Origin of the sequence: Pseudokineococcus sp. 1T1Z-3 (assembly GCF_037482365.1) — a bacterium.
In the GTDB taxonomy this organism is placed as follows: Bacteria; Actinomycetota; Actinomycetes; order Actinomycetales; family Quadrisphaeraceae; genus Pseudokineococcus.
Genome location: NZ_JBBHZF010000018.1, coordinates 1 through 49,895 on the forward strand (window position 1 = coordinate 1; position 49,895 = coordinate 49,895).

The 49,895-nt window shown below is 73.4% G+C and carries 57 protein-coding genes, 1 tRNA gene and 1 pseudogene; 3 read left to right on the forward strand and 56 right to left on the reverse strand.

Going from position 1 to position 49,895, the window contains the following annotated elements; genetic code table 11:
• Nucleotides 1–542: type I pantothenate kinase (gene coaA, locus WDV86_RS05040; RefSeq protein ID WP_339566515.1), on the forward strand; the 542-nt coding region annotated here is incomplete at its 5' end.
• A gap of 69 nt (nucleotides 543–611) precedes the next feature.
• On the opposite strand, the gene WDV86_RS05045 is transcribed toward coaA, so the two are convergent.
• From WDV86_RS05045 to WDV86_RS05295, 51 genes and pseudogenes are all read right to left on the reverse strand, one after another.
• On the reverse strand, nucleotides 612–1,706 hold the full coding sequence (locus tag WDV86_RS05045) for a GNAT family N-acetyltransferase (RefSeq protein ID WP_339566516.1): 1,095 nt from the start codon (nucleotides 1,704–1,706) through the stop codon (nucleotides 612–614).
• Between the two features lie 94 nt (nucleotides 1,707–1,800).
• A complete protein-coding gene (gene glmM, locus WDV86_RS05050) occupies nucleotides 1,801–3,156 on the reverse strand; it encodes a phosphoglucosamine mutase (RefSeq protein WP_339566517.1) in 1,356 nt (451 codons plus the stop codon).
• A 166-nt stretch (nucleotides 3,157–3,322) separates the two neighbouring features.
• A complete protein-coding gene (gene rpsI / locus WDV86_RS05055) occupies nucleotides 3,323–3,835 on the reverse strand; it encodes a 30S ribosomal protein S9 (protein WP_445262946.1) in 513 nt (170 codons plus the stop codon).
• A gap of 43 nt (nucleotides 3,836–3,878) precedes the next feature.
• Nucleotides 3,879–4,322 carry a 50S ribosomal protein L13 gene (gene rplM, locus WDV86_RS05060; RefSeq protein ID WP_339566518.1) on the reverse strand — a complete coding sequence of 148 codons (444 nt, stop codon included), beginning with the start codon at nucleotides 4,320–4,322 and terminating at the stop codon, nucleotides 3,879–3,881.
• 239 nt (nucleotides 4,323–4,561) lie between these two features.
• Entirely contained in the window at nucleotides 4,562–6,283 is a 1,722-nt protein-coding gene (locus tag WDV86_RS05065; RefSeq protein ID WP_339566519.1) for an ATP-binding cassette domain-containing protein, read from the reverse strand.
• Nucleotides 6,284–6,403: 120 nt separating this feature from the next.
• Nucleotides 6,404–6,985 (reverse strand): DUF5709 domain-containing protein, encoded by a 582-nt coding sequence (locus WDV86_RS05070; RefSeq protein ID WP_339566520.1) that lies wholly within the window; start codon nucleotides 6,983–6,985, stop codon nucleotides 6,404–6,406.
• On the reverse strand, nucleotides 6,982–7,929 hold the full coding sequence (locus WDV86_RS05075; protein ID WP_339566521.1) for a tRNA pseudouridine synthase A: 948 nt from the start codon (nucleotides 7,927–7,929) through the stop codon (nucleotides 6,982–6,984). The genes WDV86_RS05070 and WDV86_RS05075 overlap by 4 nt, the downstream gene beginning before the upstream one ends.
• Before the next feature lie 14 nt (nucleotides 7,930–7,943).
• Nucleotides 7,944–8,663, reverse strand: coding sequence for a 50S ribosomal protein L17 (rplQ, locus tag WDV86_RS05080; protein ID WP_339566522.1), 720 nt, complete (start codon nucleotides 8,661–8,663; stop codon nucleotides 7,944–7,946).
• A gap of 30 nt (nucleotides 8,664–8,693) precedes the next feature.
• Nucleotides 8,694–9,710: a DNA-directed RNA polymerase subunit alpha gene (locus WDV86_RS05085; RefSeq protein WP_339566523.1), complete on the reverse strand. Its 1,017-nt coding sequence runs from the start codon at nucleotides 9,708–9,710 to the stop codon at nucleotides 8,694–8,696.
• A 158-nt stretch (nucleotides 9,711–9,868) separates the two neighbouring features.
• The gene (rpsD, locus tag WDV86_RS05090) at nucleotides 9,869–10,495 is read right to left on the reverse strand and encodes a 30S ribosomal protein S4 (RefSeq protein WP_339566524.1); all 627 of its coding nucleotides are present in this window, start codon (nucleotides 10,493–10,495) and stop codon (nucleotides 9,869–9,871) included.
• Nucleotides 10,496–10,529: 34 nt separating this feature from the next.
• Nucleotides 10,530–10,934, reverse strand: coding sequence for a 30S ribosomal protein S11 (rpsK, locus tag WDV86_RS05095; RefSeq protein ID WP_339566525.1), 405 nt, complete (start codon nucleotides 10,932–10,934; stop codon nucleotides 10,530–10,532).
• A gap of 128 nt (nucleotides 10,935–11,062) precedes the next feature.
• Nucleotides 11,063–11,443 (reverse strand): 30S ribosomal protein S13, encoded by a 381-nt coding sequence (gene rpsM / locus WDV86_RS05100; RefSeq protein ID WP_339566526.1) that lies wholly within the window; start codon nucleotides 11,441–11,443, stop codon nucleotides 11,063–11,065.
• Between the two features lie 157 nt (nucleotides 11,444–11,600).
• Nucleotides 11,601–11,714 (reverse strand): 50S ribosomal protein L36, encoded by a 114-nt coding sequence (rpmJ, locus tag WDV86_RS05105; protein WP_030903823.1) that lies wholly within the window; start codon nucleotides 11,712–11,714, stop codon nucleotides 11,601–11,603.
• A gap of 130 nt (nucleotides 11,715–11,844) precedes the next feature.
• A complete protein-coding gene (gene infA, locus WDV86_RS05110; RefSeq protein WP_123379890.1) occupies nucleotides 11,845–12,066 on the reverse strand; it encodes a translation initiation factor IF-1 in 222 nt (73 codons plus the stop codon).
• 266 nt (nucleotides 12,067–12,332) lie between these two features.
• Nucleotides 12,333–13,163, reverse strand: coding sequence for a type I methionyl aminopeptidase (gene map / locus WDV86_RS05115; RefSeq protein ID WP_339566527.1), 831 nt, complete (start codon nucleotides 13,161–13,163; stop codon nucleotides 12,333–12,335).
• 5 nt (nucleotides 13,164–13,168) lie between these two features.
• Nucleotides 13,169–13,735, reverse strand: a complete 567-nt coding sequence (locus tag WDV86_RS05120; protein WP_339566528.1) for an adenylate kinase — start codon at nucleotides 13,733–13,735, stop codon at nucleotides 13,169–13,171.
• Complete coding sequence (gene secY, locus WDV86_RS05125; protein WP_339566529.1) at nucleotides 13,732–15,027, reverse strand: preprotein translocase subunit SecY; 1,296 nt, start codon at nucleotides 15,025–15,027, stop codon at nucleotides 13,732–13,734. Before secY ends, WDV86_RS05120 begins: the two co-directional genes overlap by 4 nt.
• Before the next feature lie 260 nt (nucleotides 15,028–15,287).
• On the reverse strand, nucleotides 15,288–15,782 hold the full coding sequence (gene rplO / locus WDV86_RS05130; protein ID WP_445262947.1) for a 50S ribosomal protein L15: 495 nt from the start codon (nucleotides 15,780–15,782) through the stop codon (nucleotides 15,288–15,290).
• A 2-nt stretch (nucleotides 15,783–15,784) separates the two neighbouring features.
• Nucleotides 15,785–15,967 (reverse strand): 50S ribosomal protein L30, encoded by a 183-nt coding sequence (gene rpmD, locus WDV86_RS05135; RefSeq protein ID WP_339566530.1) that lies wholly within the window; start codon nucleotides 15,965–15,967, stop codon nucleotides 15,785–15,787.
• Entirely contained in the window at nucleotides 15,967–16,584 is a 618-nt protein-coding gene (gene rpsE, locus WDV86_RS05140; RefSeq protein WP_339566531.1) for a 30S ribosomal protein S5, read from the reverse strand. Before rpsE ends, rpmD begins: the two co-directional genes overlap by 1 nt.
• Before the next feature lie 73 nt (nucleotides 16,585–16,657).
• Nucleotides 16,658–17,053 carry a 50S ribosomal protein L18 gene (gene rplR / locus WDV86_RS05145; protein WP_339566798.1) on the reverse strand — a complete coding sequence of 132 codons (396 nt, stop codon included), beginning with the start codon at nucleotides 17,051–17,053 and terminating at the stop codon, nucleotides 16,658–16,660.
• Nucleotides 17,053–17,589: a 50S ribosomal protein L6 gene (gene rplF, locus WDV86_RS05150; protein ID WP_339566532.1), complete on the reverse strand. Its 537-nt coding sequence runs from the start codon at nucleotides 17,587–17,589 to the stop codon at nucleotides 17,053–17,055. Before rplF ends, rplR begins: the two co-directional genes overlap by 1 nt.
• Nucleotides 17,590–17,604: 15 nt before the next feature.
• Nucleotides 17,605–18,003: a 30S ribosomal protein S8 gene (gene rpsH, locus WDV86_RS05155; protein WP_339566533.1), complete on the reverse strand. Its 399-nt coding sequence runs from the start codon at nucleotides 18,001–18,003 to the stop codon at nucleotides 17,605–17,607.
• A 138-nt stretch (nucleotides 18,004–18,141) separates the two neighbouring features.
• Nucleotides 18,142–18,327 carry a type Z 30S ribosomal protein S14 gene (locus tag WDV86_RS05160; RefSeq protein ID WP_339566534.1) on the reverse strand — a complete coding sequence of 62 codons (186 nt, stop codon included), beginning with the start codon at nucleotides 18,325–18,327 and terminating at the stop codon, nucleotides 18,142–18,144.
• 1 nt (nucleotide 18,328) lies between these two features.
• The gene (gene rplE / locus WDV86_RS05165; RefSeq protein ID WP_339566535.1) at nucleotides 18,329–18,907 is read right to left on the reverse strand and encodes a 50S ribosomal protein L5; all 579 of its coding nucleotides are present in this window, start codon (nucleotides 18,905–18,907) and stop codon (nucleotides 18,329–18,331) included.
• On the reverse strand, nucleotides 18,904–19,272 hold the full coding sequence (rplX, locus tag WDV86_RS05170) for a 50S ribosomal protein L24 (RefSeq protein ID WP_445262948.1): 369 nt from the start codon (nucleotides 19,270–19,272) through the stop codon (nucleotides 18,904–18,906). Before rplX ends, rplE begins: the two co-directional genes overlap by 4 nt.
• A 1-nt stretch (nucleotide 19,273) precedes the next feature.
• Nucleotides 19,274–19,642, reverse strand: coding sequence for a 50S ribosomal protein L14 (gene rplN / locus WDV86_RS05175; RefSeq protein ID WP_339566536.1), 369 nt, complete (start codon nucleotides 19,640–19,642; stop codon nucleotides 19,274–19,276).
• A gap of 107 nt (nucleotides 19,643–19,749) precedes the next feature.
• Nucleotides 19,750–20,079: a 30S ribosomal protein S17 gene (gene rpsQ / locus WDV86_RS05180; RefSeq protein ID WP_445262949.1), complete on the reverse strand. Its 330-nt coding sequence runs from the start codon at nucleotides 20,077–20,079 to the stop codon at nucleotides 19,750–19,752.
• Between the two features lie 26 nt (nucleotides 20,080–20,105).
• Nucleotides 20,106–20,324, reverse strand: a pseudogene (gene rpmC / locus WDV86_RS05185) (50S ribosomal protein L29); the annotation flags it as partial.
• Complete coding sequence (gene rplP, locus WDV86_RS05190) at nucleotides 20,324–20,743, reverse strand: 50S ribosomal protein L16 (RefSeq protein WP_339566539.1); 420 nt, start codon at nucleotides 20,741–20,743, stop codon at nucleotides 20,324–20,326. The pseudogene rpmC and the gene rplP, both read right to left, overlap by 1 nt.
• Nucleotides 20,744–20,746: 3 nt before the next feature.
• Nucleotides 20,747–21,556 (reverse strand): 30S ribosomal protein S3, encoded by an 810-nt coding sequence (gene rpsC / locus WDV86_RS05195; RefSeq protein ID WP_339566540.1) that lies wholly within the window; start codon nucleotides 21,554–21,556, stop codon nucleotides 20,747–20,749.
• Nucleotides 21,556–21,948: a 50S ribosomal protein L22 gene (rplV, locus tag WDV86_RS05200; RefSeq protein WP_339566541.1), complete on the reverse strand. Its 393-nt coding sequence runs from the start codon at nucleotides 21,946–21,948 to the stop codon at nucleotides 21,556–21,558. The genes rpsC and rplV overlap by 1 nt, the downstream gene beginning before the upstream one ends.
• Nucleotides 21,949–22,073: 125 nt before the next feature.
• Entirely contained in the window at nucleotides 22,074–22,355 is a 282-nt protein-coding gene (rpsS, locus tag WDV86_RS05205) for a 30S ribosomal protein S19 (protein ID WP_339566542.1), read from the reverse strand.
• A gap of 11 nt (nucleotides 22,356–22,366) precedes the next feature.
• A complete protein-coding gene (gene rplB / locus WDV86_RS05210) occupies nucleotides 22,367–23,206 on the reverse strand; it encodes a 50S ribosomal protein L2 (protein WP_339566543.1) in 840 nt (279 codons plus the stop codon).
• Nucleotides 23,207–23,246: 40 nt separating this feature from the next.
• Nucleotides 23,247–23,552, reverse strand: a complete 306-nt coding sequence (gene rplW / locus WDV86_RS05215; protein WP_339566800.1) for a 50S ribosomal protein L23 — start codon at nucleotides 23,550–23,552, stop codon at nucleotides 23,247–23,249.
• A 50-nt stretch (nucleotides 23,553–23,602) separates the two neighbouring features.
• Complete coding sequence (rplD, locus tag WDV86_RS05220; protein WP_339566544.1) at nucleotides 23,603–24,304, reverse strand: 50S ribosomal protein L4; 702 nt, start codon at nucleotides 24,302–24,304, stop codon at nucleotides 23,603–23,605.
• A gap of 4 nt (nucleotides 24,305–24,308) precedes the next feature.
• Nucleotides 24,309–24,983 (reverse strand): 50S ribosomal protein L3, encoded by a 675-nt coding sequence (gene rplC / locus WDV86_RS05225; RefSeq protein WP_339566545.1) that lies wholly within the window; start codon nucleotides 24,981–24,983, stop codon nucleotides 24,309–24,311.
• Between the two features lie 14 nt (nucleotides 24,984–24,997).
• Nucleotides 24,998–25,306 (reverse strand): 30S ribosomal protein S10, encoded by a 309-nt coding sequence (gene rpsJ / locus WDV86_RS05230; RefSeq protein WP_339566546.1) that lies wholly within the window; start codon nucleotides 25,304–25,306, stop codon nucleotides 24,998–25,000.
• 409 nt (nucleotides 25,307–25,715) lie between these two features.
• Entirely contained in the window at nucleotides 25,716–26,909 is a 1,194-nt protein-coding gene (gene tuf, locus WDV86_RS05235) for an elongation factor Tu (RefSeq protein ID WP_339566547.1), read from the reverse strand.
• A 169-nt stretch (nucleotides 26,910–27,078) separates the two neighbouring features.
• Nucleotides 27,079–29,187 carry an elongation factor G gene (gene fusA, locus WDV86_RS05240; protein ID WP_339566548.1) on the reverse strand — a complete coding sequence of 703 codons (2,109 nt, stop codon included), beginning with the start codon at nucleotides 29,185–29,187 and terminating at the stop codon, nucleotides 27,079–27,081.
• Between the two features lie 109 nt (nucleotides 29,188–29,296).
• The gene (gene rpsG / locus WDV86_RS05245) at nucleotides 29,297–29,767 is read right to left on the reverse strand and encodes a 30S ribosomal protein S7 (RefSeq protein WP_339566549.1); all 471 of its coding nucleotides are present in this window, start codon (nucleotides 29,765–29,767) and stop codon (nucleotides 29,297–29,299) included.
• Nucleotides 29,767–30,141, reverse strand: a complete 375-nt coding sequence (rpsL, locus tag WDV86_RS05250) for a 30S ribosomal protein S12 (RefSeq protein WP_123379914.1) — start codon at nucleotides 30,139–30,141, stop codon at nucleotides 29,767–29,769. Before rpsL ends, rpsG begins: the two co-directional genes overlap by 1 nt.
• Nucleotides 30,142–30,486: 345 nt before the next feature.
• Nucleotides 30,487–34,389: a DNA-directed RNA polymerase subunit beta' gene (locus WDV86_RS05255; RefSeq protein ID WP_339566801.1), complete on the reverse strand. Its 3,903-nt coding sequence runs from the start codon at nucleotides 34,387–34,389 to the stop codon at nucleotides 30,487–30,489.
• Nucleotides 34,390–34,518: 129 nt separating this feature from the next.
• Nucleotides 34,519–37,998, reverse strand: coding sequence for a DNA-directed RNA polymerase subunit beta (gene rpoB / locus WDV86_RS05260; RefSeq protein ID WP_445262950.1), 3,480 nt, complete (start codon nucleotides 37,996–37,998; stop codon nucleotides 34,519–34,521).
• 492 nt (nucleotides 37,999–38,490) lie between these two features.
• Nucleotides 38,491–38,880 carry a 50S ribosomal protein L7/L12 gene (rplL, locus tag WDV86_RS05265; protein ID WP_339566550.1) on the reverse strand — a complete coding sequence of 130 codons (390 nt, stop codon included), beginning with the start codon at nucleotides 38,878–38,880 and terminating at the stop codon, nucleotides 38,491–38,493.
• Between the two features lie 149 nt (nucleotides 38,881–39,029).
• Nucleotides 39,030–39,593: a 50S ribosomal protein L10 gene (gene rplJ, locus WDV86_RS05270; protein WP_339566551.1), complete on the reverse strand. Its 564-nt coding sequence runs from the start codon at nucleotides 39,591–39,593 to the stop codon at nucleotides 39,030–39,032.
• Between the two features lie 403 nt (nucleotides 39,594–39,996).
• The gene (rplA, locus tag WDV86_RS05275; RefSeq protein WP_339566552.1) at nucleotides 39,997–40,707 is read right to left on the reverse strand and encodes a 50S ribosomal protein L1; all 711 of its coding nucleotides are present in this window, start codon (nucleotides 40,705–40,707) and stop codon (nucleotides 39,997–39,999) included.
• Nucleotides 40,708–40,824: 117 nt separating this feature from the next.
• Nucleotides 40,825–41,256, reverse strand: coding sequence for a 50S ribosomal protein L11 (gene rplK / locus WDV86_RS05280; protein ID WP_339566553.1), 432 nt, complete (start codon nucleotides 41,254–41,256; stop codon nucleotides 40,825–40,827).
• A 92-nt stretch (nucleotides 41,257–41,348) separates the two neighbouring features.
• Nucleotides 41,349–42,116, reverse strand: a complete 768-nt coding sequence (gene nusG, locus WDV86_RS05285) for a transcription termination/antitermination protein NusG (protein WP_339566554.1) — start codon at nucleotides 42,114–42,116, stop codon at nucleotides 41,349–41,351.
• A gap of 142 nt (nucleotides 42,117–42,258) precedes the next feature.
• Nucleotides 42,259–42,558, reverse strand: a complete 300-nt coding sequence (gene secE / locus WDV86_RS05290) for a preprotein translocase subunit SecE (RefSeq protein WP_339566555.1) — start codon at nucleotides 42,556–42,558, stop codon at nucleotides 42,259–42,261.
• Nucleotides 42,559–42,686: 128 nt separating this feature from the next.
• Nucleotides 42,687–42,759, reverse strand: a tRNA-Trp gene (locus WDV86_RS05295).
• A gap of 204 nt (nucleotides 42,760–42,963) precedes the next feature.
• On the opposite strand from WDV86_RS05295, the gene WDV86_RS05300 reads away from it, so the two are divergent.
• Complete coding sequence (locus WDV86_RS05300; protein WP_339566556.1) at nucleotides 42,964–44,208, forward strand: pyridoxal phosphate-dependent aminotransferase; 1,245 nt, start codon at nucleotides 42,964–42,966, stop codon at nucleotides 44,206–44,208.
• Nucleotides 44,209–44,245: 37 nt separating this feature from the next.
• Here the strand turns inward: WDV86_RS05300 and WDV86_RS05305 are convergent, their stop codons facing one another.
• The gene (locus WDV86_RS05305; protein WP_339566557.1) at nucleotides 44,246–45,019 is read right to left on the reverse strand and encodes a hypothetical protein; all 774 of its coding nucleotides are present in this window, start codon (nucleotides 45,017–45,019) and stop codon (nucleotides 44,246–44,248) included.
• Between the two features lie 166 nt (nucleotides 45,020–45,185).
• On the reverse strand, nucleotides 45,186–45,698 hold the full coding sequence (locus tag WDV86_RS05310) for a hypothetical protein (RefSeq protein WP_339566558.1): 513 nt from the start codon (nucleotides 45,696–45,698) through the stop codon (nucleotides 45,186–45,188).
• Between the two features lie 186 nt (nucleotides 45,699–45,884).
• Here WDV86_RS05310 and WDV86_RS05315 point away from each other — a divergent pair, with 186 nt between their 5' ends.
• Nucleotides 45,885–46,664, forward strand: a complete 780-nt coding sequence (locus WDV86_RS05315) for a sirohydrochlorin chelatase (RefSeq protein WP_339566559.1) — start codon at nucleotides 45,885–45,887, stop codon at nucleotides 46,662–46,664.
• Nucleotides 46,665–46,686: 22 nt separating this feature from the next.
• On the opposite strand, the gene WDV86_RS05320 is transcribed toward WDV86_RS05315, so the two are convergent.
• The 3 genes from WDV86_RS05320 to WDV86_RS05330 all read right to left on the reverse strand — a co-directional run.
• Nucleotides 46,687–47,784: a UDP-N-acetylmuramate dehydrogenase gene (locus tag WDV86_RS05320; RefSeq protein ID WP_339566560.1), complete on the reverse strand. Its 1,098-nt coding sequence runs from the start codon at nucleotides 47,782–47,784 to the stop codon at nucleotides 46,687–46,689.
• A gap of 123 nt (nucleotides 47,785–47,907) precedes the next feature.
• Nucleotides 47,908–49,680 carry a 5-oxoprolinase subunit B/C family protein gene (locus WDV86_RS05325; protein ID WP_339566561.1) on the reverse strand — a complete coding sequence of 591 codons (1,773 nt, stop codon included), beginning with the start codon at nucleotides 49,678–49,680 and terminating at the stop codon, nucleotides 47,908–47,910.
• Nucleotides 49,673–49,895 (reverse strand): LamB/YcsF family protein (locus WDV86_RS05330; protein WP_339566562.1); only part of this gene is annotated, 223 nt, incomplete at its 5' end. The genes WDV86_RS05325 and WDV86_RS05330, both read right to left, overlap by 8 nt.

Genomic DNA, 49,895 nt, shown 5'->3' on the forward strand with positions numbered 1-49,895 from the left:
AGCGAGGGCTGCTGGAGCGCAAGGGCTTCCCCGAGTCCTACGACCGCCGCGCGCTGCTGCGGTGCATCCAGGCGGTGAAGTCCGGCGTGCCCGAGGTGCGCGCGCCGCTCTACAGCCACCTCGTCTACGACATCGTCCCGGGCGCCGAGGTCGTCGTCCGCCAGCCCGACGTCCTGCTCGTCGAGGGCCTCAACGTGCTGCAGCCCGCGCGGCCCCGCTCCGACGGGCGCCAGGGCCTCGCCGTCGGCGACTTCTTCGACTTCACGATCTACGTGGACGCCCGCACCAGCGACGTCCGCCGCTGGTACGTCGAGCGCTTCCTCAGCCTGCGCAAGACGGCCTTCAGCCGCCCCGAGTCCTACTTCCGCCGCTTCGCCGACCTCACCGACGAGCAGGCGACGGCTCTCGCCGGGCAGATATGGGGTGCCGTCAACGAGCCCAACCTCGTCGAGAACGTCCTGCCGACCCGGGGTCGCGCGTCTCTCGTGCTGACGAAGGACGCCGACCACACCGTCCGCCGCATCCGCCTGCGCAAGGTCTGACGCCGGCTCGCCGTCGGCACGTCGACGGCGACCTGCCCCGCGCGGAGCTCCGCGGGTGCCGGTCGAGGTCTAGCGGCCGACGGCCGCGCGCAGGGCCGTGACGTCGGCGACGACCTCGTGCAGGTCCTCGACCGGCCGGAAGCCCATGGCCTCGTTGACGGCGACCATCGGGCCGTTCGAGGCCGCGTTCCACGTGCGGACGGCCCGCAGGCCCAGGGACGGCTCCGGCCCCCAGCCCTCGGCGCGGCCGTCCGCGAGCGCGGCCTCCAGCGTCGCCAGCTTGAGCAGCAGGCCGAGCCGGTGGCCCCGGTGGTCGGGCAGGACGAGCGTGTCCTCCTGCCGGAGCACGTCGGGCTCGTGGACGCTGCGCTGCAGCCGGCTCCAGCCGGCGACCTCGCCGTCCTCCCGGCGCGCCACGGCCGTCCAGCACGTGCGTCCGAGCGCCACGTCACGGGCTCCGGCCGCCTGCACCCGCTCCACGTCGACGTCCTCGTCCTCCAGGTCGAGGTCGCCCTGGGGCGCCTCGGACCAGAACCGGGAGGCCAGCTCGGCGGTCCCCGCGGCGTCCTGCGCCGAGAGGGCACCGCGGACGACGTCCCAGCGGTAGCCACGGGCGTGCGGCAGGGCCTCGACCCGGAGATCCCTGAGGTGAGCGGCGGCCGCGGCGTCCAACGGCAGCGGCATGTCCCGGCGCACGTCCGCGAGCCCGAGCCGTGCGCCCCAGGCGCGCGTGGCCGCGCACCCGGGCCAGCCGGACGGCTCACGGCCGAGCGGCAGCGCGACCTCGCCGAGGACCCGCGTGCGCCCCAGCCCCTCGGCGACGTCGCAGACCGCACGCACCATCGCCGACCCGACCCCGCGACGACGGTGCTCGGCAGGCACGACGACCTCGGCCGAGACGGTGTCCCGGTTCTCTCGCAGCGGGACGTCGACGTACCCGGCGCCGACGACCCGTCCGACGCCGTCCACGGCCCGCAGGACGAGCATGTCCTCCCACGGCACCGGGTGCGCCAGCGCGGCTCTGGCCTCCTCCCGCGGCCACGTGCTCGCCGTCGGCAGGTCGTGCCGGGCGCCGGCGTCGAGGGCCTCCCACCACCCCTCGAAGCCGCCGTCGAGGAAGCCGGGGTCGTCCGCGACCGTGACGACGACGTGCGCAGCGCTCATGCCCCGCACCCTCGCGAGCCGAGGCCCTCCCGCGCCAACGACTTTCCACGCCGCTGCCGGAGCGCTCGTCGTCGACGCGCCGGAGAGGGGCGGGTCAGTCCTCGCGCAGGGCCAGGCGGTCGCGGACGACGCCGGCGAGGCGGTCGGCGACCTCCTGGGCCGTCGCCGCCGTCGGGGCCTCGACCATGACGCGCACGAGCGGCTCGGTGCCCGAGGGCCGCAGGAGCACCCGGCCGGTCTCCCCGAGCTCCTTCTCCGCCTCGGCGACGGCGTCCAGCACCCCCGGGTCGGTCCTCGACGCCGCCCGGTCGACCCCCGTGACGTTGACGAGCACCTGCGGCAGCCGCCGGATGCCGGAGGCCAGGTCGGCGAGCGACCGCCCGGTCTGCGCCACCCGGGCCAGCAGGTGCAGCGCCGTGAGGACGCCGTCGCCCGTCGTCGCGTGGTCGAGCAGCAGCACGTGCCCCGACTGCTCGCCGCCGAGGGTGTAGCCGCCGCGCCGCATCTCCTCGAGCACGTAGCGGTCGCCCACCGCCGTCCGCCGGCAGGTGATGCCCGCGGCGTCCATCGCGAGCGTCAGCCCCAGGTTGCTCATGACCGTGGTGACGAGTACGTCGTCCTTCAGCGCGCCGGCCTCTGACAGCGCCAGCGCCAGGACGCCCATGACCTGGTCGCCGTCGACGAGCGCACCGGTCGCGTCGACGGCGAGGCAGCGGTCGGCGTCGCCGTCCCACGCGATGCCCACGTCGGCGCCCTGCGCCACGACCGCCGCCTGCAGGCCCGCCATGTGCGTCGAGCCCACGCCGTCGTTGATGTTGACGCCGTCAGGGTCGGCGGCCGTGACGACGACGTCCGCGCCGGCCGCCACCAGGGCCAGCGGCCCGAGGGAGCTGGCGGCCCCGTGCGCGCAGTCGACGACGACGGTCAGGCCCTCCAGCCGGTGCGGCACCGACTCCCCCAGCCGGCGCGCCCAGTCAGGTCCCGACGCGTCGTCCCGGCGGATGCGTCCGACCTCCGGGCCCGTCGGGCGGGCCCACTCCTCGCCGGCACGCTTCTCGATGGCGTCCTCGACGTCGTCGGGCAGCTTGTGCCCGCCACGCGCGAAGAACTTGATGCCGTTGTCGGCCATCGGGTTGTGCGACGCCGACAGCACGACGCCGAGGTCGGCCCCGCTGGCCGCGACGATCGAGGCCACCGCGGGGGTCGGCACCACCCCGACGTCGTCGACGTCGACGCCCGCGCTGGCCAGGCCGGCCGTCACGGCCGCGGCGAGGAACTCCCCCGACGCGCGGGGGTCACGCCCGACGACGGCGCGCGGCCGGTGCCCCGCGAAGGCCCCCCGGTCGGCGAGGACGTGCGCCGCCGCCACGGACAGGTCGAGCGCCAGCTCGGCGGTGACGGCGACGTTGGCGACGCCCCGCACGCCGTCGGTCCCGAACAGCCTGCCCATGTCTCCTCCTGGTCTCTCGCGACGTCCCTGGCGCGCCCCGTCGGTGGTGCGCGTCTGGCCCCGACGCAGCGAAGCCCCGGAGCGACCGCCCCGGGGCTTCGTGCACCGCTCGCCTGAGCGGGTGGACCCTCGTCGGCCCGTCAGCGCCGCGGGGCGGCGCCGTCGGTCAGCGCTTGGAGTACTGGGGCGCCTTGCGCGCCTTCTTGAGCCCGGCCTTCTTGCGCTCCTTGACCCGCGCGTCGCGGGTCAGGAAGCCGGCCTTCTTCAGCGCGGGGCGGTTGGCCTCGGTGTCGATGGCGTTCAGCGCCCGGGCGATGCCGAGCCGCAGCGCGCCGGCCTGGCCGGACGGGCCGCCGCCGTCGATGCGGGCGACGACGTCGAAGCGGCCCTGCAGCTCGGTGACCGTGAAGGGGTCGTTGACGAGCTGCTGGTGGACCTTGTTCGGGAAGTAGGTCGCGAGGTCGCGCCCGTTGACCATGTAGTTGCCCGAGCCGGGGAAGATGCGCACCCGCGCCACGGCCTCCTTGCGGCGGCCGGTGGCCATGCCGGGGGCGACGAGGCCGCGACCGGTGCCGGCCGTCGGGCTGGACTCGCTCGTGTAGCTGCTGAGGTCCTCGGCCTCGACGGTCGTGTCGAGACCGCCGTCGGCGTAGTCGGTCGAGTCGGTGCTGGTGGTCACGGGTTCTCCTCGAGAGCTGTGCGGGGGGCCGGGCGCGAGGCGACTACTGCGCGACCTGCGTGATCTGGAAGGGCTGCGGCTGCTGGGCGCCGTGGGGGTGCGAGGGGCCCGAGTAGACCTTGAGCTTCTTGATCATGGCCCGGCCGAGGCTGGTCTTCGGGAGCATCCCGCGGACGGCCTTCTCGACCGCCTTCTCGGGGTTCTTCTCCAGCAGCTCGGTGTACGACGTCGCCTTGAGCCCGCCCGGGTAGCCCGAGTGCCGGTAGGCGATCTTCTGGCTGCGCTTGCTGCCCGTCAGGGCCACCTTGTCGGCGTTGACGATGACGACGAAGTCCCCGCCGTCGACGTGCGGCGCGAAGGTCGTCTTGTGCTTGCCCCGCAGCAGCGAGGCGGTGTGGGAGGCGAGCCGGCCGAGCACGACGTCGTCGGCGTCGATGACGTGCCAGCGGCGCTCGACGTCAGCGGGCTTGGGGGAGAACGTGCGCACGGTCGTTGCCTTCGTCCTGTCGGTGGAGTCTCGTGGCCTGCCAGTCCGGTGCGGCCCGGGCCCCGGCCGGCCGGCGCGGCGAGGGCCGCGAGGCGTGCTGGAGACCTGGACGGGTGGACGCGGCCGCCACAGGGCATGGCACGTCCACCGAACTTCGCCGCTCACTGTACGAGCCGCGTGGTGGGCGGGTCAAAAGAGGCTCCTGCCGGCGCGTGGCCGGGGCAGCCGGGACCGGCCCGTCACCGCGCGGGCGCGGCCGCGGCCGCCTCCCACACCGGCTCGGGCACCTCGACGAGGTGGCCGTCCGCCCCCAGGACGACGTAGCGGTCGAAGCCCCGGGCGAACCAGCGGTCGTGCGTGACGGCGACGACCGTCCCCTCGAAGCCGGCGAGGGCGGCCTCCAGCGCCTCGGCCGACTCCAGGTCGAGGTCGTCGGTCGGCTCGTCGAGCAGCAGCAACGTGGCGCCCGAGAGCTCCAGCAGCAGCACCCGGAAGCGCGCCCGCTGGCCGCCCGAGAGCTCGGCCGTGCTCTGCTCGGCGGCCGCGACGAGGCCGTAGCGGTCCAGCGCCCTGCTGGCCGCCTCCCTCCCCAGGCCCGCGCGGGCGCCGTCGCCGCGGTGCAGCACCTCCAGGAGCGTCGGCCCCCGTGCCGCCCCCGCGCGGGTGCTGGTGGCCGCCGCGGCGACGCCGCGCTCCCGCTGGGAGAACCACCCGGGTCTCACGCGTGCACCCAGCCGCGCGGTGCCCGTGTGCGCCACGGAGCCGGCGGCCACGTCGGACGTCGCGGGCGCCTGCTCGGGCCCGGGGTCGGTCCCGCCGGCCGCGAGCAGCCGCAGCAGGTGCGACTTGCCCGAGCCGTTGGGGCCCAGCAGGGCCACGCGGTCGCCGAACCACAGCTCGAGGTCCGCCGGGGCCATCAGGCCCGGGAGGGCCAGCTGCTCGAGGACGACGGCCCGCCGCCCCGTCCTCCCGCCGGCCAGGCGCAGCCGCAGCGGCCGGGTGGTCGGCGGCTCGGGCGGTGGCCCCTCCTCCTCGAAGCGCGCCAGGCGCGTCTGCGCGGCCTGGTACCGCGAGGACATGCCGTCGTTGAAGGTCGCCTTCTGCCGCAGCGCGACGACGAGGGCCCGCAGCTGGGCACGCTCCTCGTCCCACCGGCGCCGCCGCTCCTCCAGCCGGTCCGTCCGCGCCGCCCGCGCCTGGTGCCAGGTGCCGAAGCCCCCGCCGTGGGTCCACGCGCGGGCGCCGCCCGGGCCAGGCTCCAGCGCGACGACCTGCGTGGCCGTGCGGGCCAGCAGCTCGCGGTCGTGGCTGACGAAGAGCACGCTCTTCGGCGTCTCGACGAGCGCCTCCTCGAGCCATCGCTTCGCCGGGACGTCGAGGCTGTTGTCGGGCTCGTCCAGCACGAGCACGTCGGCCGGGCCCTGCAGCAGCGCCTCGACGGCGAGACGCTTGGCCTGCCCGCCCGACAACGTCGCCAGGGAGCGCCACCGGCAGACGTCGTAGGGCAGCCCGAGCGCGGAGCGGGTCAGCGCGTCCCAGTGCACCTCGACGTCGTAGGAGCCGGCGTCCCCGGCGTCCACGAGGGCCTGCGCGTAGCGCAGCTGGGTCGGCTCGTCGTCGACGTCCATGAGCGCCAGCTCTGCCGCGTCGAGCTCGCGGAGGGCGTCGCGCAGGCGCGGCGGCGACGTCGCCACGAGCAGGTCCCGCACGACCTGGCCGTCGTCGGCACCCGCCCGCCCCACGTCCTGCGCGAGGACGGCGACGCCACCCGAGCCCGTGACGACGCCCGAGTCCGGGGCGAGGTCGCCGGCGACGAGGCGCAGGAGCGTCGTCTTGCCGGTCCCGTTGGGACCGACCAGCGCGGTGGCGGCGCCGTCGCCGACCCGGAAGGACACCTCGCGCAGGAGCGGCCTGCCGTCGGGCAGCGCCAGGCTCACCCTGCTGACGTCGACGTGCCCCACACGCAGCAGTGTCCCCGGGACCACCGCCCCGGGGACACCACTTATCCGCCCGTCCGCGCCCTCGGCCCGCCCCTCGGCCGACGCCGTGCGTCCGGGGTGCCCGAGGAGGGGCCGGCTACCTCAGGCCCGGTCCTCGTCCACCACGTGCACGGCGGCCTCCTCGGCCCCGGCGGCGCCGCCGGCGAGGCCGACGTCCCGCGCGACGGCGTCCTTCTCGACGTCCGGGCCGATGCCGCCGGCCGTGTCGACGAGGCGGCCGGCGCGGACGTCGCCCACCTGGTCGTCGAGCAGCTCGCCGTCGGTGTCCAGGTCGGCCTCCGTGCCGGGCAGGGCCTGGCCGGCGGCCGTGTCGTCGGCGTCGCCGGTCGCGGTCTCGGCGTCGTGACGCACGGGGCCGGGGTCCTCGGCGAGCGGGTCGGGCACCGCCATCGCCGGGTCGGGGACCTCCTCGGCGAGGCGCTCGTCGAGGCTCTCGCCCTCCCGCTGCTCCTCGAGCGTCGTGCCGGTGCGGCCGAGCTCGCGGGGCTTCTCCGGCGGGGAGTACCCCTGGTCCAGGCTCTCGTCCTGGCTCAGGGTGCCGAGGCTGTTCTCGTCGTCGTAGTCGCGCAGGTCAGGGCTCACGGCCGCGTCGTCCACGCCGCCGGCGTCGGGCTGGTAGACGTCGTCACCGACGGCGCTGCTCTGGTCAGGTGTCGTGCTCATGCCTCGACCCTGCCACCGCCCGCGGCCCCCTGCCTCCCCGGCCCCGCCGCCGGCCCGCGGAAGGTCCGGGCCCGACGGGCCTGCGCGGCGAGCTGCTCCGCCGGCGGGTAGACGACCTCCTCCAGCACCAGCCCGCGCGCTGGAGCCAGCGCCACGGCCGGGTCGCGCACGCCGGCGGCGAGCACCCGGGCGGGCCAGCCCTCGTCCCGTCGGCCCTCCCCCACGGCCAGCGCGGCCCCGACGAGCGCGCGGACCATGTGGTGGCAGAACGCGTCGGCCTCGACGTCGGCCACGAGCACGCCCCCGTCGTCGCGGCGCCAGCCGTGGCGCAGCAGGGTCCGCACCGTGCTCGCCCCCTCGCGCGGGCGGCAGAAGGGCAACCAGTCGTGCTCCCCGAGCAGGGCCCCCGCGGCCCGGTCCATGACGGCGACGTCGAGCGCCCGCCGGACGACGTGCACCTCCCCCCGCCGCAACGGGTCGACCGCTCGGGGGTCGTCGACGACGCGGTAGGCGTACCGGCGCCGCAGCGCCCCGAAGCGGGCGTCGAACCCGGTGGGCGCGAGCCCCGCGCGCCGCACGACGACGTCGCCGGGCAGCATCCCGGCCAGCCGCCGCACCAGCGCGTCACCCGGCGACGGCGCCCCGGGCCGCCCGACGGCGCGCCCCGGCAGGGCGGCCCACGCGGCGGGGTCGACGTCGAGGTGGACCACCTGGCCCCGCGCGGAGACGCCCGCGTCGGTCCGACCGGCGACGACGAGCCGCACGGCCGGGTCCCGCAGGACCCGGGCGAGGGCGTCGGTGAGCTCGCCCTCGACCGTCCGCCGTCCCGGCTGGGCCGCCCAGCCCGAGAACCCCGCGCCGTCGTAGGCGAGGTCCAGGCGCACGCGCAGGAGCCCGTCACCCCCGGGAGGGGTGACGGGCTCCTGCGTGCGGGCGTCGCTCACGACGGACGCCCCGGTCAGCCGCGGGCGTCCTTCTCGGCGTCCTCGGCGGCCGTGGTGACCTCGTCCGCCGCGTCTGCGGCGGCGTCGGCGTCGGTCGCCTCGGCCGAGCCGGGCGCGAGCGTCTCGGCGTCACCGGCCGCGACCTCGGCGTCGGCCGTGGCCTCGCCGGCCGCCTCGGTGTCGGCGCGCTCGACGGCGTCCTGCGCCTGCGTGGCGTCGTCCTCGGCCCGTGCCTGGGAGACCGCCGCGCCGTCCTCGTCGGACAGCTCCTCGGCGGGCACGTCGGCCGCCTCGGCGGCGCTGGCGCGCGCCGCGTCGCGGGAGGCCCGGCCGGTCGCCGCGGTCGCCTCGCGGACGACGTCCTGGCGTGCCGAGACCGGCTCGGCCACGAGCTCGATGACCACCATGGGGGCGTTGTCGCCCTTGCGGGGGCCGATCTTCGTCGTGCGCGTGTAGCCGCCGTCGCGCTGCTGCATCTGCGGCGCGATCTCGGTGAACAGCTCGTGCACGACGGTCTTGTCGCGCACGACGGTCATCACGCGACGCCGCGCCGCGAGGTCACCGCGCTTGGCGAAGGTGATGAGCCGCTCGGCGAAGGGCCGCAGCCGCTTCGCCTTGGCCTGCGTCGTCGTGATGCTCCGGTGCTCGAACAGCTGGGTGGCCAGGTTGGCCAGCATCAGGCGCTCGTGGGCCGGACCGCCGCCGAGCCGCGGGCCCTTGGTGGGGGTGGGCATGGTGTCTCCTCGGGTGCTGCAGGGCGGGGGTCAGTACTGCTCGTCCTCGGCGAAGGCCGCGTCGTCGTCCTCCTCGTAGGCCTCCAGCGCCGCGCTGGGGTCGAAGCCGGGGGGGCTGTCCTTGAGCTGCAGGCCCATGGTGCCGAGCTTGACCTTGACCTCGTCGATGGACTTGGCGCCGAAGTTGCGGATGTCCAGGAGGTCGGCCTCGCTGCGGGCGACGAGCTCGCCGACGGAGTGGATGCCCTCGCGCTTGAGGCAGTTGTAGCTGCGCACCGTGAGGTCGAGGTCCTCGATGGGCAGCGCCAGGTCGGCGGCCATGGCCGCGTCCGTGGGCGAGGGCCCCATGTCGATGCCCTCGGCGTCGACGTTGAGCTCGCGGGCCAGGCCGAACAGCTCGACGAGCGTCTTGCCCGCCGAGGCCATCGCGTCGGCCGGGACGGTCGACGGCTTGGTCTCGACGTCGACGACGAGGCGGTCGAAGTCGGTGCGCTGCTCGACGCGGGTGGCCTCGACCTTGTAGGTGACCTTGAGGACCGGGGAGTAGATCGAGTCGACCGGGATGCGGCCGATCTCGGCGTCACCGGACTTGTTCTGGGCGGCCGAGACGTAGCCGCGGCCGCGCTCGACCGTCAGCTCCATCTCCAGGCGCCCCTCGCCGTTGAGCGTGGCGATGTGCAGGCCGGTGTCGGCGACCTCGACGCCCGCGGGCGGCGCTATGTCGGCCGCCGTGACCTCTCCCGGGCCCTGCTTGCGCAGGTACATCGTCACGGGCTCGTCGTGCTCGCTCGCGACGACGAGGCTCTTGACGTTGAGGATGATCTCGGTGACGTCCTCCTTGACCCCGGGGATCGTGGAGAACTCGTGCAGCACGCCGTCGATGCGGATGCTCGTGACGGCGGCGCCGGGGATCGAGGAGAGCAGGGTCCGACGCAGGGAGTTGCCGAGCGTGTAGCCGAAGCCGGGCTCGAGCGGCTCGATGGTGAAGCGCGAGCGGCGCTCGGCCACGCGGTCCTCGGCGAGGGTGGGGCGCTGTGCGATGAGCACGGGCAGGTGTCCTTCCGGGCGCGGGGTCCGCCATATGACCCCAGTGAGGCTCTGCCCCGACGGCCTGGCTCGCCGTGGGGCGTCGCGTCGCCTCCTGTCGGGCGGCGCGGGGACGGGCCGGTCCTCGCCGCGGGGGCGGGGACCGGCCCGTACCTAGGTCACTTCGAGTAGTACTCGACGATCAGCTGCTCCTGCACCTGCACGTCGATGGCCGCGCGGGCCGGGACGCCGTGCACGAGCGCACGCATGCGGTCGGCCTGGACCTCCAGCCACGCCGGGGCGGTCTTGCCCTCCAGCTCCGCCCGCGCGATGACGAACGGGGTCAGCTCGTAGGACTTCTCCCGCACCTCGACGATGTCGCCGGGGGCGACGCGGGCGCTGGGGATGTCGACCTTCGCGCCGTTGACCCGGATGTGGCCGTGGCGGACGGCCTGGCGGGCCGCGTCGCGCGAGGCGGCGAAGCCGGCGCGGTACACGACGTTGTCCAGGCGGAGCTCGAGGATCTCCAGCAGGGTCTCACCGGTCCTGCCGGCGCGGCCCTGGGCCTCCTCGTAGTAGCCCCGGAACTGCTTCTCCAGGACGCCGTAGATGCGCGCGCACTTCTGCTTCTCACGCATCTGCAGCAGGTACTCGCTGTCCTTGGTGCGGCCACGCCCGTGCTCGCCGGGCGGGTAGGGGCGGATCTCGATCGGGCACTTGCCCGAGTCGCACTTCGCGCCCTTCAGGTAGAGCTTCTGCTTCTCGCGCCGGCAGCGCTTGCAGTCGGCACCGGTGTAACGCGCCATGGGGGCTGTCTCTCTCTCGTCTCGGGGGCCGCGGTCAGACGCGCCGACGCTTGGGCGGACGGCAGCCGTTGTGGGCCTGCGGCGTCACGTCCTGGATGGTGCCCACCTCCAGGCCGGTGGCCTGCAGCGAGCGGATGGCGGTCTCGCGGCCCGAGCCCGGGCCCTTGACGAAGACGTCGACCTTGCGCATGCCGTGCTCCTGCGCGCGGCGGGCGGCGGCCTCGGCGGCCATCTGCGCGGCGAAGGGCGTGGACTTGCGCGAGCCCTTGAAGCCGACCTGGCCGGCGGAGGCCCACGAGATGACCGCGCCCGTCGGGTCGGTGATCGACACGATGGTGTTGTTGAACGTGCTCTTGATGTGCGCCTGGCCGGCGGAGACGTTCTTCTTCTCCTTGCGGCGCGTCCGGCGGGCGGCGCCGGCTCGGGTCTTGGGTGGCATGGCTGGTTCTCTCCTGGACGTCGGTCCTGCTGGCCGGCGCTCGCTGCAGCGGCGCCGGCGGGGTCTGGGAGCCGGGCCCCGCGCTCGCGCGCGGGGCGTCCGCCCGGCACGGCCGGGCGGCGGGCGGCCTACTTGCGGCCGACCTTCTTCTTGCCGGCGACCGTGCGCTTGGGGCCCTTGCGGGTGCGCGCGTTGGTCTTGGTGCGCTGGCCGCGCACCGGCAGGCCCCGGCGGTGCCGCAGACCCTCGTAGCAGCCGATCTCGACCTTGCGGCGGATGTCGGCGGCGACCTCGCGGCGGAGGTCGCCCTCCACCTGGAAGGTGGCGTCGATGTAGTCGCGGATCTTGACCTGGTCGTCCTCGGTCATGTCCTTGACCCGCAGGTCGGGGCTGACCCCCGTCGCCGCGAGCGTCTCGGCGGCGCGGGTGCGCCCGACGCCGAAGATGTACGTGAGCGCGACCTCGAGGCGCTTCTCGCGCGGGAGGTCGACGCCGACGATGCGTGCCATCGGTGCTCCTGGTGCTCTGCCGGAGGTGTGAGGCGGCGCCGTCCCCGCCCGGGGGCGGGTCCCCCGCCTCCGGGCGGGGGGTGACGTCCCGGGCCGCCGAGGCGGTCGGGGGTCGGGCGCTGCGGTGGGGCGCCGCCGGAGGCGGCACCGGAGACGATCAGCCCTGGCGCTGCTTGTGGCGCAGGTTGTCGCAGATGACCATGACCCGCCCGTTGCGGCGGATCACCTTGCACTTGTCGCAGATCTTCTTGACGCTCGGCTTGACCTTCATCGCTGCCTTCCACCGCGCCCCCGCGGGGGGACGCCGGTGCTCGTGGGGCTCGCTGTGCTGGGGCTGGCTCCCCGTGGGGTGACTCGTCTGCCGACCCGTGCCGCCCTGCTCGCAGCGCGGCACCGGACGATCACTTGTAGCGGTAGACGATCCGGCCGCGGGTGAGGTCGTACGGGCTGAGCTCCACCACCACGCGGTCCTCGGGGAGGATCCGGATGTAGTGCTGGCGCATCTTCCCCGAGATGTGCGCGAGGACCTTGTGGCCGTTGCTCAGCTCCACCCGGAACATGGCGTTCGGCAGCGCCTCCACCACAGCGCCCTCGATCTCGATGACCCCGTCCTTCTTGGCCATTGCCCTCCGCTCGGTGGGCATGCCCGCAGGCCGCCCGTCTCAGTCGTGACCGGGTCGCTCCTGCTCGGCGCGCTCCCGGGGTGCCACGGTGCTCGGCGCGCCTGACGGGCCCGAGACCACCTGGGGTGGCCTGACGTCATCACCGAACCAGCCGCGGGGTGATGACGTGGGCAGGGGTGCGCGCTCGTGCACCGACGTGCCAGCGTACGCGAGAGGTCCGCGCAGGCGAAATCGCCGTCCACCGCGACGGGCGACCGCGGTGTCGCTCAGCCGAGCGCGGCCGGCGCCAGGCCGTGCCGGGCGAGCCCTGCGGCTCCGCCGTCGTGGGCGGTGAGCACCCACAGGCCCCCCTCGAGCACCGCGACGGTGTGCTCCCAGTGCGCGGCGCGCGAGCCGTCGGTCGTGACGACGGTCCAGTCGTCGGCCAGCACGTCGGTGTCCGGCTCCCCCCGGGTCACCATCGGCTCGACGGCCACGCACAACCCAGGACGCACCTTCGCGCCGCGCTCGCGCGACCGGTGGTTGAGCACCTCGGGGGGCTGGTGCATGGCCGTGCCGATGCCGTGGCCCACGTACCCCTCGACGACGCCGAAGCGCCCCACGAGGGAGTCCTCCACCGCCGCGCCGACCTCCCCCAGACGCCCGGCCGTCGCGAGGGCCGCCACCCCGGCCCACATCGCCGCCTCCGTGGCCTCCACCAGGGCGACGTCCGCCGGGTCGACGGCACCCGAGCCGCCGTCCACGACGACGCTGAAGGCGGCGTCGCCGTGCCAGCCCTCCAGCACCGCCCCGCAGTCCACCGAGACGAGGTCCCCGTCCTCGAGGACGCGCTCGCCCGGGATGCCGTGGACCACCTCGTCGTTGACCGACACGCACAGCGAGGCCGGGAAGCCCTGGTACCCCAGGAAGGAGGGCAGGGCCCCGGCGCCGCGGATGAGGTCCTCGGCCACGGCGTCGAGCTGAGCGGTCGTCGTCCCGGGCCGGACCTCCGCACGCACCGCCGCGAGCGCGTCGGCGACCACGAGGCCGGCCTGGCGCATGAGCCGGACCTGGTCGGGGGTCTTCCACTCGACCCGCTCGCGCCGCAGGACGCCCACGCGGCTCAGCCCCGGCCGAGCACGGCGAGGATGCGCCCCGTGACCTCCGGGACCTTGCCCAGCCCGTCGACGGCGCACAGCTTGCCCCGCCGGTCGTAGAGGTCCACCAGGGGTGCCGTCTGCTTCTCGTAGACCTCGAGGCGGTGGCGCTGGACCTCCTCGCCGTCGTCGGAGCGGTGCTGCTCGCTGGCCCGCTGGGCCAGACGCTTGACGACCTCCTCGGTGTCGACCGTCAGCTGGACGACGGCGTCCAGCTCTGCGCCCGCGGCGGCCAGCATCCGGTCGAGCTCCTCCACCTGGGCGGGGGTGCGCGGGTAGCCGTCGAGCAGGAAGCCGTCGGTCGCGTCCTCGGCCATGAGGCGCTCGCGCACCATCGCGTTGGTCACCTCGTCGGGCACGTACTCGCCCTCGTCCATGTAGGACTGCGCGGTGCGTCCGAGCTCGGTGCCCTCGCTCACGTTGGCGCGGAAGATGTCGCCGGTGGAGATGGCCGGGACGTCCAGCTCGGTGGCCAGGCGCGCCGCCTGGGTGCCCTTGCCGGCTCCGGGAGGACCGAGGAGCACGAGCCTCATCGCAGGAACCCTTCGTAGTTGCGCTGCTGGAGCTGCGACTCGATCTGCTTGACCGTCTCCAGCCCGACGCCGACGACGATGAGGATCGACGTGCCGCCGAACGGGAAGTTCTGCGTGGCCCCGACGGACGCGAGCGCGACCAGCGGGATGGCGGCCACGAAGGCCAGGTAGACCGCGCCGGGGAGCGTGATGCGGGTGAGCACGTAGTCGAGGTACTCGGCGGTCGGGCGCCCGGCCCGGACGCCGGGGATGAACCCGCCCACGCGCTTGATGTTGTCGCTGACCTCGTCCGGGTTGAACGTGATGCCCACGTAGAAGTACGTGAAGAAGACGATGAGCCCGAGGTAGCTGACGATGTAGAGCGGGCTGTCCTGGGTCACGAGGTTGCCGTTGACCCACTGCACCCATGCCGACTGCTGGTCGTTGAACTGGGCGACGAGAGCCGGCAGGTACAGCATCGAGCTGGCGAAGATGACCGGGATGACCCCGGCCATGTTGACCTTGATGGGGATGTAGGTGCTGGTGCCGCCGTACATCCGGCGCCCCACCATGCGCTTGGCGTACTGCACGGGGACACGGCGCTGGGACTGCTCGACGAAGACGACGAGCGCCACGATGACGAGCCCCACGGCGACGACGCCGGCCAGGACCGTGTACCCCTGGCTCTGCCCGATGCTCCAGAGCTGGCCGGGGAAGGTCGCCGCGATCGAGGTGAAGATGAGCAACGACATCCCGTTGCCGACACCGCGCTCGGTGATGAGCTCGCCCATCCACATGATGAGCCCCGTGCCGGCCGTCATCGTCAGCACCATGAGGACGATGGTGACGACGGAGTCGTCGGGGATGATCTGGGCCGTGCACCCCGGGAAGAGCTGTCCGGCTCGTGCCACCGCGATGTAGGTGGAGGACTGCAGGACGGCCAGCGCGATCGTCAGGTAACGCGTGTACTGCGTCAGCTTCGCCTGGCCGGACTGGCCTTCCTTCTTCAGCTCCTCGAAGCGAGGGATGACGACCGTGAGCAGCTGCGTGATGATGCTCGCGGTGATGTACGGCATGATCCCGAGCGCGAACACCGACAGCTGGAGCAGCGCGCCCCCGCTGAAGAGGTTGACCAGGCCCAGCAGGTCGTTCGAGGACGCCGACGTCGCGAGGCACTGCTGCACGTTGGTGTAGCTGACACCCGGCACGGGGACGAACGAGCCGAGGCGGAAGATCGCCATGATCCCCGCCGTGAACAGCAGCTTGCGCCGCAGGTCCGGCGTGCGGAAGGCCCGCACGGTTGCGCTGAGCACGTCTCCTCCAGATCGCCCGAGAGGCGGTCGTCGCGCCCGCGCCGAGGCGGCGTCGGGAGTCGGTGCGGTCAGGTGCTGCCCCGACGGGCGGGGCGCAGGTGCCGGACACTACCTGGCACGCAGGGGCCTTCCCGACGGCTCGCGCCGTCGGTGCCGGGCCGGCGCCGGCAGCCGCGCGGCCCGCGGGCACCCCTCGGGCGACCCGCCGTGCACGCAGCAGGCCCCGCCGCCCGGGTGGGGCGGCGGGGCCTGCGGAGCACTCAGAGCGTGGTGGTGCTGCCGCCCGCGGCGGCGATCTTCTCGACCGCCGAGGCGGAGAAGGCGTGCGCCGTGACCTGCAGGGCCACGTCCGCGCTCCCCTGGCCGAGGACCTTCACCTTCTCGCCCTTGCGCACCGCGCCGGCCGCCACCATCTCCGCGACGCCGACGGCGCCGCCGTCCGGGAAGAGCTCGCTCAGCCGGTCGAGATTGACGACCTGGTAGGTCGTGCCGAAGGGGTTGGTGAAGCCCCGCAGCTTCGGCAGGCGCATGTGCAGCGGCGTCTGGCCGCCCTCGAAGGCGGCCGACACCTGGTAACGGGCCTTGGAGCCCTTGGTGCCGCGGCCGGCCGTCTTGCCCTTGCTGGCCTCACCGCGGCCGACCCGCGTGCGGGCCGTCTTGGCCCCGGGCGCCGGGCGCAGGTGGTGGACCTTCAGCGCCTTGCTCCGGGGGGTGCTGCCCTCGCCGCCAGCCGTGCCGGTGGTGTCGTCCGCCATGGTCAGTCGACCTCCTCGAGCGACACGAGGTGCGAGACCGTCGAGACCATCCCGCGGAACTCGGGGCGGTCGTCCTTGACGACCACGTCACCGATCCGCTTGAGGCCCAGGCTGCGCAGCGTGTCGCGCTGGTTCTGCTTGCCCCCGATCTGGGAGCGGGTCTGGGTCACCTTCAGGCGCGCCATCAGGACGACGCCCCCGACATGGCGCGCACGAGCGCCGCCGGGGCGACCTCGTCGAGGCTCTTGCCCCGGCGCGCCGCGACGGACTCGGGCCGCTCGAGACCCTTGAGCGCCGCGACCGTCGCGTGGACGATGTTGATGGCGTTGCTGGAGCCGAGGGACTTGGTGAGGACGTCGTGCACGCCGGCGCACTCCAGGACCGCGCGCACCGGACCGCCGGCGATGACGCCGGTACCCGGGGAGGCGGGTCGCAGGAGCACGACGCCGGCGGCGTCCTCACCCGTCACGGGGTGCGGGATGGTGCCCTGGGCGCGCGGGACACGGAAGAACGCCTTCTTGGCCTCCTCCACGCCCTTGGCGATCGCCGCCGGCACCTCCTTGGCCTTGCCGTAGCCGACGCCGACGGTGCCGTCGCCGTCGCCCACGACGACGAGCGCCGTGAAGCTGAAGCGGCGGCCACCCTTGACGACCTTGGAGACGCGGTTGATGGTCACCACGCGCTCGAGGAACTGGTTGCGGTCCGCGGGCTCGCCCCGGCGGCCGTCACGGCGCTCCCGGCGGTCGTTCCCGCCGGGGCCACCCGTGCCGCCACCGGCGCCGCGGCGCTGGGGTCCAGGCATGTCTGGTCTTCTCTCTCTCGTCTCTCGCGTGCGGGGAGGGCTCGCGTCGGTCAGGTCGGCGCAGGCGCCGGGCTCAGACGGCGAGCCCGCCCTCGCGGGCGCCGTCGGCCACGGCCGCCACCCGGCCGTGGTAGCGGTTGCCACCGCGGTCGAAGACCACGGCCTCGATGCCCGCGGCACGGGCGCGCTCGGCCACGAGCTCGCCGACACGACGCGCCTTGGCGGTCTTGTCGCCCTCGGCGACGCGCAGGTCGCTCTCCATGGTGGAGGCGCTCGCCAGCGTCTTGCCGACGGTGTCGTCCACGACCTGCACGAAGACGTGCCGGGAGGAGCGGTTGACGACCAGGCGCGGGCGCGCCGGGGTGCCGGAGACCTTCTTGCGGACCCGCAGGTGGCGACGGCCGCGCGCAGCGGTGGTGCCGGTGCCGCGCACCGCCGTGACCCCGCGGTAGGAGGACCTGCGTGCCATCACTTACCTGCCTTCCCGACCTTGCGCCGGATCTGCTCGCCCGCGTAGCGGACGCCCTTGCCCTTGTAGGGGTCGGGCCTGCGCAGCTTGCGGATGTTGGCCGAGACCTCACCCACGAGCTGCTTGTCGATGCCCTGGACGGAGAAGCGCGTGGGCGCCTCGACCGTGAAGGTGATGCCCTCGGGCGCCGGGACGACGACCGGGTGGCTGAAGCCCAGCGCGAACTCCAGGGAGCCGCCGCGCGCCTGCACGCGGTAGCCGGTCCCGACGATCTCGAGCTTCTTCTCGTAGCCGCTCGTGACGCCGACGACCATGTTGTTGAGCAGCGAGCGGGTCAGGCCGTGCAGCGAGCGCGACTCGCGCTCGTCGTCGGGCCGGCTCACGCGCAGCGTGCTCTCCTCGCGCGCCACCGAGATGGGTGCGGGGACCGTGTGGCTGAGGGTGCCCTTGGGACCCTTCACCACGACGTCCTGGCCGTCGATGCTGACGTCGACGCCACCGGGGACGGTGATGGGCAGTCTGCCGATGCGGGACATGCGTCCTCCTCCGCCTTACCAGACGTAGGCGAGGACTTCCCCGCCCACGCCCTGCTTCGTGGCCTGCCGGTCGGTCAGGAGCCCCGAGGACGTGGACAGGATCGCCACGCCGAGGCCACCGAGGACGCGCGGCAGGTTGGTCGACTTCGCGTACACCCGCAGGCCCGGCTTGCTGACCCGCCGGACGCCGGCGATGGAGCGCTCGCGGTCGGGGCCGAACTTCAGCTCCAGGGTGAGCCTGCGGCCCACCTCCGCGTCCTCCACCGACCAGCCGGCGATGTAGCCCTCGGCCGTGAGGATCTCGGCGATCCGCTGCTTGAGCTTGCTGTAGGGCATGGTCACGTCGTCGTGGTACGCCGAGTTGGCGTTCCGCAGGCGCGTGAGCATGTCCGCGATCGGGTCGGTCATCGTCATCGGGCTCGTCCGCCCTTCCTCACCTCGGTTTCCTCCCACGACGGGGTGGACCTGAGGCGTCCGTGCCGGTCCCGTGCGGGTCCCGGCGCTTGGTCGCGTGCAGGGGTGGTGCGTGGTGGCGGGCCGGGGCCCGCCGGCTCACCAGGAGCTCTTGGTGATCCCCGGGAGCTCGCCGCGGTGGGCCATCTCTCGCAGGCACACACGGCACAGGCCGAACTTGCGGTAGACCGAGTGCGGGCGGCCGCACCGCTGGCAGCGGGTGTAGGCGCGCACGGCGAACTTGGGCTTGCGGGCGGCCTTGGTGACCAGGGCGGTCTTCGCCATGTCAGTTCTCCTTGAAGGGGAAGCCGAGCTGGCGCAGCAGCGCCCGGCCCTCGTCGTCCGTGCGGGCGGTCGTCACGACCGTGACGTCCATCCCCCGCACGCGGTCGATGCGGTCCTGGTCGATCTCGTGGAACATCGACTGCTCCGTGAGGCCGAAGGTGTAGTTGCCACGCCCGTCGAACTGCTTGGGCGAGAGCCCGCGGAAGTCGCGGATGCGGGGCAGCGCCAGCGAGACCAGCCGGTCGAGGAACTCCCACATGCGGTCCCCGCGCAGCGTCGTGTGGCAGCCGATGGGCATGCCCTCACGTAGCTTGAACTGGGCGATCGACTTGCGCGCCTTCGTCACCTGCGGCTTCTGGCCCGTGATGGTCGTGAGGTCGCGCACGGCGCCGTCGATGACCTTGGAGTCGCGCGCGGCGTCGCCGACACCCATGTTGACCACGACCTTCACGAGGCCGGGGATCTGCATGACGTTGGCGTAGCCGAACTGCTCGCGCAGGGCCGGGGCGATCTCGGCGCGGTAGCGCGCCTTGAGCCGCGGCGCGGGCGCCGTCTGGGGGGCGGTCGTCGTCTCACTCATGCGATGTCCTTGCCGGAGCGCTTGGCGTAGCGGGTGCGGGTCGTGACCGTCCGCCCGTCGACCTCGCTCGTCTCGGTGCGGATGCCCACGCGGGTCGGGCGACCGGTCTCGGGGTCGACGACCTGCACGTTGCTGACGTGGATCGGGGCCTCGACGCTCTCGCGCCCCCCCGAGCCGCGCCCCGCCGCGCCCGCCTTGACGTGCTTGGTGACGCGGTTGACGCCCTCGACCAGCACGCGCTGGCGCTCGGGGAAGACGGCGATGACGCGCCCCTGCTTGCCCCGGTCGCCGCCGCGCGCCTGCGTGGCGCCGGAGATGACCTGGACGAGGTCGCCCTTCTTGACCTTCATCTTGATCTTCGTCATGTCAGAGCACCTCCGGCGCGAGCGAGACGATGCGCATGAAGCGCTTGTCACGCAGCTCCCGGCCGACCGGCCCGAAGATGCGCGTGCCCCGCGGGTCGCCGTCACCCTTGAGGATCACGGCGGCGTTCTCGTCGAAACGGATGTAGGAGCCGTCGGGACGACGGCGCTCCTTGCGGGTCCTGACGACGACGGCCTTGACGACGTCGCCCCTCTTCACGCCACCACCGGGGATGGCGTCCTTCACGGTCGCCACGATGACGTCCCCGATCCCGGCGTACCGGCGGCCGGAGCCGCCGAGCACGCGGATGCAGAGAATCTCCTTGGCACCCGTGTTGTCCGCGACCTTGAGCCGCGACTCCTGCTGGATCACTTGTTCCCACTCCTGTCGTCGTGCCGGTTCTCGGCGTCCGAGCCTGGCCGAACGGACGTGCTACCTGCTGCTGGTGCGTGAGCGGCCGGGCGAGCGCCCGGCCGGGCTCAGACGGCCTTCTCGAGCACCTCGACCACGCGCCAGCGCTTCGTCGCCGACAACGGACGCGTCTCGGCGATGCGCACGCGGTCCCCGACGCCCACGGCGTTGGTCTCGTCGTGGGCCTTCACCTTGCTGGTGCGGCGGATGACCTTGCCGTAGAGGGGGTGCTTGACCCGGTCCTCCACGACGACCACGACGGTCTTGTCCATCTTGTCGCTGCTGACGACGCCGAGGCGGGTCTTGCGGTACCCGCGCTCCTGCGCCTTCTGGTCGGCAGCGCTGCTCTCGCTCGTCGTCACTGCGTCCTCACTGGTCGGTGCGGTGCCGTCCGCCATCACGCGTCCTCGTCGCCGGTCGGCGTGGCGATGATCCCGAGCTCCTGCTCGCGCATGATCGTGTAGATGCGCGCGATGTCCCGACGGACCGCGCGCAGCCGCGTGTGGTTCTCCAGCTGGCCGGTGGCCGACTGGAACCGGAGGTTGAACAGCTCCTCCTTGGCCCGGCGCAGCTCCTCGACCAGCTGGTCGGGGCCCTTCTCACGCAGGGCGGACGGTGCGAGGTCCTTGCTCCCGACGGCCATCAGACCTCACTCCCCTCGCGCGCGACGAAGCGGCACTTCATCGGCAGCTTGTGGATAGCGAGCCGCATGGCCTCGCGGGCCACGGGCTCGGCGACGCCGGAGATCTCGAACATCATCCGGCCCGGCTTGACGTTGGCGACCCACCACTCCGGCGAGCCCTTGCCGGAGCCCATGCGGGTCTCGGCGGGCTTCTTGGTGAGCGGCCGGTCGGGGTAGATGTTGATCCACACCTTCCCGCCACGCTTCATGTAGCGGGTCATGGCGATGCGCGCCGACTCGATCTGCCGGTTCGTCACGTACGCCGGCTCCAACGCCTGGATGCCGAAGTCGCCGAAGGCGATCGTCGTCCCACCCTTCGCGGCACCGGTGCGCCGCGGGTGGTGCTGCTTGCGGTGCTTGAGCCTGCGGGGCACGAGCACGTCTCAGCCCTCCGTTCCGGGGTCGGCCACGGCCTGCGGGGCGACGCCGGCCTCGGTCGCGGGCGCCTGGGCGGGCGGCCCGTCGCTGCCGGGGCGACGTCCGCGCGTCGGACGCTCGGCGCGCGGGCCGCGGGGGCCGCGCGGGGCGTTCGCCTGCTGCTGGGCGAGCTCGCGGCTCGTGAGGTCGCCCTTGTAGATCCAGACCTTCACGCCGATGCGGCCGAAGGTCGTCTTGGCCTCGTAGAAGCCGTAGTCGATGTTCGCGCGCAGCGTGTGCAGGGGCACCCGGCCCTCGCGGTAGAACTCCGAGCGGCTCATCTCGGCGCCGCCGAGGCGGCCGGAGCACTGCACGCGGATGCCCTTGGCCCCCGCCCGGGAGGCGGTCTGCATCCCCTTGCGCATGGCCCGGCGCCACGCGACGCGGCTGGCCAGCTGCTCGGCGATGCCCTGGGCGACCAGCTGGGCGTCGGTCTCGGGGTTCTTCACCTCGAGGATGTTCAGCTGGACCTGCTTGCCGGTGAGCTTCTCCAGCTCCCCGCGGAGGCGGTCCGCCTCGGCGCCACGCCGGCCGATCACGATGCCCGGACGAGCCGTGTGGATGTCGACGCGGACCCGGTCGCGGGTGCGCTCGATGTCCACCTTGGCGATGCCGGCCCGCTCCATGCCCGTGGACATGAGCTTGCGGATCGAGACGTCCTCGCCCACGTAGTCGCGGTAGCGCTGGCCCGACTTCGTCGAGTCGGCGAACCACCGCGAGCGGTGCTCGGTCGTGATCCCCAGACGGAAGCCGTGCGGGTTGATCTTCTGGCCCACTAGGAGGTCCTCCCCGTGCTCGAGGCAGCCGCCCGGGCGCGCGCCGGAGCGGGCGCCACGACCACCGTGATGTGGCTCGTGCGCTTGTTGATGCGGGCCGCCCGGCCCTGGGCGCGCGGCCGGAAGCGCTTCATCGTCGGGCCCTCGTCGACGAAGGCCGAGGCGATGACGAGCTCTCGCTCGTCGAAGGCCTCGCCGACCTCGTCGGCCTTGACGCGGGCGTTCGCGATGGCGCTCTCGACGACCTTGCGCACGGGCTCGCTCGCCGCCTGCGGCGCGAACGCGAGCACGGCCAGCGCGTCGGGCGTGCGGCGACCCCGGACCAGGTCGACGACGCGCCGGGCCTTCTGGGGCGTGACGCGCACGTAGCGCGCCTTCGCCATGGCTTCCATGGTGTCCTGCCTTCTCTTCCTCTACACGTGCACGCCGGGGGCGCTGCTCGTCGGGTCCGTGCCGGGCTGTGCGCCCTGGCCCGTCCCGGGCAGGGCGCCCGGCCCGGACCTGCCGGCCGCTGCGGTCAGCGGCGACGGCCCTTGCGGTCGTCCTTCACGTGCCCGCGGAAGGTCCGCGTGGGCGCGAACTCGCCGAGCTTGTGCCCGACCATCGACTCGGTGACGAACACCGGCACGTGCTTGCGGCCGTCGTGGACGGCGAAGGTGTGGCCCAGGAAGTCCGGGGTGACGACGGAGCGCCGGGACCAGGTCTTGATGACGTTCTTGGTGCCCTTGTCGTTCTGGACGTCCACCTTCTTCTGCAGGTGGTCGTCGACGAAGGGGCCCTTCTTCAGGCTGCGCGGCATGTCCGGTCTCCTCAGCGCTTCTTCTTGCCGGTGCGGCGCCGGCGGACGATCTGCTTGTCGCTCGGCTTGCCCGGGCGGCGCGTGCGGCCCTCGGGCTGGCCCCAGGGGCTGACCGGGTTGCGGCCGCCGGAGGTCTTGCCCTCACCGCCACCGTGGGGGTGGTCCACCGGGTTCATGGCGACGCCGCGCACCGTGGGCCGGCGGCCCTTCCAGCGCATGCGGCCGGCCTTACCCCAGCTGATGTTCGACTGCTCGGCGTTGCCGACCTCGCCGACCGTCGCGCGGCAGCGGACGTCCACGAGGCGGATCTCCCCCGACGGCATGCGCAGCTGCGCGGTGCTGCCCTCGCGGGCGACCAGCTGCACCGACGCGCCCGCCGAGCGGGCGATCTTGGCCCCGCCGCCGGGACGCAGCTCGATCGCGTGGACGACCGTGCCGACCGGGATGTTGCGCAGCGGGAGGTTGTTCCCGGGACGGATGTCCGCACCGGGGCCGTTCTCCACGACGTCACCCTGCTTCAGCCGGGCCGGCGCCACGATGTACCGCTTCTCGCCGTCGACGTAGTGCAGCAGGGCGATGCGCGCCGTGCGGTTGGGGTCGTACTCGATGTGCGCGACCTTCGCCGGCACGCCGTCCTTGTCGTGGCGGCGGAAGTCGATCAGGCGGTAGGCGCGCTTGTGCCCGCCCCCGTGGTGGCGCGTGGTGATCCGGCCGTTGTTGTTGCGCCCACCGCTCTTGGGCAGGGGACGCACGAGCGACTTCTCCGGCGTGGACCGCGTGACCTCGGCGAAGTCGGCGACCGACGAGCCACGTCGGCCCGGTGTCGTCGGCTTGTAGTTGCGGATGCCCATGCTTGTCAGTCCTTTGTCGTGGCAGGTCCGAGACGCCGGCTCAGGCCGTCGTGCCGAAGATGTCGATGGTGTCGCCCTCGCGCAGGGTCACCACGGCGCGCTTGGTGTCCTTGCGGCGCCCGGTCCCCCCGCGCGTCCGGCGCGTCTTGCCCTGCCGGTTCGCGGTGTTGACGCCCGTCACCTTGACGCCGAAGACGCGCTCGACGGCGATGCGGATCTCGGTCTTGTTCGCCCGCGGGTCCACGAGGAAGGTGTACTTGCCCTCGTCCAGGAGCCCGTAGCTCTTCTCGGAGACCACCGGGGCCAGCAGGATGTCGCGCGGGTCCTTGCCCACGCGCGCGGCCAGGGTGCCGGCGCTGCTCGTGTCGACCTCGCGGGTCTCCTCCACCTGCTCGCTCACGCCTCGCCCTCGCTCTCGGCCGTGGCGGCGACGGAGCCGCCGAGGAACGCTCCCAGCGCGGCGGCCGTGAAGACCACGTCGTCGCTGCAGAGCACGTCGTAGGTGTTCAGCTGGTCGGCGCGCAGCAGGTGCACCTCGGGCACGTTGCGCAGGCTCAACCAGGAGCTCTCGTCGGCGCGGTCCAGCACGACGAGGAAGTTCGCCCGGCCGCTGCCGACCACACCGGGGAGCGCCTTCAGCGCGGCGATGCCGGCTCGGGTCGACGGGTCGCCGTCGACGACGCCGCTCAGCACGTGCACGCGGTCGTGGCGGGCACGGTCGGACAGGGCCCCGCGCAGGGCGGCCGCCTTCATCTTCTTGGGCGTGCGCTGGCTGTAGTCGCGCGGCTGCGGGCCGTGGACGACGCCACCACCGGTGAACTGCGGCGCCCGGGTCGAGCCCTGGCGTGCGCGGCCGGTGCCCTTCTGCCGGAAGGGCTTCTTGCCACCGCCGCGGACGTCGCCGCGGGTCTTCGTGGCGTGGGTGCCCTGTCGGGCCGCGGCGAGCTGTGCGACGACGACCTGGTGGATGAGCGGCACGTTGGTGGTGACGTCGAACACCTCGCCGGGCAGCTCGACGGTGCCGGACGCGGCACCCGACGGGTCGACGACGTCGACGGTCCGGCTCGTGGGTGCCGTCGTGACGGACGTGGCGGTCATGGGCTCAGGCCTCCTTCGCGATCGCCTTGGCGGGGCTCTTGACGAGGACCAGCCCGCCCTTGGGGCCGGGCACGGCGCCCTTGACGAGCAGCAGGCCCTTCTCCGCGTCGACCGCGTGGACGAGCAGGTTCTGCGTGGTCTGCCGCTCGTTGCCCATGCGGCCGGCCATCTTCATGCCCTTGAACACACGGCCGGGGGTGGCGCAGCCACCGATGGACCCGGGCTTGCGGTGGTTGCGGTGCGCGCCGTGCGACGCGCCGACGCCGGCGAAGCCGTGCCGCTTCATGACGCCGGCGGTGCCCTTGCCCTTGGTGGTGGCGACGACGTCGACCAGCTGGCCGGCGGAGAAGACCTCCACCGTCACCTCCTGGCCGAGGGAGAAGGTGCCGGCGTCGGCCGTGCGCACCTCGACGAGGTGCCGACGGGGCGTGACGCCCGCCTTGGCGAAGTGGCCGGTCCGGGGCTTGGTGACCTTGCGCGGGTCGACGGCACCGGTCGCGAGCTGGACGGCCGAGTAGCCGTCGGTCTCGGGGGTCCGGACCTGGGTCACGACGTTCGGCGAGGCCTGCACGACGGTGACGGGCACGAGCCGGCCGTCGGCGTCCCAGACCTGGGTCATGCCCAGCTTGGACCCCAGCAGACCGGCGACGACGCGCTGGTCGGGTGTGGTGGTGGTCATGGCGTCAGCAGTCCTCAGAGCTTGATCTCGATGTTGACGTCCGCCGGCAGGTCGAGACGCATCAGCGAGTCGACGGCCTTCGGCGTCGGGTCGACGATGTCGATGAGCCGCTTGTGCGTGCGCATCTCGAAGTGCTCGCGGCTGTCCTTGTACTTGTGCGGCGAACGGATCACGCAGAACGTGTTCTTCTCCGTCGGCAGCGGCACCGGGCCCACGACCGTCGCACCAGCGCGCGTCACCGTGTCGACGATCTTGCGCGCCGAGCTGTCGATGACCTCGTGGTCGTAGGACTTGAGCCGGATGCGGATCTTCTGTCCCGCCATGGCGTCGCGATCTCTCTCTCCGTCGTGCCGCTGAGGTCATGGGACCGGCTGCGCCGTGCGCGCCGGCCCGACTCCGACCGCTGCTGCGCGTCCCCACCCCCGAGGTCGGGCGTGTCGCGCTGCTGGCGGCCAGGTGGGACACCGCTCCGCCGCCCTGAGGGCGGCCGGGCGTCCCGCGCCGTGCTGTCGAACGTCCCGCCCGCACGTGGACCACCGTGCGGCACCGCCGACGGCGGGCGCAGGTGTCCCCCTGCGGGCAACTTGAGCAGTCTGCCAGAGGGCCCCCCGCGCCGTCGAATCCAGCAGCCGGGTCCTGCTCCGGCACGGACCGCGCGAGGGCCCGGGCGAGTGCTCGCCCGGGCCCTCGGGGTCCTGCGGGTGGCGCGGCGCCGGGGCGCCGCGCCGGGTGTCACTGGGTGATGGCGGTGACCTGACCGGCGCCGACCGTGCGGCCACCCTCACGGATCGTGAACCGCAGGCCCTGCTCCATGGCGATGGGCTGGATCAGCTGCACCTTCATGTCCGTGTTGTCGCCCGGCATGACCATCTCGGTGCCCTCGGGCAGCTCGATGACGCCCGTCACGTCCGTCGTGCGGAAGTAGAACTGCGGGCGGTAGTTCGAGTAGAAGGGGTTGTGCCGGCCGCCCTCGTCCTTGGAGAGGATGTAGACCGACGCCTCGAACTGGGTGTGCGGGACGATCGAGTTGGGCTTGCACACGACCTGGCCGCGCTCGACGTCCTCGCGCTTGATGCCGCGCAGCAGCAGACCGACGTTCTCGCCCGCGCGCGCCTCGTCGAGGAGCTTGCGGAACATCTCGACGCCGGTGACCGTGGTCTTGGTCTTGGTCTCCTTGATGCCGACGATCTCGACGTCCTCGTTCACGTTGAGCTTGCCGCGCTCGACACGGCCGGTGACGACGGTGCCGCGGCCGGTGATGGTGAAGACGTCCTCGACCGGCATGAGGAACGGCTGGTCGATGTCGCGCTCGGGCTCGGGGATCGCCGTGTCGACGGCGTCCATGAGCTCCATGAGCTTGTTGCTCCACTCGGCGTCGCCCTCGAGCGCCTTCAGCGCCGAGACGCGCACGACGGGGACGTCGTCGCCGGGGAACTCGTAGGAGGTCAGCAGCTCGCGGACCTCCATCTCGACGAGCTCGAGGATCTCCTCGTCGTCGACCATGTCGGCCTTGTTCAGCGCGACGACGATGTAGGGCACGTTGACCTGGCGGGCCAGGAGCACGTGCTCACGCGTCTGGGGCATGGGGCCGTCGGTCGCCGCGACCACGAGGATGGCGCCGTCCATCTGCGCCGCACCGGTGATCATGTTCTTGATGTAGTCGGCGTGGCCCGGGCAGTCGACGTGCGCGTAGTGCCGCGCCTCGGTCTGGTACTCCACGTGGGCGATCGAGATCGTGATCCCGCGGGCCTTCTCCTCGGGCGCCTTGTCGATCATGTCGAAGGCCGACGCCTGGTTGAGCTCGGGGTACTTGTCGTGCAGCACCTTGGTGATCGCCGCGGTGAGCGTGGTCTTCCCGTGGTCGATGTGACCGATGGTGCCGATGTTGACGTGCGGCTTGGTCCGCTCGAACTTGGCCTTCGCCACTGGGTCCTCCTGGGATCTGTCTGCCCGGGCACCGGGTCTGGTGCCGGGCCGGGTCCTGGTGATCGTGCTGGTCTTCGGGTGGTGCTGGTCTTCCGTGCTGCTCCGGGCCGCGAGGCCGGGGCAGGTCGCCGGCGGTCCCGCCGACGGGTGGTCCGTCAGGACCCGCGGGTCACTCCCCGCGGACCTTCTTGACGATCTCCTCGGCCACCGCGCGGGGGACCTCGGCGTAGCTGTCGAAGGACATCGAGTAGACGGCACGCCCCTGCGTCTTGCTGCGCAGGTCGCCGACGTACCCGAACATCTCCGACAGGGGCACCTGGGCCTTCACGACCTTCGCGCCGCTGGCGTCCTCCATGGCCTGGATCAGGCCACGGCGGGAGTTGATGTCTCCGATCACGTCGCCCATGTACTCCTCGGGCGTCCGGACCTCGACGGCCATGACGGGCTCCAGGAGCACCGGGTCCGCACGACGCACGGCCTCCTTCAGCACCTGGGAGCCGGCGATCTTGAACGCCATCTCGGAGGAGTCGACGTCGTGGTAGGCGCCGTCCAGCAGGGTGGCCTTGATGCCGACCATCGGGTAGCCGGCCACGACGCCCAGCGCCATGGCGTCCTGGATGCCGGCGTCGACGCTCGGGATGTACTCCCGCGGCACGCGACCGCCCGTGACCTTGTTGGCGAACTCGTACATCGCCGCGTCGGCCTCGGTCGTGTCCAGCGGCTCGATGGACACCTGCACCTTGGCGAACTGGCCGGAGCCACCCGTCTGCTTCTTGTGCGTGTAGTCGATCTTCTCGACGCTGCGCCGGATGGTCTCGCGGTAGGCCACCTGCGGCTTGCCGACGTTGGCCTCGACCCGGAACTCCCGGCGCATCCGGTCCACGAGGATGTCGAGGTGCAGCTCGCCCATCCCGCGGATGATCGTCTGGCCGGTCTCCTCGTCGAGCTGGACCTGGAAGGTGGGGTCCTCCTCGGCGAGCTTCTGGATCGCCGTGCTGAGCTTCTCCTGGTCACCCTTGGTCTTGGGCTCGATGGCCACCGAGATGACCGGCTCGGGGAAGGTCATCGACTCCAGCACGACCTGGTCCTGCGCGTCGCAGAGCGTGTCGCCGGTGGTCGTGTCCTTCAGGCCGATCATCGCGTAGATGTGCCCCGCCCTCGCCTCGTCGACGGGGTTCTCCTTGTTGGAGTGCATCTGGAAGAGCTTGCCGATGCGCTCCTTCTTGCCCTTGGTGGAGTTGGCGACGGCCGACCCGGCGGCCACCCGCCCCGAGTACACCCGGACGTAGGTGAGCTTGCCGAAGAAGGGGTGCGAGGCGACCTTGAAGGCCAGCGCCGAGAAGGGCTCGGTGACGTCGGCGTGGCGGACCATCGCCTGCTCCTCGTCGCCCACGGCGTGGCCGTGCACCGCCTCGACGTCCAGCGGCGAGGGCAGGTAGTCCAGCACCGCGTCGAGCATCGGCTGGACGCCCTTGTTCTTGAAGGCCGAGCCGCAGAGCACCGGGTAGGCGCTGCTCGCGACCGTGATGGCGCGGACGGCCTTCTTGATCTCCTCGGGCGTGAACTCCTCGCCCCCGAGGTACTTCTCGAGCAGCGACTCGTCGGTCTCCGCGACGGCCTCGAGGAGCTTGTCGCGGTACTCGGCGGCCTGCTCGGCGAGGTCGGCGGGGATCTCCTCGATCTCGTACGCCTCCCCCTTGCCCGTGTCCCCGCGCCAGGTGAGGGCGCGCATGAAGACGAGGTCCACGACGCCCACGAAGTCGTTCTCCGCGCCGATCGGCAGCTGGAGGACGAGGGGGGTCGCCCCGAGCCGGTCCTGGATCGTCCGGACGGTGAAGAAGAAGTCCGCGCCGAGCTTGTCCATCTTGTTCACGAAGCAGATGCGGGGGACGTCGTACTTGTCCGCCTGCCGCCACACCGTCTCGGACTGGGGCTCGACGCCCTCCTTGCCGTCGAAGACGGCGACGGCGCCGTCGAGCACCCGCAGCGACCGCTCGACCTCGACCGTGAAGTCGACGTGGCCGGGCGTGTCGATGATGTTGATCTGGGCGCCCTCCCAGAAGCAGGTGGTGGCGGCGGAGGTGATGGTGATGCCCCGCTCCTGCTCCTGCTCCATCCAGTCCATCGTCGCCGCGCCGTCGTGGACCTCACCGATCTTGTAGTTGATCCCGGTGTAGAACAGGATCCGCTCGGTGGTGGTCGTCTTGCCGGCGTCGATGTGCGCCATGATCCCGATGTTGCGGACCTTGGTGAGGTCCGTCAGGACGTCCTGTGCCACGGCTCTAGCAGCCTCTTCCCTGGGCTCGTCGGTGGCTCCTGCGCCGCGGCGCTCGGAACCGGTGCCTGGTGCCCGCGCGCGGCACCGTTGCGGTGCCGCGCCGGCGGGCTCACCAGCGGTAGTGCGCGAAGGCCTTGTTCGACTCGGCCATCTTGTGCGTGTCCTCGCGACGCTTGACAGCGGCACCCAGCCCGTTGCTGGCGTCGAGGATCTCGTTCATGAGGCGCTCGGTCATCGTCTTCTCGCGCCGCGCCTTGGAGTAGCCGACGAGCCAGCGCAGCGCCAGCGTCGTCGAGCGGCCCGCGCGGACCTCCACGGGCACCTGGTAGGTGGCGCCGCCGACGCGGCGGCTGCGGACCTCCAGGGCGGGCTTGACGTTGTCGAGCGCACGCTTGAGCGTGATGACCGGGTCGTTGCCGGACTTGGTGCGGGCGCCCTCGAGGGCGCCGTACACGATCCGCTCGGCCGTGGACTTCTTGCCGTCGACGAGCACCTTGTTGACCAGCTGGGTCACGAGCGGTGAGCCGTAGACCGGGTCGATGACGAGCGGCCGCTTCGGGGCCGGGCCCTTGCGAGGCATCAGCGCTTCTCCTTCTTCGCTCCGTAGCGGCTCCGCGCCTGCTTGCGGTTCTTCACGCCCTGCGTGTCGAGCGAGCCGCGGACGATCTTGTAGCGCACGCCGGGGAGGTCCTTCACGCGGCCGCCGCGGACGAGCACGATCGAGTGCTCCTGCAGGTTGTGGCCGACGCCGGGGATGTAGGCGGTGACCTCGATGCCGCTGGAGAGCCGCACGCGCGCCACCTTGCGCAGCGCCGAGTTCGGCTTCTTCGGCGTCGTCGTGTACACGCGGGTGCACACGCCGCGCCGCTGGGGGCTCCCCTTGAGGGCCGGGGTCTTCTGCTTCCCGACCTTGTCCTGCCGGCCCTTGCGGACCAGCTGCTGGATCGTGGGCACCGGTGGGTCTCCGTTACGTCGTCTCTGCTGTTGCATGCCGCCGCCCTCGGCGGCCGGCCCGTTCTTCGGCCCGCACCTCGGCGATGGGCTCTTGCCCACCCCCGCGCTCGGGCGTGTCTTGCTTCTCGTTGCTGCTGCGTCCTTGCCGCCCCGCGACCGTCCGGGCACCGGCCCGGCCGCACCTCGCGGGCCCGCCGGCTGCTCGCCTGGCGCGCGCAGGTGCCCGGGCCTCCCGGGACGTCCGCACGAGGATAGGCACCCGCCCGCAAGAGCGTCAAAAGCGCGCCACCGGGACAGGGCCCATCTCACCGGGACCCCGCTCGCAGCGGGGTCCCGGTGATGTGGTCAGCGGAAGTCGCCGCCCAGGTCGTACTCCTCCAACGGCACGGCCTGGCCCGACCCGAGCCCGAAGTGGTCGTAGTCGACCTCCTCGTAGCCCGGCATCGAGTACATGGCCGCCTTGGCCTCCTCGGTCGGCTCCACGACGACGTCGCGGTAGCGCGAGAGACCGGTCCCCGCAGGGATCAGCTTCCCGAGGATGACGTTCTCCTTGAGGCCGAGCAGCGGGTCGCTCCGGCCTGCGAGCGCCGCCTCGGTGAGCACCTTCGTCGTCTCCTGGAAGGAGGCGGCGGAGAGCCACGAGTCGGTCGCGAGCGAGGCCTTCGTGATGCCCATGAGCTCGGGGCGGCCCGCCGCCGGGCTGCCGCCCTCGGCCACGACGCGGCGGTTCTCCTCCTCGAAGCGGGCGCGCTCGGCGAGCTCGCCCGGGAGGAGACCGGCGTCCCCGGCGTCGATGATCGTCACCCGGCGGAGCATCTGCCGGACGATGACCTCGATGTGCTTGTCGTGGATCCCCACGCCCTGGCTGCGGTAGACCTCCTGCACCTCGTCGACGAGGTGCTGCTGCACCCGCCGCGGACCGAGGATGCGCAGGACCTGCTTGGGGTCGACGGCGCCCTGGACGAGCTGCTGGCCCACCTCGACGTGCTGGCCGTCCTCGACGAGCAGCCGCGAGCGCTTGGTCAGCGGGTAGGCGATCTCCTCGCCGCCGTCGTCGGGGGTGACGACGAGCCGGCGGGCGCGCTCGGTCTCGTCGACCGCCACGCGGCCGGCCACCTCCGAGATCGGTGCGACGCCCTTGGGCGTGCGGGCCTCGAAGAGCTCCTGCACCCGCGGCAGCCCGTGGGTGATGTCGTCACCCGCGACACCGCCGGTGTGGAAGGTGCGCATCGTCAGCTGGGTGCCCGGCTCGCCGATCGACTGGGCGGCGATGATGCCGACCGCCTCGCCGATGTCCACGAGCTTGCCCGTGGCCAGCGACCGGCCGTAGCACCGCGCGCACGTGCCGACCCGCGACTCGCAGGTGAGGACCGAGCGGACCTTGATCTCGCGCACGCCCTGGGCGACGAGGGCGTCGATGAGGACGTCGCCCACGTCGTCACCGGCGCCCGCGAGCACCTGGCCGCCGTCACCGCTCACCTCGGAGGCCAGGGTCCGGCTGTAGACGCTCGTCTCGGCGTGCTCGCTGCGGCGCAGCCCACCGCCCGGTCCGTCCTCGGCGATCGGGAGGACGAGCCCGCGGCGGGTGCCGCAGTCCTCCTCGCGGACGATGACGTCCTGGGACACGTCGACCAGACGCCGGGTCAGGTAGCCGGAGTCCGCCGTCCGCAGCGCGGTGTCGGCGAGACCCTTGCGGGCGCCGTGGCTGGAGATGAAGTACTCCAGCACCGAGAACCCCTCGCGGAAGTTCGACTTCACCGGGCGCGGGATGATCTCGCCGCGGGGGTTGGCCACGAGGCCGCGCATGCCCGCGATCTGCCGGACCTGCATCCAGTTGCCTCGGGCGCCGGAGGTGACCATGCGGTACACCGAGTTCCGCTGGGCGTTGGCGTCGAGGTTGTCCTGCATGTCCTTGGCCACGACCTTGGTGGCCTCGGTCCAGATCTCGATGAGCTCCTGACGGCGCTCGTCGTCGGTGATGAGGCCCATCTCGTACTGCTGCTGGACCTTCTCCGCCTTGGCCTCGTAGGTCTCGAGGATCTCCTGCTTGTTCGGCGGGGTGAGCACGTCCGCGATGGAGATCGTCGTCCCCGACCGCGTGGCCCAGTGGAAGCCGGCCTCCTTGAGCGCGTCGAGCGAGGCCGCGACCTGGCCCTTGTCGTAGCGCTCGGCGAGCTCGTTGACGATGGTCGACAGGCGCTTCTTGTCGACGCCCTCGTTGACGAAGGCGTAGTCGACCGGCAGCGCCTCGTTGAACAGCGCCCGGCCCAGCGTCGTGGAGAGCACCAGCGGCGACCCGGGCTCCCAGCCCTCGGGCAGCGTGGCTCCCATGGGCGGCACCACGCCCTCCAGCCGCAGCGTGACCGGCGAGCCGACCTCCAGCTCGCGGTTGTCGTAGGCCATGAGGGCCTCGGCGACCGACCCGAAGGAGCGCCCCTCCCCCGCCCCGCCCTCGCGCAGGGCGGTCAGGTGGAAGAGCCCGATGATCATGTCCTGGCTGGGCATGGTCACGGGCCGGCCGTCGGCCGGCTTGAGGATGTTGTTGCTGCTCAGCATGAGGATGCGGGCCTCGGCCTGCGCCTCGGTGGACAGCGGCAGGTGCACGGCCATCTGGTCCCCGTCGAAGTCGGCGTTGAACGCCGTGCAGACGAGGGGATGGATCTGGATGGCCTTGCCCTCGACCAGCTGCGGCTCGAAGGCCTGGATGCCGAGGCGGTGCAGCGTCGGCGCCCGGTTGAGCAGCACCGGGTGCTCGGTGATGACCTCCTCCAGCACGTCCCAGACGTGCCCGTAGCGGGCGCCGCTGCCGCCGGCGCGCTCGACCATGCGCTTGGCCGACTTGATGTTCTGCGCGTGGTTGAGGTCGACGAGCCGCTTCATGACGAAGGGCTTGAAGAGCTCGAGCGCCATCTGCTTGGGCAGCCCGCACTGGTGCAGCTTGAGCTGGGGGCCGACGACGATGACCGATCGACCCGAGTAGTCGACACGCTTGCCGAGCAGGTTCTGGCGGAAGCGGCCCTGCTTGCCCTTGAGCAGGTCCGACAGCGACTTCAGCGGCCGGTTGCCCGGACCGGTGACGGGGCGCCCGCGGCGGCCGTTGTCGAACAGCGAGTCCACGGCCTCCTGGAGCATCCGCTTCTCGTTGTTGACGATGATCTCCGGCGCGCCGAGGTCCAGGAGCCGCTTGAGGCGGTTGTTCCGGTTGATGACCCGGCGGTAGAGGTCGTTGAGGTCGCTCGTCGCGAAGCGGCCGCCGTCGAGCTGCACCATCGGGCGCAGGTCCGGCGGGATGACCGGGACGCAGTCGAGCACCATGCCCATGGGCGAGTTGCTCGTGGTGAGGAAGTTGGAGACGACCTTGAGCCGCTTGAGCGCGCGGGTCTTCTTCTGGCCCTTGCCCGTGCGGATGATCTCGCGCAGGGACTCGGCCTCGGCCTCGAGGTCGAAGGACTGCAGACGCTTCTGGATGGCGCCCGCGCCCATGCTGCCCTCGAAGTACAGGCCGTAACGGTCCTTGAGCTCCCGGTAGAGCACCTCGTCGCCCTCGAGGTCGGAGACCTTGAGCTTGGAGAAGCGGTCCCAGACGGTCGTGAGGCGCTCGACCTCGGCGTCGGCACGCCGACGGATCTGGTTCATCTCCCGCTCGGCGCTCTCACGGACCTTGCGGCGCGCGTCGGACTTGGCGCCCTCGGCCTCGAGCTCGGCGATGTCCTGCTCCAGGCGCTGGGCCCGGGCCTCGACGTCGGCGTCACGGCGGTCGGAGACCTGCTTCTTCTCGACCTCGATGCCGGACTGCAGCGACGGCAGGTCGCGGTGCCGGGACTCCTCGTCGACCCACGTGATCATGTAGGCGGCGAAGTAGATGACCTTCTCGAGGTCCTTGGGCGCGAGGTCGAGCAGGTAGCCGAGCCGGCTGGGGACGCCCTTGAAGTACCAGATGTGGGTGACCGGGGCGGCGAGCTCGATGTGCCCCATCCGCTCGCGGCGCACCTTGGCGCGCGTCACCTCGACGCCGCAGCGCTCGCAGATGATGCCCTTGAAGCGCACGCGCTTGTACTTGCCGCAGTAGCACTCCCAGTCCCGGGTGGGACCGAAGATCTTCTCGCAGAAGAGACCGTCCTTCTCCGGCTTGAGGGTCCGGTAGTTGATGGTCTCAGGCTTCTTGACCTCGCCGAAGCTCCACTCGCGGATGCTGTCCGCGGTCGCGAGGCCGATGCGCAGGTCGTCGAAGAGGTTGCCGTCGAGCAAGGGGGTTCCTTCTCTCACGTGAAGGGAGTGGATCGGGGACTCCGCCCCCGCGGCGTGACCGGACGAGGCCGGGTCGCGCGGGGTGGAGCGAGGCGCCGGCGCACCGCCGGGGCGGGCGCCGGCGCCGGCTCAGACCTCCTCGACGCTGCTCGGCTCGCGCCGCGACAGGTCGATGCCGAGCTCCTCGGCCGCCCGGAAGACGTCGTCGTCCGAGTCGCGCATCTCGATCGTCGTGCCGTCGGCCGAGAGGACCTCGACGTTCAGGCAGAGCGACTGCATCTCCTTGATGAGCACCTTGAAGGACTCGGGGATGCCGGGCTCGGGGATGTTCTCCCCCTTGACGATGGCCTCGTAGACCTTGACGCGGCCGAGCACGTCGTCGGACTTGATCGTCAGCAGCTCCTGCAGCGCGTACGCGGCGCCGTAGGCCTCCAGGGCCCACACCTCCATCTCGCCGAACCGCTGGCCGCCGAACTGGGCCTTACCACCCAGGGGCTGCTGCGTGATCATCGAGTAGGGGCCCGTGGAGCGGGCGTGGATCTTGTCGTCGACGAGGTGGTGGAGCTTCAAGATGTACTGGTAGCCCACCGAGACCGGCTCGGGGAACGGCTCGCCGGAGCGGCCGTCGAACAGCCGGGCCTTGCCGGTGCCGTCGACGAGGCGGACCCCGTCGCGGTTCGGCGTGGTCGAGCCGAGCAGACCCGTGATCTCGTCCTCCGAGGCACCGTCGAAGACGGGCGAGGCGACGTTCGTGCCCGGCTCGGCCGAGCGCGCCGCCTCGGGCAGCGAGGCCGCCCACCCCGGCGACCCCTCGACCTGCCAGCCGCGCGAGGCGATCCACCCCAGGTGCAGCTCCAGGACCTGGCCGACGTTCATGCGGCCCGGCACGCCGAGCGGGTTGAGCACGATGTCGACCGGCGTCCCGTCCTCGAGGAACGGCATGTCCTCGACGGGCAGGATCTTGGAGATCACGCCCTTGTTGCCGTGACGGCCCGCGAGCTTGTCGCCGTCGGTGATCTTGCGGCGCTGGGCGGTGTAGACGCGCACCAGCTGGTTGACACCCGGGGGCAGCTCGTCGCCCTCGTCACGGTCGAAGACCTTGACGCCGATGACGGTGCCGGTCTCGCCGTGGGGGACCTTCAGCGACGTGTCGCGCACCTCGCGCGCCTTCTCGCCGAAGATCGCGCGCAGCAGCCGCTCCTCGGGCGTGAGCTCGGTCTCGCCCTTGGGCGTGACCTTGCCGACGAGCACGTCGCCCGGCACGACCTCGGCCCCGATGCGGATGATCCCGCGCTCGTCGAGGTCGGCGAGGACCTCCTCGGAGACGTTGGGGATGTCGCGCGTGATCTCCTCGGCGCCCAGCTTGGTGTCGCGGGCGTCGACCTCGTGCTCCTCGATGTGGATCGAGGACAGGACGTCGTCCTGCACGATCCGCTGGGACAAGATGATCGCGTCCTCGAAGTTGTGGCCCTCCCAGGACATGAACGCCACGAGCAGGTTCTTGCCCAGCGCCAGCTCGCCGTCCTGCGTCGAGGGGCCGTCCGCGAGGACGTCCCCGACCTCCACGTGGACGCCCTCGTCGACGACGACGCGCTGGTTGTAGGACGTGCCCTGGTTCGAGCGCGTGAACTTCGCCAGGCGGTAGGTCGAGGAGCTGCCGTCGTCGTTGCTGACGACGACGGCGTCCGCGGAGACGTCGGTGACGGCGCCGGCCTTGGCCGCCACGACGACGTCGCCGGCGTCGACCGCCGCGTGCCGCTCCATGCCGGTGCCGACCAGCGGCGCCTCGGCCTTGACCAGCGGCACGGCCTGGCGCTGCATGTTCGAGCCCATGAGCGCGCGGTTGACGTCGTCGTGCTCCAGGAAGGGGATCATCGCGGTCGCCACGGAGACCATCTGCCGCGGCGAGACGTCCATGTAGTCGACCTCGTCGGCCGGCACGAACTCGGCCTCGCCACCCTTGCTGCGCACGAGGACACGCGCCTCGGCGAAGCGGTGGTCGTCGGTCAGCGGCGCGTTCGCCTGGGCGATGACGACGTCGTCCTCGTCGTCGGCCGTCAGGTACACGACGTCGTCGGAGACGGTGCCGCCCGAGACCTTCCGGTACGGCGTCTCGACGAAGCCGAAGGCGTTGATGCGCCCGTAGCTCGACAGGGAGCCGATGAGGCCGATGTTCGGGCCCTCCGGAGTCTCGATCGGGCACATGCGGCCGTAGTGCGAGGGGTGGACGTCGCGCACGTCCATGCCCGCGCGGTCACGGGAGAGGCCACCGGGGCCGAGCGCCGAGAGGCGGCGCTTGTGCGTGAGGCCGGCCAGCGGGTTGGTCTGGTCCATGAACTGGCTCAGCTGGCTGGTCCCGAAGAACTCCTTGATGGAGGCCACGACGGGACGGATGTTGATGAGCGTCTGCGGCGTGATGGCCTCGACGTCCTGCGTCGTCATGCGCTCGCGGACCACGCGCTCCATCCGGGACAGACCCGTGCGGACCTGGTTCTGGATGAGCTCGCCGACGCTGCGCAGGCGGCGGTTGCCGAAGTGGTCGATGTCGTCGACCTCGACGCGGACGTCGGTCGGCTGGCCGTCCTCGTCCACCCCCGGCATGGTCTCCCCGCCCTTGTGCAGGGTGACGAGCAGCCGCACCGTGGCGGCGATGTCGTCGACCGACAGCACGCCCTCGGACAGCGGCTCGGACATGCCGAGCTTCTTGTTGAGCTTGTACCGGCCGACCTTGGCGAGGTCGTAGCGCTTGGGGTTGAAGTAGAGGTTCTCCAGCAGCGTCTGCGCCGCCTCGCGCGTGGGCGGCTCGCCCGGGCGCAGCTTGCGGTAGATGTCGAGGAGGGCGTCGTCGGTGGTGGTCGCGCCGTCCTTCTCCATGGTGGCCCGGACGGACTCGAAGTCCCCGAACTCCTCGAGGATCTTGCCCTCGTCCCAGCCGAGCGCCTTGAGCAGGACCGTGACGGACTGCTTGCGCTTGCGGTCGACGCGGACCCCGACGGTGTCGCGCTTGTCGACCTCGAACTCCAGCCACGCACCGCGCGACGGGATGATCTTGGCGGTGTAGACGTCCTTGTCGGAGAGCTTGTCGAGCGAGCGCTCGAAGTACACGCCCGGCGAGCGCACCAGCTGGGAGACGACGACGCGCTCGGTGCCGTTGATGACGAAGGTGCCGCGGTCGGTCATGAGCGGGAAGTCGCCCATGAAGACCGTCTGGCTCTTGATCTCGCCCGTCGTGGCGTTCATGAACTCGGCCGTCACGAACAGCGGCGCGGCATAGGTCATGTCGCGCTCCTTGCACTCCTCGAGGGAGTACTTCGGAGGCTCGAATCGGTGGTCGCGGAAGGACAGCGACATGGAGCCGGAGAAGTCCTCGATCGGCGAGATCTCCTCGAAGATCTCCTCGAGGCCCGAGCTGGTGGGGACGTCCTGTCGGCCCTGCTCCAGCGCGACCTCGACGCGGGACTGCCAGCGGTCGTTGCCGAGCAGCCAGTCGAAGTTCTCGGTCTGCAGGGCCAGGAGGTCGGGGACGTCGAGCGGCTCGTCGATCTTGGCGAAAGAGATACGGCGTGCGGGGGAGCTGGTGGGGTCGGACGCTGTGCGCGAGACGGCCAAGAGGGGTCCTTCCGTGCCTGAAGGCGGATCAGCCGGCCCTGCGGGGGCGCTGCCGATCGCCCCCCACCGACGCGCCACCGAGGCGCGGGCATCTGAGGGGTCGGCGCAGGACAGGCGAAGTCCCAATACTAGGCGCAGGCACACCTCGATGTCCAACCCCCGCCGCCGACGTCCTCGTCGGGGCACGGCACCCTGCCGGCCGCGTGCCAGGGCTGGCGCGCGGGCCCGGTCGGGTGAGCCGTGGGGCTGGACTGCGCGAGGAACTCTGGCCGAACCCGGCCTCCCGGTCAAGAGGGACACCCGCCGTCACCCGGTCGCCGCAGCGCGGGCGGGGCGAGCGTCGTCCACGGCGGCGGCCCGCAGAGAGGCGCCCGGGGGACGCACCGGGGACGCACCGAGGGGCGGGGTCGCGGTCCCCCGCGGCCCCGCCCCTCGGCGGTGGTGCTGCTCCCGACGCTCAGACGGTCGGTGACCGTCGGCGTCGGGAGGGTGTCACTTGACGGTGACGGTGGCGCCGGCGCCCTCGAGCTGGGCCTTGGCGGCGTCGGCGGCCTCCTTGGCGACGCCCTCGAGGACGTTCTTCGGAGCGCCGTCCACGAGGTCCTTGGCCTCCTTGAGGCCCAGGCTCGTGAGCGCGCGGACCTCCTTGATGACCTGGATCTTCTTGTCGCCGGCCGCCTCGAGGACGACGTCGAACTCGGTCTTCTCCTCCTCGGCGGGCGCCTCGGCGCCGCCGCCGGCGGCAGCGCCACCGGCGACCGCGACGGGCGCGGCGGCGGTGACGTCGAAGGTCTCCTCGAACTTCTTCACGAAGTCGGAGAGCTCGATGAGGGTGAGCTCCTTGAACGCGTCGAGCAGCTCGTCGGTGCTGAGCTTCGCCATGGTGGCGGTCCTTCCTGGTCGGTCCCCCGCGGGGGGCGCCCGCGGCCGGTGAGCCGGTCAGGCGCTGGGGTGGGTGGTTCTCGGGTCGGTCAGGTACCTGCTGGCGGCTCGCGCCGCGTGCGCCCCGACGCCGGCCGGGACGCGGCGGCTCAGGCGTCCGCGCTCTCCTCGGCCTGGTCGGCCGGGGCGGCGGGAGCCCCCTCCTCGCGCTGCACGCGCAGCGCCTCGAAGGTCCGCACCGCCTTGGACAGCGGCGCCGCCACGACGACGGCACCACGGGTCAGCGTCGCCTTCATGGCGCCCGCCGCCTTGGCCAGGAGCACCTCGCGCGACTCCAGGTCCGCGAGCTGGGTGACCTCCTCGGCCGACATCGCGCGACCGTCCAGGAGCCCGGCCTTGATGACGAGCTGGGGGTTGTCCTTCGCGAAGTCGCGCAGGCCCTTGGCCGCCGTCACGGGGTCACCCGTGATGAAGGCGATGGCCGTGGGTCCCTTGAGGTCGGCGTCGAAGGCGTCGACGCCGGCCCTCGACGCGGCGATCTTCGTCAGGGTGTTCTTCGAGACGGAGTACGTGGCGTCCTCGCCGAGCGCGCGGCGCAGCCGCTTCAGCTGGGCGACGGACAGACCTCGGTACTCGGTCAGCACGGCGGCGTTCGAGCCGCGGAACTTCTCCGCGAGCTCGGCGACCGCCGCTTCCTTCTCTGGCCTCGCCATGGCCCTCCTTCCAGGGTGGGTCCGGTCTTCGGCAGGACCACCGCCGCGGGGCTCCTGCGAGCCCGGCGGCCGGTCCCCGGGACGACGAGAGCCCCGGCGCAGACGCGCACGGGGCTCTGGGGGCGCGGCCCGCCCTCAGGAGGGCGGCCGGCCGAGCTGTGGCACCTGCGCCGGCGCCCGCGGCAGCGGGGCCTTGGCACCACCCGGGGGCGGCGACCGGCGGTCTTCGGTTCGTCCAGGAGAGTAGGCGCAGCCGGGGTCGCGCACCAAATCCAGCACCGCCTCCCGACGCCGCCGACCCGTGCCCCGCGCCCGACCGGCCGGCCGAGGAGCACGAGGCCCCGACGGCACGAGCCCCCGCCCGCAGGTGCGGACGGGGGCTCGACGGACGGCGAGGGCGACCTCAGGCGGTCGTCTCCTCCAGCAGGCCCCGCGTGCGCGCGGCGTCGAGCGGGATGCCCGGACCCATCGTCGTGGTCATCGTCGCCTTGGCGATGTACCGACCCTTGGACGCCGACGGCTTGAGCCGCAGCACCTCCTCCAGCGCCGCGCCGTAGTTCTCCACCAGCTGGGTGTCGCTGAACGACGTCTTGCCGACGACGAAGTGCAGGTTGGAGTGCTTGTCGACGCGGAACTCGATGCGGCCGCCCTTGATGTCGCTGACGGCCTTCGCGACGTCCATCGTCACCGTGCCGGTGCGCGGGTTGGGCATGAGCCCGCGGGGGCCGAGCACGCGGCCGAGACGGCCGACCTTGCCCATGAGGTCGGGGGTCGCGACGGCGGCGTCGAAGTCCAGGTAGCCGCCCTGGACCCGCTCGATGAGCTCGTCACCGCCGACGACGTCGGCGCCGGCGGCCTCGGCCTGCGCCGCCCGCTCGCCCGTCGCGAAGACGAGGACGCGGGCGGTCTTGCCGGTGCCGTGGGGGAGGTTCACGGTGCCACGGACCATCTGGTCGGCCTTGCGGGGGTCGACGCCGAGGCGCATGGCGACCTCGACGGTGGCGTCGTAGGACGTCGTGGACGTCTCACGGGCCAGCCGGACGGCGTCGAGAGGTGCGTAGAGACGCGCGGCGTCGACCTTCTCGACGGCGTTGCGGTACTTCTTGCTGCGCATGTCAGCTCCTGTCTGCTGCGGCGCGGGGCCGCGTCTGTCGGTGCGGAGTCGTGGTCGTCAGGCCAGCGCGGGCCATGCCACTGGTGGTGCCGGTCGAGCAGGAGGTGCGGGGCTCGCTCAGCCCTGCACCGTGATGCCCATGGAGCGGGCCGTGCCGGCGACGATCTTGCTCGCGGCGTCGAGGTCGTTGGCGTTCAGGTCCTCGAGCTTCTGCTCGGCGATGGAGCGCACCTGCTCGGCGGTGAGGCTGGCCACCTTGGTGGTGTGCGGCGTCGGTGAGCCCTTCTCGACGCCCGCGGCCTTCTTGATGAGCTCGGCGGCCGGCGGCGTCTTCGTCACGAAGGTGAACGAGCGGTCCTCGTACACCGTGATCTCGACGGGGACGACGTTGCCGCGCTGGGCCTCGGTCGCCGCGTTGTAGGCCTTGCAGAACTCCATGATGTTGACGCCGTGCTGACCCAGGGCCGGGCCGATCGGCGGGGCCGGCGTCGCCGCGCCGGCCTTGATCTGGAGCTTGATGAGTCCGGAGACCCTCTTCTTGGGGGGCATGCTGATCCTTCTCTCGCGGGGTCGCCCGGACGCCGCTCGGGCTGCGGGCGGGCCGGCGGCGCTGACTCGCCGCCGGGGACTGGGGGTCGCCCCTAGAGCTTGGCGACCTGGTTGAAGGCGAGCTCGACGGGCGTCTCGCGGCCGAAGATCGACACGAGGACCTTGAGCTTCTGGGCGTCGGCGTTGATCTCGGTGATCGTCGCCGGGAGCGTCTCGAAGGGCGGCTCCATGACGGTGACGGACTCCCCGACCTCGAAGTCGACCTCGACCGTGGCCGCCGCCGCGCCGCCGGAGCCCCGGGCGCCTGCGGCCGCGCCGGAGCGGGGCTCCTTGGGCTCGAGGGTCGGGGCCAGCATCGAGAAGACCTCGTCGAGGCTCAGCGGCACCGGCTGGTGGGTGTGGCCGACGAACCCGGTGACCCCCGGGGTGTGCCGGACGGCGCCCCACGACTCGTCGGTGAGGTCCATGCGGACGAGCACGTACCCGGGGATGCGGACCCGTCGGACCAGCTTGCGCTGGCCGTTCTTGATCTCCGTGACCTCTTCCATGGGCACCTCGACGCCGTGGATGTAGTCCTCCATGTTGAGGGAGGTGATCCGGTTCTCGAGGTTGGCCTTCACGCGGTTCTCGTAGCCCGCGTAGGAGTGGATGACGTACCAGTCACCGGGCTCGCGCCGCAGCGCCGCCTTGAACTCGGCGACCGGGTCGGCGTCCTCCTGCGAGGCGTCGACGTCGACCGGGCCGACGGCGCCGTCACCGGCGTCCGCGACGGCCTCGTCCGCGACGGTCTCGTCGGCGGGCGCCGGCGCGTCGTCGCTCTCGGCCAGGTCGACGTCGGGCTCGGTGTGCTGCTCGGTCAAGGGTGGGCCTGCCTTCCGGCGTGCTGGGCGGGTGGGAGGCGCCGGTCGGCAAGATCGCGCCGCCCCCTCGGGCGTCGACCCCGGCACGGACCGGGGCGGAGGTGGTCGTGCACCGCTGGGCGGACCCGGCGGGGCGGCGGGACTACCCGCCGCCGAAGACGAGCAGGGCGCCCCGCCCGAAGACGTAGTCCAGGCCGGACACGTAGAGCATCACGACGACCACGAAGACGAGGACGACGCCCGTGTACCGCAGCAGCTCGCCCCGGGTGGGCCGCACGACCTTGCGCAGCTCGGACCAGACCTCGCGCAGGAACTGGACCAGCCGCCCGAGGGGCCCGGGGCGGCGCCCGTCGCCGTGCTGGGCCGGGGTGTCACCGGGTCCGGAGCTCCCGCGCCCGCCCTCTCCGGGACGGGGGGCGTCGGCCGCGTCGGCGTGGCTCACTGTGCTCCTGCCTCGGGTCGGTGTCGGTGGCGCGTGCTGGGGCCGTCAGGCCTGCGCGGGCACGCCCGGCAGGGCGCCCCACCGCGCCGGACCGCTCGGCTGCCGTCGCCGTCGTGAGACGGCGTCCGCAGGGCAGGAGGGACTCGAACCCACAACCGCCGGTTTTGGAGACCGGTGCGCTACCAATTGCGCCACTGCCCTAGGCCGGCCGGACCGCCCCCGACCCTGTCCTCGCGGACCTGGCGCAGGGCGCACGTCGGCAGCCGCGCAGCACTGTACGCGGAGGGCGCGCCCGCCGTCGAACGCCTGGGACGCCGGGCCCGGGAGCCGGGCCGGAGCACCGGGGGCCGGGCGGCCGCGGCAGGCCCTCGCGCGGGTCGCGCCTGCGGTGCCAGGATCGACGTCGTGACCGACACGACGACCGACTCCCGTCCGGCAGCAGCCACCGACCGACGGCGCGTGTCCGCGCGGGTGGGTGGCATCGCCGAGTCCGCCACCCTGGCCGTCGACGCGAGGGCCAAGGCGCTCAAGGCGCAGGGCCGCCCGGTCATCGGCTTCGGCGCGGGCGAGCCGGACTTCCCGACGCCCGAGCCCGTCGTGGCGGCCGCCGTCGCGGCGGCCGGGCAGCCGGCCAACCACCGCTACACGCCCGCCGCCGGGCTCCCGGAGCTGCGGCGGGCCGTGGCGGACAAGACGGCGCGCGACTCGGGCCTGGCGCTGGAGCCGTCGCAGGTGCTCGTCACCAACGGCGGCAAGCAGGCCGTCTACACGGCCTTCGCCACGCTGTGCGACCCCGGCGACGAGGTGATCCTGCCCACGCCCTACTGGACGACCTACCCCGAGGCCGTCCGGCTCGCGGGCGGCGTGCCCGTCGAGGTCTTCGCCGGCGAGGAGCAGGGCTACCTGGTCTCGGTCGAGCAGCTGGAGGCGGCGCGCACGCCGCGGACCAAGGTGCTGCTCTTCTGCTCGCCCTCCAACCCGACCGGCGCCGTGCACCCGCCGGAGCAGGTCGAGGCGATCGGCCGCTGGGCCCTGCAGCACGGCATCTGGGTGGTCACCGACGAGATCTACGAGCACCTCGTCTACGACGGCGTCACGGCGGTCTCGATGCCGGTGGCCGTCCCCGAGCTCGCCGACACCTGCCTCGTGCTCAACGGCGTCGCGAAGACGTACGCCATGACCGGCTGGCGGGTGGGGTGGCTGGCGGGGCCGGTCGACGTCGTCAAGGCCGCGACGAACCTGCAGTCCCACCTGACGTCGAACGTCGCGAACGTCTCCCAGCGCGCCGCCGTCGAGGCGCTCACGAGCGACCTGTCGGCGGTGGCGACGATGCGGGAGGCCTTCGACCGGCGGCGGCAGACGATGGTCTCGATGCTGCGGGAGGTCGACGGGATCACCTGCCCCATGCCGCAGGGTGCGTTCTACGCCTACCCGGGCGTGCACGGGCTGCTGGGGCGCGAGCTGCGCGGTCGGACGCCGCAGACCTCGGCCGAGCTGGCGCAGGTCCTCCTGGAGGAGGCCGAGGTCGCCGTCGTGCCGGGCGAGGCCTTCGGCCCGAGCGGCTATCTGCGGCTGTCCTACGCCCTCGGCGACGACGACCTCGTCGAGGGCGTCGGGCGGATCCAGCGGCTGCTGGGCGAGGCGCGCTGAGCGGACGCCGACGGCCCTGCGCCGTCGGCCTCGCGGCTCAGCGCGGGTCGGCCTCGACGACGTCGTCGAGGCCGGCCGCCATCGCCCCCTCCAGCGCCGCGAGGTCGACGACGTCCGCCGCGGCGGAGTCCAGCCGCTCGCTGAGCGCGTCGGCCCCCGGCGAGACGACGACGAGCCGCCCGCGGGCGGCGAGGTCGGCGAAGATGTTGTCGTTGCTCACGACCACGACGCGCAGGGGCTCGGCCTCACGAGGCACCTGCGCGGCGACGGCCAGCAGCTCGTGGTCGGCGAGGTCGCTGCCGTCGTCGACGGCGCGCACCACCTCCGCCCACCTCCCGAGGTGGGGTGCCCCGCGGGCGGCGGCGCCGTGCTGGCCGGAGATGGCAACGACGTCGGCCTGGGCCGCGAGGCCGGCGACGACGGTCATCCGGGCCCGCCACCGCACCGGGCCGGCGCGCAGGTTGTCGAGGTCGGCGAGCAGCAGGCGCGTGCCGGGGCCCTCGCCCCACAGCGGGTCACGGTCGAGGAAGGCGAGGACCGCGGCACCGAGACGGTCCGGCGCCTGGGTCTGGCTCCGGGTCCGGGTCTGGGTGTGGGTCTGGGTGTGGCCCTGGGTCTGGGGCGGGCGGGTCGTGCCCTGGCCGCCGGCCTGGCCCGCCCGCACGGGCCTGCCGTGCCTCGGCGGCGGGAGCGCCGAGGCGCCTGGACGTCGACCTCCCGCGCGCGAGGAGGTGCTGGCGCCGCCGGGCACGTCAGCCAGCCGCACCCACTCGTAGCCGGCCCACTCCCCCGGCGCCCCACCCAGTCCCACCCGCGCATGCTCCCACCGTCGGGGCGCACCTCGTGCACGCCCGCGCCGCCTCGTCCGCCGCGGGTCCAGGGGGAGGAGCTGGCGGGGAGGAGCCGCCGGGGACGACGCAGCCCCGGGGCCGAGGACCCCGGGGCTGCGTCGTCCCGCCCACGGCGGGTGCGGGGGCTCAGGCGCAGCCGAAGCCCTGCAGCAGGAGCGCCTGCTGCTGCGTGGCGATCTGGTCGACGTCGACGGGGTCGGCGCCGAAGGCGAAGACCGTGAGCAGCCAGAGGACGACGGTCACGAGGCCGACGACGATGCCGGCCACGCCGACGGGGAGGCCCCAGCGGTCGGTGCGGGACGTGGCCGCGCCGATGGCCGACAGCAGGACGGCGACGAGGGCCAGGACGAGCGCGGTGAGGAAGCCGTCGGCCCCGGTGGCCGCGGTCTCACCGAGGGGGCTCGGGGTGCACTCGCGGACGGCGGCCTCGCCGGCCGCCGTGAACAGGGCGATGATCCCGGCGAGCAGGCCGGCGAGCGCGAGCCCGGGCGCGGCCGAGCCGCCCCCGCCAGCCGGCTCCTGGACGACGAGCACCTCGTCGTCGACGTCGGTGGTCACCCCTTCGGTGGTCGGGTCGTCGCTCCTGCCGAGCGGGTCGGGGTCGCCGGGGCGAGGGGTGCTGTCGTCAGAGGTCGTCATGGCCCGATCCTCCTGCACGCCGCGACGGCCGGACGACACGCCCCGCCGACGGGCGGGCCGGCACAGGTGCTCCCGGGCCAGGACCCAGCGCTCGCCCAGGAGTCGCCCGACGGCGCCGGGCCAGGTCCCCGGGCGGGACGTGCGCCCGGACCCCCCGCACCCGTCGGTCGGTGGCACCCTCAGGGGATGGGCGAGGACCTCGGGAGCGCGCGGGACCCTCGTGGTGACCGGTGGCGCCGGCGGGCCCCGGACGACGGGGGCGCCGTGCTCGTCCTCTGCGCCCACGGCACACGGGGCCCGCGCGGACGGGCGGCGGTCGGCACGCTCGTCGACGCCCTGGCTCGCGACCGGCCCGGCACACCCGTGCGCAGCGCCTTCGTCGACGTGCAGCCCCCCGCGGTCGCCGACGTCGTGGCGGCGCTGGCGCCCGAGCGCGACGTCGTCGTCGTGCCCGTGCTCCTGTCGGCCGGCCACCACGTCGGCCACGACGTCGCCTCCGCGGTCGCGCCGTGGCCGCGGGCGGTCTCGGCCGGCCCGCTGGGGCCCTCGCCGCTGCTCGACGACGTCCTCGCCGACCGCCTCGCGGAGGCCGGCGCCCGGCCGGGGGACGCCGTCGTCCTCGCGGCCGCCGGCTCCAGCGACCCGCGGGCCGCCGCCGACACCGCCCGCGTCGCCGACGCGCTGAGGGAGCGTCACGACGGCGAGGTGCACGTCGGCTACGGCGCCGTCGCGCGGCCCCGGGTGCCCGCCGTCGTCGAGCAGCTGCGCGCCCGCGGCGCCGCCCGGGTGCTCGTGGCGCCGTACCTGCTCGGGCCGGGCTTCTTCTACGACCGGCTCGTCGAGGCGGGAGCGGACGCCGTCGCCGCGCCGCTGCTGCACCGCCCCGACGGCACGCTCGACCCCCGGGTGGCGCAGGCCGTCTGGGCCCGTTTCGACGCCGCGGCGCCGCAGCCGGTCGCCGGCTGAGACGGCGCAGCGTCGAGCAGCCTCAGCCGATCGAGCAGCCGACGAGCCGGGGCTCTGGGTCCAGCCGGACGCCGAGACGGGCCTGGACGCCGTCGCGCACCTCGCGCGCCAGGGCCAGGAGGTCGGCCGCGCGGGCGCCGCCGCGGTTGGTGAGCGCCAGGGTGTGCTTGGTGGACAGCGCCGCGGGGCCGGGCAGGCCGTGGCCGCGCTCGAAGCCTGCGGCGGCGATGAGCCATGCCGCGCTCGTCTTGACGCCGCCCTCGGCCGGGTAGCGGGGCGCGGCCTCGGGCAGCCGCTCCGCGTCCGCGGCGGGCAGGACGGGGTTGGTGAAGAAGGACCCGGCGCTCCAGGTGTCGTGGTCGACGACGCCGGCAGCCGGGTCGTCGAGCACCATGCCCTTGGAGCGGCGCAGCGCCAGGACGGCCTCGCGGACCTCGCTCGCGGGGGCCCGGCCGCCGACGGCGACGCCGAGCCGGTCGGCGAGCTCGGCGTAGCGCACCGGACCGCCCAGCTCGCCCTGGCGCAGCTGGAACGTCACCTCGAGGACGACGTAGCGGTCGGGCTCCTCCTTCAGCGCCGAGGTGCGGTAGCCCAGCCGGAGGTCGCCGACGCGCAGGGTCGTGGTGCACTGCTCGCGCCGGTCCCAGGTGCGGACGTGCGCGAGGGTCGCGGCGACGTCCGTGCCGTAGGCGCCGACGTTCTGGACCGGCGTCGCCCCGGTGGAGCCGGGGATGCCCGAGAGGGCCTCCAGGCCGAGCCAGCCGTTGGCCGTCGCCTCGGCGACCAGGTCCTCCCAGGGGTGGCCGGCGGCGACCGTGACCCAGACGCCCCCGCAGGCGTCGACGGGCTCGCGGCGCAGGCCCCGGCTCGCGACGACCACGGCGGTGTGGGGCAGGTCCTCGTCCGTGACGAGCAGGTTCGAGCCGCCGGCGACCAGCAGGACGGGCTGGGCGTGCGCGTCGGCCGTGCGGACGGCGTCCACGAGCTCCTCCTCCGTCGTGGCCACGTGCTCGGCCGCCGGTCGTCCCCCGACGCGCAGGGTCGTGCGCTCGGCCAGAGGGCGGCCGGGCGCCCTGCCCGCCGGCGGGCGGGCGGGCGCGGCGGGGCTCGGGGCGGTCACGCGAGCCAGGGTAGGTGGGCCGGGCAGGTGCGCCGGGGCAGGTGGATCGGGGCAGGTGGATCGGGGCAGGTGCATCGGCCGCGGCGCCCGCCGGCGTGGGGCCCGTCGCGACAGGCCCGCCGGTCACCCGAGGGTGGGGCTGGGCAGGAGCACGAGGCGCAGGGCGTCGCCGGGGCGCAGCTGCGCCGCGAGGTCGACGTCCTCGCCCACCACCACCCCGACGACGGGGTACCCGCCGGTCACCGGGTGGTCGGCGAGCAGCAGGGTCGGCCGGCCCGAGGGAGGCACCTGCAGCGCGCCGCGGACGACGCCCTCGCTCGGCAGCTCGCCGGCGCGCGCCCGCGCGAGGGGTGGGCCCTCGAGCCGCACGCCCACCCGGTCGGCGTCGGCGCCGACGCCCCAGGTGGTCTCGACCAGGGCCTCCAGGGCGGCGGCGGTGAACCAGTGGGCGCGCGGGCCGGGGACGACGCGCAGCACCGGCGGCCCGTCGCGGTGCAGGCGGGAGGGTGGGGCGTGGTCGGTCGCCGGCAGCGGGAGGTGCTGCGCGCCGGCACTGCCCACGGGCAGGACGGCGCCGGGGACGAGCACGGGCGGCCCGAGGCCCGCGAGGGTGTCGGTCGAGCGGCTGCCGAGGACGGGGGCGACGGCGAGACCGCCGCGGACCGCGAGGTAGGTGCGGACGCCGGAGGGCGGGGGGCCGAGGACCAGCTCGGCGCCGTCGCGGACGAGGACGGGCGAGCGGACGTCGGCGGGACGCCCGTCGACCTCGAGCGGCGCCGGCGCGCCGGCGAGCGCGACCAGGAGGTCGCCGCGCGCACGGGCGCGCAGGCCGCCGAGGACGACCTCCAGCCCGGCCGCCTGCTCGGGGTTGCCGACGAGCCGCTGCGCCAGCCGGTGGGCCCCGCGGTCGGCCGCGCCGGACGGGCCGACGCCGAGCGCCGCGAGCCCCGGGCGACCGAGGTCCTGGACGCCGGCCGCCGGGCCGGTGGCCAGCACCTCGAGCCCGGGCGAGGCCGGGGCGCCCCCGCCGCCCGGCCCGTCCACGGTCGGCTCGTGCGGCCGCGCGGCGGGGGCGCCCCGGTCGGCGGCCTCCGCCCGCGCTCCCGAGGTCGGGCGCGGCCCGCCGCCGACGTCGCGGAAGCGCACGCGGGCGCCCGGCGGCATCAGCGCGGGCGGGTCGCGGCCCTCGTCCCACAGGACGGCGCTCGTCGTGCCCACGAGCTGCCACCCGCCGGGCGCCCGGCGCGGGTAGACGCCGCTGAAGGGGCCGGCGAGGGCGACCGAGCCGGCGGGCACGGCCGTGCGCGGCGAGCTGCGGCGCGGCACGTCCCAGCCGCCGGGCACGGCGTCCCCCGCGCCGCCCGCCTCCTCGCCGTCCTCGGCACCCGGGCCGTCCTCAGCGCGAGGGCCGTCCTGGACGCAGTAGCCGAAGCCCGGTGCGAAACCGGCGAAGGCGACCGTCCAGGGCCGCCCCGTGTGGCGGGCCACGAGACCCGCCGGGTCGGTGCCGAGCGCGGCGGCCGCCTCGGAGAGGTCCGGGCCGTCGTAGACGACGTCGACCTCGACCTCCGCCGGGGCGGCGCGCGCCGCGGCCGCCCCGCGGGCCGACGCGGCGACGCGGCGGACGTGGGCGGCGGCCGTCAGCAGGTCGCTGGTGCGCCCCGTCGCCGCCAGCCGGACGAGCACCGTCCGCGCCGCCGGCACGACGTCGAGCGTCGAGGGCGGCGGGTCGGCGCGCAGGGCGGCGGCGAGGTCGAGCACCGCGGCGAGCGCCGTCGCCGCCTCGTCGGGCGCGGTGCCGCCGCTCCCGGCGGCCAGGGCCACCTCGACGAGCACGGCGGCGTCGCCGCACGGCAGGACCCGGACCGGGACGGCGCTCCCCTCGGCCTCAGCCACCGCACCCGCCCGCCGGGGGGCCCGGCGCGAAGGCGGTGACGGCGACGCCTGCGTCCTCCAGCGCGGCTCGGACGGCACGGGCCGCCTGCACGGCACCGGGCGAGTCGCCGTGCAGGCACACGGAACCGGCGGTGACCGGGACGACCGTCCCGTCGACCGCCACGACGTCGCCCTGCGTCGCCATCTGGACGACGCGCGCGGCGATCTCGTCGGGG

Bases quoted from the DNA above. Each gene is read 5' to 3' on its own strand.
- glmM (WP_339566517.1), bottom strand. From the start codon at position 3,156: ATGGGCAGGCTGTTCGGGACCGACGGCGTGCGGGGCGTCGCCAACGTC.
- rplJ (WP_339566551.1), bottom strand. From the start codon at position 39,593: ATGGCGAGGCCAGAGAAGGAAGCGGCGGTCGCCGAGCTCGCGGAGAAG.
- rpsS (WP_339566542.1), bottom strand. From the start codon at position 22,355: ATGCCGCGCAGCCTGAAGAAGGGCCCCTTCGTCGACGACCACCTGCAG.
- rplE (WP_339566535.1), bottom strand. From the start codon at position 18,907: ATGAGTGAGACGACGACCGCCCCCCAGACGGCGCCCGCGCCGCGGCTC.
- rpsK (WP_339566525.1), bottom strand. From the start codon at position 10,934: ATGCCACCCAAGACCCGAGCCGGCGCCGCCCGCCGGACGCGCCGCAAG.
- rplA (WP_339566552.1), bottom strand. From the start codon at position 40,707: ATGCGCAGCAAGAAGTACCGCAACGCCGTCGAGAAGGTCGACGCCGCG.
- WDV86_RS05160 (WP_339566534.1), bottom strand. From the start codon at position 18,327: ATGGCGAAGACCGCCCTGGTCACCAAGGCCGCCCGCAAGCCCAAGTTC.
- rplR (WP_339566798.1), bottom strand. From the start codon at position 17,053: ATGGCACGCAGGTCCTCCTACCGCGGGGTCACGGCGGTGCGCGGCACC.
- WDV86_RS05310 (WP_339566558.1), bottom strand. From the start codon at position 45,698: ATGACGACCTCTGACGACAGCACCCCTCGCCCCGGCGACCCCGACCCG.
- rpsD (WP_339566524.1), bottom strand. From the start codon at position 10,495: ATGGCGCGTTACACCGGTGCCGACTGCAAGCGCTGCCGGCGCGAGAAG.
- rpsH (WP_339566533.1), bottom strand. From the start codon at position 18,003: ATGACGATGACCGACCCGATCGCGGACATGCTCACGCGCCTGCGGAAC.
- rplF (WP_339566532.1), bottom strand. From the start codon at position 17,589: ATGTCCCGCATCGGCAGACTGCCCATCACCGTCCCCGGTGGCGTCGAC.
- rplV (WP_339566541.1), bottom strand. From the start codon at position 21,948: ATGGAAGCCATGGCGAAGGCGCGCTACGTGCGCGTCACGCCCCAGAAG.
- WDV86_RS05120 (WP_339566528.1), bottom strand. From the start codon at position 13,735: ATGAGGCTCGTGCTCCTCGGTCCTCCCGGAGCCGGCAAGGGCACCCAG.
- rpsG (WP_339566549.1), bottom strand. From the start codon at position 29,767: ATGCCTCGCAAGGGCCCGGCCCCGAAGCGGCCGCTCGTCATCGACCCG.
- infA (WP_123379890.1), bottom strand. From the start codon at position 12,066: ATGGCCAAGAAGGACGGGGTCATCGAGATCGAGGGCGCTGTGGTGGAG.
- rplB (WP_339566543.1), bottom strand. From the start codon at position 23,206: ATGGGCATCCGCAACTACAAGCCGACGACACCGGGCCGACGTGGCTCG.
- rplL (WP_339566550.1), bottom strand. From the start codon at position 38,880: ATGGCGAAGCTCAGCACCGACGAGCTGCTCGACGCGTTCAAGGAGCTC.
- rplX (WP_445262948.1), bottom strand. From the start codon at position 19,272: ATGACGAAGATCAAGATGAAGGTCAAGAAGGGCGACCTCGTCCAGGTC.
- rplK (WP_339566553.1), bottom strand. From the start codon at position 41,256: ATGCCCCCCAAGAAGAGGGTCTCCGGACTCATCAAGCTCCAGATCAAG.
- rpsM (WP_339566526.1), bottom strand. From the start codon at position 11,443: ATGGCACGCATCGTCGGCGTCGACCTCCCGCGCGAGAAGCGCCTCGAG.
- WDV86_RS05045 (WP_339566516.1), bottom strand. From the start codon at position 1,706: ATGAGCGCTGCGCACGTCGTCGTCACGGTCGCGGACGACCCCGGCTTC.
- rplQ (WP_339566522.1), bottom strand. From the start codon at position 8,663: ATGCCCACCCCCACCAAGGGCCCGCGGCTCGGCGGCGGTCCGGCCCAC.
- WDV86_RS05070 (WP_339566520.1), bottom strand. From the start codon at position 6,985: ATGAGCACGACACCTGACCAGAGCAGCGCCGTCGGTGACGACGTCTAC.
- rpsE (WP_339566531.1), bottom strand. From the start codon at position 16,584: ATGCCTGGACCCCAGCGCCGCGGCGCCGGTGGCGGCACGGGTGGCCCC.
- rpsQ (WP_445262949.1), bottom strand. From the start codon at position 20,079: ATGGCGGACGGCACCGCACCGACCAGTGAGGACGCAGTGACGACGAGC.
- rplO (WP_445262947.1), bottom strand. From the start codon at position 15,782: ATGGCGGACGACACCACCGGCACGGCTGGCGGCGAGGGCAGCACCCCC.
- rplC (WP_339566545.1), bottom strand. From the start codon at position 24,983: ATGACCACCACCACACCCGACCAGCGCGTCGTCGCCGGTCTGCTGGGG.
- rpmD (WP_339566530.1), bottom strand. From the start codon at position 15,967: ATGGCGCGCCTGAAGGTGACCCAGACCCGCTCCCAGATCGGGGGCAAG.
- rpsJ (WP_339566546.1), bottom strand. From the start codon at position 25,306: ATGGCGGGACAGAAGATCCGCATCCGGCTCAAGTCCTACGACCACGAG.
- rplD (WP_339566544.1), bottom strand. From the start codon at position 24,304: ATGACCGCCACGTCCGTCACGACGGCACCCACGAGCCGGACCGTCGAC.
- WDV86_RS05315 (WP_339566559.1), top strand. From the start codon at position 45,885: ATGGGCGAGGACCTCGGGAGCGCGCGGGACCCTCGTGGTGACCGGTGG.
- rpmJ (WP_030903823.1), bottom strand. From the start codon at position 11,714: ATGAAGGTCAAGCCGAGCGTCAAGAAGATCTGCGACAAGTGCAAGGTG.